Origin of the sequence: Ignavibacterium sp. (assembly GCA_032027145.1) — a bacterium.
Classification (GTDB): Bacteria; Bacteroidota; Ignavibacteria; order Ignavibacteriales; family Ignavibacteriaceae; genus IGN3.
Map to the genome: position 1 here is coordinate 461,372 of JAVSMP010000001.1, position 57,671 is coordinate 519,042.

Annotated in this window: 51 protein-coding genes (2 of these 51 running past the window's edge); 9 read left to right on the forward strand and 42 right to left on the reverse strand. The window is 33.1% G+C overall.

Annotated elements, in window-relative coordinates; genetic code table 11:
• The 7 genes in view from ROY99_01770 to ROY99_01800 are tightly spaced (at most 8 nt apart) and all read right to left on the reverse strand, a layout consistent with a single transcriptional unit that may run on beyond the window.
• A protein-coding gene (locus ROY99_01770; GenBank protein ID MDT3695087.1) for a glycosyltransferase crosses the window boundary here: on the reverse strand, window positions 1-569 show its 5' portion. It extends 562 nt beyond the left edge of the window; 569 of the gene's 1,131 nt are visible here — the first part of the coding sequence; it begins with the start codon at window positions 567-569; its stop codon lies off the left edge, out of view.
• Between the two features lie 7 nt (window positions 570-576).
• The gene (locus ROY99_01775; protein ID MDT3695088.1) at window positions 577-1,683 is read right to left on the reverse strand and encodes a glycosyltransferase; all 1,107 of its coding nucleotides are present in this window, start codon (window positions 1,681-1,683) and stop codon (window positions 577-579) included.
• An 8-nt stretch (window positions 1,684-1,691) separates the two neighbouring features.
• The gene (locus tag ROY99_01780) at window positions 1,692-2,552 is read right to left on the reverse strand and encodes a glycosyltransferase family A protein (protein ID MDT3695089.1); all 861 of its coding nucleotides are present in this window, start codon (window positions 2,550-2,552) and stop codon (window positions 1,692-1,694) included.
• Window positions 2,553-3,326 (reverse strand): DUF268 domain-containing protein, encoded by a 774-nt coding sequence (locus ROY99_01785; GenBank protein MDT3695090.1) that lies wholly within the window; start codon window positions 3,324-3,326, stop codon window positions 2,553-2,555.
• 7 nt (window positions 3,327-3,333) lie between these two features.
• Entirely contained in the window at window positions 3,334-4,137 is an 804-nt protein-coding gene (locus ROY99_01790; protein ID MDT3695091.1) for an FkbM family methyltransferase, read from the reverse strand.
• 7 nt (window positions 4,138-4,144) lie between these two features.
• Entirely contained in the window at window positions 4,145-5,158 is a 1,014-nt protein-coding gene (locus ROY99_01795; protein MDT3695092.1) for a glycosyltransferase, read from the reverse strand.
• Window positions 5,159-5,163: 5 nt separating this feature from the next.
• Complete coding sequence (locus tag ROY99_01800; GenBank protein MDT3695093.1) at window positions 5,164-6,477, reverse strand: hypothetical protein; 1,314 nt, start codon at window positions 6,475-6,477, stop codon at window positions 5,164-5,166.
• A gap of 106 nt (window positions 6,478-6,583) precedes the next feature.
• Here ROY99_01800 and ROY99_01805 point away from each other — a divergent pair, with 106 nt between their 5' ends.
• From ROY99_01805 to ROY99_01815, 3 genes are all read left to right on the forward strand, one after another.
• On the forward strand, window positions 6,584-7,957 hold the full coding sequence (locus ROY99_01805) for a hypothetical protein (protein MDT3695094.1): 1,374 nt from the start codon (window positions 6,584-6,586) through the stop codon (window positions 7,955-7,957).
• Window positions 7,958-8,131: 174 nt separating this feature from the next.
• Window positions 8,132-9,016, forward strand: a complete 885-nt coding sequence (locus tag ROY99_01810; protein MDT3695095.1) for an NAD(+)/NADH kinase — start codon at window positions 8,132-8,134, stop codon at window positions 9,014-9,016.
• 79 nt (window positions 9,017-9,095) lie between these two features.
• The gene (locus ROY99_01815) at window positions 9,096-9,620 is read left to right on the forward strand and encodes a thioredoxin family protein (GenBank protein MDT3695096.1); all 525 of its coding nucleotides are present in this window, start codon (window positions 9,096-9,098) and stop codon (window positions 9,618-9,620) included.
• Window positions 9,621-10,025: 405 nt separating this feature from the next.
• On the opposite strand, the gene ROY99_01820 is transcribed toward ROY99_01815, so the two are convergent.
• From ROY99_01820 to ROY99_01880, 13 genes are all read right to left on the reverse strand, one after another.
• Complete coding sequence (locus ROY99_01820; GenBank protein MDT3695097.1) at window positions 10,026-11,213, reverse strand: KamA family radical SAM protein; 1,188 nt, start codon at window positions 11,211-11,213, stop codon at window positions 10,026-10,028.
• 9 nt (window positions 11,214-11,222) lie between these two features.
• The gene (locus ROY99_01825; GenBank protein ID MDT3695098.1) at window positions 11,223-11,705 is read right to left on the reverse strand and encodes a GNAT family N-acetyltransferase; all 483 of its coding nucleotides are present in this window, start codon (window positions 11,703-11,705) and stop codon (window positions 11,223-11,225) included.
• Window positions 11,680-12,741: an ATP-grasp domain-containing protein gene (locus ROY99_01830; protein ID MDT3695099.1), complete on the reverse strand. Its 1,062-nt coding sequence runs from the start codon at window positions 12,739-12,741 to the stop codon at window positions 11,680-11,682. Before ROY99_01830 ends, ROY99_01825 begins: the two co-directional genes overlap by 26 nt.
• 5 nt (window positions 12,742-12,746) lie before the next feature.
• Entirely contained in the window at window positions 12,747-13,790 is a 1,044-nt protein-coding gene (locus ROY99_01835; protein MDT3695100.1) for an ATP-grasp domain-containing protein, read from the reverse strand.
• 262 nt (window positions 13,791-14,052) lie between these two features.
• On the reverse strand, window positions 14,053-16,260 hold the full coding sequence (recG, locus tag ROY99_01840) for an ATP-dependent DNA helicase RecG (GenBank protein ID MDT3695101.1): 2,208 nt from the start codon (window positions 16,258-16,260) through the stop codon (window positions 14,053-14,055).
• Between the two features lie 466 nt (window positions 16,261-16,726).
• Entirely contained in the window at window positions 16,727-18,205 is a 1,479-nt protein-coding gene (locus ROY99_01845; GenBank protein MDT3695102.1) for a response regulator, read from the reverse strand.
• A gap of 103 nt (window positions 18,206-18,308) precedes the next feature.
• Window positions 18,309-18,713, reverse strand: coding sequence for a response regulator (locus ROY99_01850; GenBank protein ID MDT3695103.1), 405 nt, complete (start codon window positions 18,711-18,713; stop codon window positions 18,309-18,311).
• On the reverse strand, window positions 18,710-20,722 hold the full coding sequence (locus ROY99_01855) for a [Fe-Fe] hydrogenase large subunit C-terminal domain-containing protein (GenBank protein ID MDT3695104.1): 2,013 nt from the start codon (window positions 20,720-20,722) through the stop codon (window positions 18,710-18,712). Before ROY99_01855 ends, ROY99_01850 begins: the two co-directional genes overlap by 4 nt.
• A 139-nt stretch (window positions 20,723-20,861) precedes the next feature.
• On the reverse strand, window positions 20,862-22,589 hold the full coding sequence (locus ROY99_01860) for an NADH-dependent [FeFe] hydrogenase, group A6 (GenBank protein ID MDT3695105.1): 1,728 nt from the start codon (window positions 22,587-22,589) through the stop codon (window positions 20,862-20,864).
• A 108-nt stretch (window positions 22,590-22,697) separates the two neighbouring features.
• Window positions 22,698-24,680, reverse strand: coding sequence for an NADH-quinone oxidoreductase subunit NuoF (locus tag ROY99_01865; protein ID MDT3695106.1), 1,983 nt, complete (start codon window positions 24,678-24,680; stop codon window positions 22,698-22,700).
• Window positions 24,677-25,156 carry an NADH-quinone oxidoreductase subunit NuoE gene (gene nuoE, locus ROY99_01870; GenBank protein ID MDT3695107.1) on the reverse strand — a complete coding sequence of 160 codons (480 nt, stop codon included), beginning with the start codon at window positions 25,154-25,156 and terminating at the stop codon, window positions 24,677-24,679. The genes ROY99_01865 and nuoE overlap by 4 nt, the downstream gene beginning before the upstream one ends.
• A 270-nt stretch (window positions 25,157-25,426) precedes the next feature.
• Complete coding sequence (gene hydF / locus ROY99_01875; GenBank protein ID MDT3695108.1) at window positions 25,427-26,638, reverse strand: [FeFe] hydrogenase H-cluster maturation GTPase HydF; 1,212 nt, start codon at window positions 26,636-26,638, stop codon at window positions 25,427-25,429.
• Between the two features lie 299 nt (window positions 26,639-26,937).
• The gene (locus ROY99_01880; GenBank protein MDT3695109.1) at window positions 26,938-27,606 is read right to left on the reverse strand and encodes an HAD family hydrolase; all 669 of its coding nucleotides are present in this window, start codon (window positions 27,604-27,606) and stop codon (window positions 26,938-26,940) included.
• Window positions 27,607-27,849: 243 nt separating this feature from the next.
• Here ROY99_01880 and ROY99_01885 point away from each other — a divergent pair, with 243 nt between their 5' ends.
• The 4 genes from ROY99_01885 (at window position 27,850) to uvrB (ending at window position 31,446) form a co-directional block, all read left to right on the forward strand.
• Window positions 27,850-28,269, forward strand: a complete 420-nt coding sequence (locus ROY99_01885) for a hypothetical protein (GenBank protein MDT3695110.1) — start codon at window positions 27,850-27,852, stop codon at window positions 28,267-28,269.
• 98 nt (window positions 28,270-28,367) lie between these two features.
• Window positions 28,368-28,928 (forward strand): methyltransferase domain-containing protein, encoded by a 561-nt coding sequence (locus ROY99_01890; GenBank protein MDT3695111.1) that lies wholly within the window; start codon window positions 28,368-28,370, stop codon window positions 28,926-28,928.
• Window positions 28,929-29,092: 164 nt separating this feature from the next.
• Window positions 29,093-29,431, forward strand: a complete 339-nt coding sequence (locus tag ROY99_01895; GenBank protein MDT3695112.1) for a hypothetical protein — start codon at window positions 29,093-29,095, stop codon at window positions 29,429-29,431.
• Between the two features lie 2 nt (window positions 29,432-29,433).
• Window positions 29,434-31,446, forward strand: coding sequence for an excinuclease ABC subunit UvrB (uvrB, locus tag ROY99_01900; GenBank protein MDT3695113.1), 2,013 nt, complete (start codon window positions 29,434-29,436; stop codon window positions 31,444-31,446).
• 62 nt (window positions 31,447-31,508) lie between these two features.
• Here uvrB and truA read toward each other — a convergent pair whose 3' ends face one another.
• Genes truA through queE form a run of 3 tightly spaced genes read right to left on the reverse strand, consistent with a single transcriptional unit; the run spans window position 31,509 to window position 33,450 of the window.
• The gene (gene truA / locus ROY99_01905; protein MDT3695114.1) at window positions 31,509-32,396 is read right to left on the reverse strand and encodes a tRNA pseudouridine(38-40) synthase TruA; all 888 of its coding nucleotides are present in this window, start codon (window positions 32,394-32,396) and stop codon (window positions 31,509-31,511) included.
• Window positions 32,393-32,809, reverse strand: a complete 417-nt coding sequence (locus ROY99_01910; protein MDT3695115.1) for a 6-carboxytetrahydropterin synthase — start codon at window positions 32,807-32,809, stop codon at window positions 32,393-32,395. Before ROY99_01910 ends, truA begins: the two co-directional genes overlap by 4 nt.
• A complete protein-coding gene (gene queE / locus ROY99_01915; protein MDT3695116.1) occupies window positions 32,809-33,450 on the reverse strand; it encodes a 7-carboxy-7-deazaguanine synthase QueE in 642 nt (213 codons plus the stop codon). The genes ROY99_01910 and queE overlap by 1 nt, the downstream gene beginning before the upstream one ends.
• A gap of 127 nt (window positions 33,451-33,577) precedes the next feature.
• Between queE and rpsT the strand changes: the two genes are divergently transcribed.
• A complete protein-coding gene (gene rpsT, locus ROY99_01920; GenBank protein ID MDT3695117.1) occupies window positions 33,578-33,841 on the forward strand; it encodes a 30S ribosomal protein S20 in 264 nt (87 codons plus the stop codon).
• Window positions 33,842-33,914: 73 nt separating this feature from the next.
• On the opposite strand, the gene ROY99_01925 is transcribed toward rpsT, so the two are convergent.
• The 5 genes from ROY99_01925 to ROY99_01945 form a co-directional block, all read right to left on the reverse strand.
• A complete protein-coding gene (locus tag ROY99_01925) occupies window positions 33,915-34,199 on the reverse strand; it encodes a T9SS type A sorting domain-containing protein (GenBank protein MDT3695118.1) in 285 nt (94 codons plus the stop codon).
• Window positions 34,200-34,382: 183 nt separating this feature from the next.
• Complete coding sequence (locus tag ROY99_01930) at window positions 34,383-35,021, reverse strand: hypothetical protein (protein ID MDT3695119.1); 639 nt, start codon at window positions 35,019-35,021, stop codon at window positions 34,383-34,385.
• Window positions 35,002-35,328: a hypothetical protein gene (locus ROY99_01935; GenBank protein ID MDT3695120.1), complete on the reverse strand. Its 327-nt coding sequence runs from the start codon at window positions 35,326-35,328 to the stop codon at window positions 35,002-35,004. Before ROY99_01935 ends, ROY99_01930 begins: the two co-directional genes overlap by 20 nt.
• 19 nt (window positions 35,329-35,347) lie before the next feature.
• Window positions 35,348-37,102: a T9SS type A sorting domain-containing protein gene (locus tag ROY99_01940; GenBank protein MDT3695121.1), complete on the reverse strand. Its 1,755-nt coding sequence runs from the start codon at window positions 37,100-37,102 to the stop codon at window positions 35,348-35,350.
• A gap of 414 nt (window positions 37,103-37,516) precedes the next feature.
• Window positions 37,517-38,995 carry a sugar phosphate nucleotidyltransferase gene (locus tag ROY99_01945; protein MDT3695122.1) on the reverse strand — a complete coding sequence of 493 codons (1,479 nt, stop codon included), beginning with the start codon at window positions 38,993-38,995 and terminating at the stop codon, window positions 37,517-37,519.
• Between the two features lie 140 nt (window positions 38,996-39,135).
• Between ROY99_01945 and ROY99_01950 the strand changes: the two genes are divergently transcribed.
• Window positions 39,136-39,594: a hypothetical protein gene (locus ROY99_01950; GenBank protein MDT3695123.1), complete on the forward strand. Its 459-nt coding sequence runs from the start codon at window positions 39,136-39,138 to the stop codon at window positions 39,592-39,594.
• On the opposite strand, the gene ROY99_01955 is transcribed toward ROY99_01950, so the two are convergent.
• The 14 genes from ROY99_01955 to ROY99_02020 all read right to left on the reverse strand — a co-directional run.
• A complete protein-coding gene (locus tag ROY99_01955; protein ID MDT3695124.1) occupies window positions 39,587-41,653 on the reverse strand; it encodes an O-antigen ligase family protein in 2,067 nt (688 codons plus the stop codon). The genes ROY99_01950 and ROY99_01955 overlap by 8 nt on opposite strands.
• A complete protein-coding gene (locus ROY99_01960) occupies window positions 41,646-43,511 on the reverse strand; it encodes an ABC transporter ATP-binding protein (GenBank protein ID MDT3695125.1) in 1,866 nt (621 codons plus the stop codon). The genes ROY99_01955 and ROY99_01960 overlap by 8 nt, the downstream gene beginning before the upstream one ends.
• A gap of 12 nt (window positions 43,512-43,523) precedes the next feature.
• On the reverse strand, window positions 43,524-44,537 hold the full coding sequence (locus ROY99_01965) for a hypothetical protein (GenBank protein MDT3695126.1): 1,014 nt from the start codon (window positions 44,535-44,537) through the stop codon (window positions 43,524-43,526).
• On the reverse strand, window positions 44,537-45,427 hold the full coding sequence (xerD, locus tag ROY99_01970) for a site-specific tyrosine recombinase XerD (GenBank protein ID MDT3695127.1): 891 nt from the start codon (window positions 45,425-45,427) through the stop codon (window positions 44,537-44,539). Before xerD ends, ROY99_01965 begins: the two co-directional genes overlap by 1 nt.
• Window positions 45,427-47,625 carry an HDIG domain-containing protein gene (locus ROY99_01975; GenBank protein ID MDT3695128.1) on the reverse strand — a complete coding sequence of 733 codons (2,199 nt, stop codon included), beginning with the start codon at window positions 47,623-47,625 and terminating at the stop codon, window positions 45,427-45,429. The genes xerD and ROY99_01975 overlap by 1 nt, the downstream gene beginning before the upstream one ends.
• Before the next feature lie 3 nt (window positions 47,626-47,628).
• The gene (locus tag ROY99_01980) at window positions 47,629-48,477 is read right to left on the reverse strand and encodes a Cof-type HAD-IIB family hydrolase (protein ID MDT3695129.1); all 849 of its coding nucleotides are present in this window, start codon (window positions 48,475-48,477) and stop codon (window positions 47,629-47,631) included.
• A gap of 1 nt (window position 48,478) precedes the next feature.
• Window positions 48,479-50,227, reverse strand: coding sequence for a sodium:solute symporter family protein (locus tag ROY99_01985; protein MDT3695130.1), 1,749 nt, complete (start codon window positions 50,225-50,227; stop codon window positions 48,479-48,481).
• A 152-nt stretch (window positions 50,228-50,379) separates the two neighbouring features.
• Window positions 50,380-51,843 (reverse strand): sodium:solute symporter, encoded by a 1,464-nt coding sequence (locus ROY99_01990; GenBank protein ID MDT3695131.1) that lies wholly within the window; start codon window positions 51,841-51,843, stop codon window positions 50,380-50,382.
• Window positions 51,844-52,188: an STAS domain-containing protein gene (locus ROY99_01995; GenBank protein ID MDT3695132.1), complete on the reverse strand. Its 345-nt coding sequence runs from the start codon at window positions 52,186-52,188 to the stop codon at window positions 51,844-51,846. It lies immediately after the preceding gene.
• Between the two features lie 8 nt (window positions 52,189-52,196).
• The gene (locus ROY99_02000) at window positions 52,197-52,727 is read right to left on the reverse strand and encodes a hypothetical protein (protein MDT3695133.1); all 531 of its coding nucleotides are present in this window, start codon (window positions 52,725-52,727) and stop codon (window positions 52,197-52,199) included.
• 2 nt (window positions 52,728-52,729) lie between these two features.
• Window positions 52,730-54,754: an NAD-dependent DNA ligase LigA gene (ligA, locus tag ROY99_02005; GenBank protein ID MDT3695134.1), complete on the reverse strand. Its 2,025-nt coding sequence runs from the start codon at window positions 54,752-54,754 to the stop codon at window positions 52,730-52,732.
• Window positions 54,754-55,683: a helix-turn-helix domain-containing protein gene (locus tag ROY99_02010; GenBank protein MDT3695135.1), complete on the reverse strand. Its 930-nt coding sequence runs from the start codon at window positions 55,681-55,683 to the stop codon at window positions 54,754-54,756. Before ROY99_02010 ends, ligA begins: the two co-directional genes overlap by 1 nt.
• 17 nt (window positions 55,684-55,700) lie before the next feature.
• Window positions 55,701-57,113: a 16S rRNA (cytosine(967)-C(5))-methyltransferase RsmB gene (gene rsmB, locus ROY99_02015; GenBank protein MDT3695136.1), complete on the reverse strand. Its 1,413-nt coding sequence runs from the start codon at window positions 57,111-57,113 to the stop codon at window positions 55,701-55,703.
• 39 nt (window positions 57,114-57,152) lie between these two features.
• A protein-coding gene (locus ROY99_02020; protein MDT3695137.1) for a putative sugar nucleotidyl transferase crosses the window boundary here: on the reverse strand, window positions 57,153-57,671 show its 3' portion. 735 nt of this gene lie beyond the right edge of the window; only the last 519 of its 1,254 coding nucleotides appear in the window; its start codon lies off the right edge, out of view; the stop codon is at window positions 57,153-57,155.

The following is a 57,671-nucleotide window of genomic DNA, read 5'->3' on the forward strand; positions in this document are numbered from 1 at the left end:
TCAACAGGCGGATAAATTACATCTGCATTTCTGTTATAAATTCTCTTTATTTTTTTTGCTATATGATTTGAATTTGCAATAAAGTAATCAACATTATCAGCAGATTTTAAATCCCACTTGCGAAGGTATTTTAATATCGATTGAACAATTAATCCTTTAACCCCTGAATTTAGATTAGCTTCTTTCAAGTAATAATCTGCTTCGTCCCATGCATATCTCATTGGTGAATGACAATAGCAGATGTGCAGTTGATTTTTATTTGTTCTTACACCTTTTGCAACTGAATGAGAGCTTGAAATAATTAAATCGTATTGGGAAAGATCGAATGACTCAATTGCTTTAGGAAATAAGGGCAGATATTTACGATGTTGCTTTTTTGCATAAGGCAAATGCTGAATAAAAGATGTTTTTGCTTTTTTCCCTTTGAGTATAATTTTCCTTTCCTCATCATTTAGAAAATCAACAAGAGTAAAAACATCCGCATCCCGCCAGATGTTGGTAAAAGATTCAACAACTTTTTCCGAGCCTGCATAATTAACAAGCCATTCGTGTACAATTGCGGTTTTCAAGATTATCTCAGGATATAATTTTTAAATATAATTTTTTTGTTTCAGCAACTACTCTATTAATACTATAATTTCTTTCAGCTTTCAATCTTGAATTATCGGAAAGACTCTTCCATAATGTTTTATTATTTGATAAATCAATTATTAACTTGGATGCATCATAAGGTTTGTTTATATCAAATAAAAATCCATCAACATTATTCTCAACAATGTTAAAATTTCCTGTTACATTAGTTGCAATCACTGGTAATCCATGTGCGTATGCTTCCAAAACTCCAAGCGGCATTCCTTCCCATCTTGATGTTGAAATGTAACAAAAGGAACTAAGAAGTATTTTATCCGGCTCAGTAGTAGTACCTTTTAAGATGATATATTCTGCTAAACTATTAGTTTTTATCAGTTCCTTTACCTTATTCTGATCTGGACCTTCACCATACACCAGAATTCTGAAATCATTAATCTGATTGAGTTCTTTTAATCCTAAAGCAATGGGTATCAAAAGCTCAGAATTTTTTGAATGATCAAAACGTGAAAATGAAACAATTATTTTGGGATTTTGCTCAAAGTTATTGTTATCAACTTTGATTTCAGGTATTTCTACTCCATTTTCTATAACAATTAACTTATCTGAAGAAGCGATATGATACTTTTTTGTTATTACATTTTCTCCCTGAGATACATTTATAAACTTATCGGTCTTCAGTGCAAGTAATCTTTCGAGTAATATGTAGAGAAATTTTTGAAAAGAATTGTAATTATCTACATGAATCCCATGAAAAGTATGAATTACTTTAACATTTCTAAAAAATCTTACCAATCTGCTGTAAATGCCCGCACCTTTACCATGAGAGTGAACGATATCTATCTTTCTCTTTTTAACAATCCAAACAAGTTTGAATAGAGGAGAGATTTTAAACTTTCGATGAGGGATAACCAATATATTTTCTTTTCCGATCAATTTGCTGTATTTGTCATAATATGGATAGTCAGTTGGAGCCGCAATACAAAAACTAACCTGCTCTTTCAAGTTGTTTACTAATTTAAATATATGTTCGGGACCACCGCCAAAATCAGAGCGTGAAGTAATGATTAAAATATTTGGTTTAATTTCAGACAACTCTTTCCTTATTTTTCTGATAAGCGTTCTCTATTATCAAAGTAACCGATAAATTTATATGTGATATAAATTAAGTAGTGAAGTGAATTCCTTACTAATAAAAAGAGCAAGCCTTTTTTCCGATAATACTTATAAGAATTCAACTCTATATTTTTTTTCCTTGCAAGATATTTCAGACTCTTTTCCTTGCTAATCCAATCCGAAGAGAATTGATTTTCATGTATGCGATAATAAACATGAACTCTTGGAATAAAATGAATACTATGATCTTTACTTACTTCCAGCCATAGACCATAATCTTCCAGTTTATCGTCAGGATCTTCATCAAATCCGCCAGCTTCTTCAAACGCTTTTTTCCGAATTAATACCGACGAAAGAGGAATTGTATTTCCTATCTTAATCAGATCTTCTCTATTTCGTGCAGCACGAAATGGAAGCGGCAAAAGCTCAAACATTTCAGAAAAAAAATTTACTTTACCAAATGTAAAGCACATTGAATAGACTAATGAAATCTGAGTATTATTAATTAAATAATTTAATTGATAGTCTAATTTATCCTTAGTCCATAAATCATCAGCATCAAGAAAGGCAATGAAATCTCCTGAGGATTTTTTAACACCATAATTCCGTGGAACTGAAGGTCTGCCGGCATGCTCTAAAATAAAAATTTTAATTCGTGTATCACCCTGTGCTAACTTTTCAACAAGTTTTATCGTCTTGTCAGTTGATCCATCATCAACAAAGATTATTTCATAATTTTGATAAGTCTGATTCAATACAGACTTGATTGTCTGCTCAATGAATTCCTCGCAATTATAACCGGGAATAATAACCGAAACCAATGGTTGATTTTTCAAGGCATCAGACATTTATTTTTTTATTAATTCAAAAATTCCACAGCCGTAACTGCAGTAAAAATTATTTTGAATATTCTTTTCCGACAATTCAACAGAGATATGCAGTTTATTATTATCATCTATATATGAAAATTTTTCTATGATAAAATTTTCTTCAATCAGCTCAATAAGATATTTAACTGAAAATACTCTGTGTGCATCAAATTCAATTCTTTGAGGACCTATTAAAGTGGAGAGATAAAGTCTGCCGTTTTTCTTAAGCATATTAGTTATGTTTTGTAGTCCCTTTAAATGACCGTTTACATCAACAGGATCGCCGTATCTGCCAAGTCCAAAATGCTCAATAGTATGTAAACAACTAACTGAATCACAATAATCGAGTAAGTTAAAATCTGCAGCCATAAGATCAGCTCTTATAAAAGAAACATTAGGAATATTTCCTTTAATTTCTCTTATATCAATAACTTCAATTTCTCTAAATGATGCCACATGAGTTACAAATCCGTCTATTCTTGAACCAATATCTACATGTTTTACAGAAAGATTATTGAATACTCTTTGGGCTACATAAAGATCCTGATAAAAATAATGCAATGGAAAAGAGCCGCTTGTATCAAATCTATCCGTTAACTGCGGATAGAGTTTTGCAATTTTAAATGGTGCGTTAGTTGTTTTTAATTGTTTTTTTAACAAGGCTTTGTTTTTAATATAAACCGGAAATCCTTTTAATAAATAAAACAGGTTTTTAGGATATAGACCGGATTCTTTTAATAAGATAGTAAACATGTAAAAATTAATTAGTTTCGAGTGTTGCAATAAAATTTGTTGTTCTAAATTGTTCGTATATCTCTTTATAACCATTCATAGGAACCAGAAAAGAAGATGGTGTAATACGATAGATTTTCATTTTATATTCTTTAAAGAAATAATAAAAATCTCTGTAATAGGTTTTAGTATCAATATTAGACCCACCAAACTCAAAACTAACAAGCTTAATTTTTTTATTACTAAACATATCCGCCCCTCCTATTAAAACATCCAACTCGTGTCCTTCTACATCAATTTTAAGTAAGTCTATACTTTCAATGTTCTTATTTTGACAATAATTATCTAAAGTATCCACCAGAATATCTTCAGAATAATCAAAATTAATATTAAAATGTTCGAGCTTCCTTTTAGTAAGTGATGCGAGTCCGGATCCTGCAAAATCATAAAACAAACTGGATTTTTTCTTTTCTTTCCCGAATGCAAAATTATTTAAGTAAATATTTTCGCCAGGTTTAATATTCTTTTCTAACTCTTTGAAAGTAGTTCTTGATGGTTCAAAACTATGCAGTTCATAATCCAATTTACCGGTTAGTTCAGATATCATCAGATTACTGAACAGCCCGACATTTGCACCAACATCAAAAATAACTGTTTTATTTTTTTTAGAATGTAATATCTGCTTTACTAAAACTAATTCTCCGCTTTCTTTAACATTTGTTCCCGCACCGATACCCATCAGATAACTTGAGACTTCAAGATTCTTCCTCAATAATTTCTGAGCTAAGAAATTACCAGTCAATCGTATTGCAATATTTTTTAATACTCTCATTGTCTTGTTATTCCAGCACCTTTTTAATGAGGTTATCTAAATATTGAATTGACGAATGATCGGTTAAAGATCTCTTATATCCGGCTTCTGCAATTGAATTTCTCAATGAATCATTATTAAGAAAAAAATTAATTTCATCAGCAAGATGATTAACGCTTTCAAACACAGCAATTTCTTTATCAATTTCATAAATCAAATTTAATCCGGGAACAAAATAACTTAACTGGAAAGCACCGCAGGCATTAATTTCAAAATGTCTGCCTTTAACCTGTTCTTTATTTTTTTTCAGAAGTAATAATTCCTTCCAATCTTTAATTGAAAAGGCTGAATGCAAAAGATATTTTACATCATAATATACTGCATTTGAAAGATTAAGGTTGATTTTACTTTGATTAAAAATTCTTACAACATCATCCTGTGAAACCCATTTGCCATACTTGCCCCAATTTCTTCCATATACATTTACATTGATGCCTTTTTTCCTAAGTGAATCGATAATCCATCTTCTGAAAGGACTATAATTACCAACGAATGATACATCATAGCATTTTTCAAGATCAAGTTTTTTATAAATATCAGGATTAAATCCAAAAGGCGAATAAATTACGTTTGTTATATTATCAAGCAAATATTTCTGATAAGTATAATAATCCGGCGTAGAGAAGTAGTTGAAATACTTCCTCCAGTGTTTTGCAAACTCTACCCTCCACGGATCATCAATAAAATAAGAAATTGTTTTTGTATAATCTCTTAGTGAAGATATTGTGTCTTCATCGAATTCATTTTCAAACAAAGCAAACAAAGCAAAATCTGGTTTCTCATCTATAACAATTTCTTTTAGCTTCTTGTTCATACCACTCCTACCAAGTGATTTGAGTTCAGAAAAGAAATCAAATAAAATCACATTACTTTGTTTTAGAAGAGAACAAACCGGCAAATAAATGTTATTATACTCAAAAGAATAACCTCTAGATTCAACTCCATAATCATATTTAAGAATTGCAATAAGTGCTTTAGACATAATAATTAATTTATTTTTAATATTCTTTTATTAACTAATGAAATATAAAAAACATAGATTACACCTATAACCAAAATCGAGTATGCAATTCCCTGAAAACCAAAATTTGAAATAAATAACACATTTAATCCAACAGACCCAATACCAATGATTAATTTAGGTGCAATATATTTTTGAGGTTTACTAAGTCCTAGACCAAGCAGAGTTTGTGTTTGTCCTGTATAAAACAAACCCGTGCCTAAAGCTAATAATGGGAGAACTTTCCAATACATTGAATAATTATTACTGCTTACTAACACTATTATTTTGTCTCCCCATAAAATTGTTAAAAGAGTGGCGATTAAAGTAATTGAGAAAACAAGCAGTGTACTTATCTTAATATAGGTGTAGCCAGTATCTACATTCTCTTTATTATTAATATCAGCAAATTGTTTGAAAATGATTGGAGCGGCAAACTCATTAATGATATTATTTGGAATAACTATTAAAGCATTGACTATCGCTATCATAATTGCATAAATGCCGACTTCTTTAACAGATAAAACAGCGTTAATTATCCACTTTTCTCCATTCATTTGAAACCAGCCGGCAATAGCCCAGATTAAAAAAGGTGATACATATATCAGAACTGTTCTGATCATCTTTTTTTGTATATCATTCTGATTTACTTCGGTAATTTTTATCGGGTCATACTTGCTGAATGTATATATTTTAATAAATACTATAGAAAGCGAAATACAACCAAAGGTGAGTAATATGTTAAATAATTCCAGATTGTTTTTTTTTAACAGTATTACCACAATAATAATCATCAATATTTTTTCTAAAGCCTGTAAAAGGGAATTTTCTCTTCTTTTTCTGATTAAATTCAAAATAGAATTGAAAAACTCACTGACTTTAGAAACTATTATAAATAGTCCTGAAATCAATAAGAATAGACTGTTATAAAATTCATTTTTAAAGGGAGACAGCAGTGAAGTAATAATAGTTATAATAATAAAAATCAGGATTGAAATTTTTAAGAATCTATACATTAATAATACAAAGTGACTTCTTTGATTCAGGTTTTCGTAGTGATAATAATATCTAAGAAACCCCTGTAAAAATGAACTATAAAACAATCCTAACAGAGCAGAAATCGTTAATATCAGAGTATAAACTCCATATTGTTCCGGACCAATTTTGGAAATAAATTTTATTATTATAAAGCCAAGAAATAAATTTATTGTTTGTCCCAATGCTACCCAGGCAATTTCAGCTGCAGATTTTCGGGAGACTTTTAATAACAATAAGGAAATGATTTTCCGTATTTCTTTCATTTTTTCTAAAGATGTATCTATTATGTCTTTAAATTTAGTAAAAAATCTTTGTTTATTTTTACACATTAAAGATAAAGTAGATGTGTAATTATTTCGGTTACTATATTTGAAAACTCTAAGACTTAAATATTTTTTTTCTGATCTCTTTAATTTCAAAAATGCTTCCCGTTCAGAGAAAGCAAAAAAGAACATCATACTTCTTTTTATCTTACAAGTATTCAATTTCTTTTCAATAATGGCATTGGTACCTGTTTCAATAGCTTATTTGGGAAATGTAGAATATGGAATCTGGTTAACCTTAGCTTCAATTCTTAGCTGGTTAATTAATTTGGACTTTGGTATTGGAAATGGATTAAGGAATAAACTTGCAGAATCGTTAGCATTAAATGATTTAAAATTAGCACGTATCTATGTAAGTACAGCTTATATTGTGTTTTCCATCGGAATTACTTTTGCATTTTTAATTTATTTGGCTGTGCATGGAATGCTAAATTGGGCTTCTATACTTCAAGCACCTTTAGATTATGCTAATCTATTAAATACTTTGGTTCTTTGGATTATAGTTTTATTTCTGGTGCAGTTTTTACTTAAACTGCTCACTTCAATTATTAATGCTGACCAGCGTCCAGCATTAAATGGAGTATTAAGTCTATCAATCAACGCTTTGATATTATTAGCTGTATTTATCCTTTCACAAACAACCCAAAAGTCTTTTGTTGCTTTTGCAATAGTGTCAAGCGGTGTTCCTGTACTCGTTCTCTTTGCTGCATCATTTTTTTTGTTTTCAGGTCATTATAAAAACATATCTCCTTCAATCAGATTTATTGATTTTAAGTATTCATCAAATCTTGTAAAACTCGGAATGCAGTTTTTTATAATTCAAATTTCAGGTTTAATTGTTTTTACGACTGACAATATAATTATCGCTCAATTGTTTGGTCCGGAGCAGGTTGTTATTTATAACATTGCATATAAATATTTTTATATGATTCCGCTTGTATTCAATGTAGTGTTAGCCCCTTTCTGGTCTGCTTTTACCGAAGCTTACGTAAAAAAAGAATACAGCTGGATACGAAATGCAGTACAAAAATTATTATTAATCTGGGCATTACTTTCTTTTATTGCTGTTCTGATGATTATAATATCCAACATAGTTTATAGTATCTGGGTAGGTTCAGAAATGCAGGTACCATTTATTCTTTCAGTCTTTACCGGAGCTTTTGTAATAATTGCAAACTGGAATAATATATTTGCTTATTTTATAAATGGAGTCGGTAAAATTCGAATCGCTTTATATTATTCAATATTCACAGCACTATTAAACATACCTCTGTCAATTTTACTAGCTAAACAATTCGGACTTGGTATTTCGGGAGTAATACTTGCAACAAATATTTGTTTGATTATTGCATCTGTCTGGTCACCAGTTCAATATTATAAGATTATTAACAATAATGCATCAGGAATTTGGAATAAATAAGTAAAATTCATTTAAAGAAATAATTAAAAATCTGAATTTATTAAATCATAAATTTTAGTAATGTCTGTATAAAACTGAACTTAATGATTAAGCTGTTATTGCAAATATTATAAACAATTTTATCATTAAATAATTGTAAGTTTACTCAATCAATTTTTTGACAAGAGCAGAAAAATGTTAATTGGAATTATTGCCAATACCACAAAAGAAAAAGTCTTTGATGTAGTTTCATCCTTTCTTGCAAAGCTAAAAAAGAATAATATTAATTATCTCTTAACCAAATCACTGTTTGAAGAACAAGGTAAGCTTAAAATTGGACAAAATAAAAATTTTGCTGATGATGATATAGAAATCTATAAAGAAAGCGATATTATAATTTCAATTGGCGGAGATGGAACAATGCTCGCTACAGCCTTTAATGCGCAGTTTTATGATAAACCTGTCCTTGGTGTAAATCTTGGTAAGCTTGGCTTTTTAGCTGAGGTAAATATTGAACAAATGGATAAAGTAATTTCTGATCTGAAAAATGGTAATTATAAAATTGAAGAGCGAATGTTAATTTCAGGTGATGTCGTTGGATATAAATCAGAAAAATTTTATGCAATAAATGATATTGTTATTGATAAAGGCGGCTGGGCAAAAATGATTGAATTAACTATCCGGATAGATGATGAATATGTTACAACTCTTTCGGCTGATGGTTTAATTATAGCAACACCAACCGGTTCAACTGGATATTCGATTTCTGTTGGCGGACCTATAGTATCTCCAAAGACAGATGTAATCACAATTGCCCCAATATCACCACATAGCCTTACTGTTAGACCGTTAGTTCTTCCGGGAAATCAGGAAATATTAATTAAAGCTGATTCACTTCACACAGCAATTAAAGTAAATTGTGACGGGCAAAGATCATATTCTTTTCCACCTCCATTGGAAATTAAAATTAAGAAAACCGACAAAACATTAAAACTGATTCATACTTCAGTAACAACTTATTTTGAAACACTCCGTAATAAACTTATGTGGGGGATTGATCTAAGAAATAAAAAAGATTAAATCTTTTGTCACACGGAGCGAAGTAGAAGTGTGACGCAATGTTATATTTATTAATTGTCATCCTTCATCTTCGCTCAGGATGATAGATGAAGAAAAAAATATGTTCAGATATCTTATTCCAATTGCAATCATAATTACCACTATCCAAATATTTTCTCAGGATTACAAAATTATTCCCGATGAAAAAACCGGAGAGCCTTTAATCCTCGGCTACTGCCCTGTAAGTGAAATGAATGATTCTGTTTTTAACAATACCTGGTCTGAAGAATTCAAAAACTATCAGCCGGATTATGAAACTCTTGATAGACTTGAAGGCAAACTTGATCAGATAATTATCACAATAGTTTTCCGTTCAACCTGCAGCGATAGCAGGGAACAGTTGCCAAGATTATTTAAAATCCTTAGTGAACTTAATTACGATTTAAACTCTATTACTTTAATTGGAGTTGACCGTGAAAAGAAAGGTTTATCAAACGAAGCAGAAGGGCTTGAAATAGAATTCGTTCCAACAATTATTTTTTACAAAGACGGTAGTGAGATCGGCAGAATAGTTGAAACACCCGCAGAGAGTTTAGAGAAAGATTTGTTGAAGATGATATTTTAATAATTATTAGTTAAAAAGAGTACAATTCTAAAACTCATCACAAAAGAAGCATAAGATTAAAAGAATACGACTATACAAATCCCAATTAGTACTAGGTTACCTTCTGCGCATATAACCGGGAATATTTATTTGGTGAAGTTAGGAACAACAATATGGTTCCAAATAATTATGGTAAAATTGTAAGTGATTGTTGGCTTAGTATTCCGGATCATTTTTATTCCGCAGAATTAGATGACTTTAATATTATGCCTAACCATGGACATTGAATAATTATATTAAACAGTAGAGACAGGGCATGCCATGTTCCTACTACAACCCAAAAGAAAAAATTTGGTAATCCATTAAAGTGGAAATCAGATGAATATTAATAATCAAAAAACCCCGATTCGCATCGGGGTTTTGTTTTTAATTTGTTACTTCCTCAAGCACAGGAAGTTTAATCCTCTTCGGTTTCAGATCTTCTTTCTTTCCTTTGCCGTTTCCGTTACTTCCGTTTCTGCCATTCTTTCCATTGACTTTGTTCTTGCTGCCATATCCGTTAGGATTATTTGCATCAGCATAATTCTTATAAGTATAAATCTTATGCTGGAAGTTTCTTAGAATTATTCTTTCTTCATCTTTATGTAAAACATAATTGGGAAGTAAAGGAATTTTACCGCCGCCGCCAGGTGCATCAATAACAAAGTGCGGAACAGCAAGACCGCTTGTATGACCGCGTAAAGCTTCAACTATACTTATTCCTGTTTCGATTGAAGTTCTGAAATGATTGGCTCCTTTAGTTTCATCTGCCATATACATATAATACGGACGCACTCGTATTTTAAGAAGTTTTTGAACTAATTCTTTCATAACTGCAGGATCATCATTTACACCCTTCATAATAACTGTCTGATTTCCCATAGGTATCCCGGCATCAGCCATCATTTGACATGCTTTAGAACTTTCGGGAGTAATTTCCCAAGGATGATTGAAATGTGTATTGCAGTAAATAGGATGGTACTTCTTCAGCATATTAACAAGCTTAGTTGTTATACGGTGCGGAAGTACACAAGGCATTCTTGAACCAAGTCTTATTATCTCTATGTGAGGAATTTTTCTTATCCTTTGCAGTATTTTCTCTAACATTGCATCCGTCAACATTAAAGGGTCGCCGCCCGAAAGTATTACATCGCGTATTTCTGTATGCTGCTCAAGATAATTGAATGCACTTTCAAGTCCTCTCATCGAAATCTTTTCGTAATCCCCAACTTTTCTTTTCCTGGTACAGAATCGGCAATACAATCCGCATTGACTTGTAACAAGAAACAGCGCACGATCCGGGTAGCGATGAGTGATATTAGGTACCGGACTCATAGCATCTTCCATCAGAGGATCTTCAGCTGCATCAAAGTCTTCCAGCTCGGTTTTATCAGGCACACATTGACGCCAGATAGGATCTCCCGGATAACGGATTAAATTAAAATAATATGGATTGATACGAGCCTGGAAAAATTCATCAAGGTCTGCCGCTACTTTGCGGTCGATCCCGAATTTTTCTACAAGCTGCTCTACAGTATGAACACTGTCCCGTACCATTTGCTGCCAAAGTTCCATAACGATTCCTCAGTGATTCTTATTAGAAAAAAACTTTCCAAATACCAGCAGGTTATCACCCACTGCGTAAAAATCTCTTATCTCTGAAATAATCGAGTAATTATTTCTAAGATAAAAGTTTTGTGTAGAAGAATAACTTTCTTTGGAAGAAGTTTCGGCAAGCAGCCATCTGCCGTTATTGTTTCTCACAAACTCTTCAGCATGAGTTAAAAGACTTTTTCCGATTCCTTTGCCCGAGGAAGTTGGATCGGAAACAATCCAATAAAGATCATAAACCCCGTCAGTTAAAGGACGCTTTCCTGTACAATGATAACCAATAATCTTGCCATCTTTTTCATATACATAAATATGATAGTCGTCTTGATGAGGATTCATAACAGAAATACTCACCAGTTCCATTGCAACTTTAATTTCTTCTTCATTAAAGTTTGGTATCCTTGAGAGCATCTTTTCAATTTCAACTTCATCAGACTGCTTTATTTTTCGGATCATTGTACTTTCTCTGTAATGCAAAATCAGTTATGGTAAATAAAAGTTCACTATAATTTTTTCCTGAAGCTGCAGCAGCTCTTGCAAAACCAGAATCACTTGACACATCAGGATTAGGATTTACTTCGATCACATAAGGTATTTCATCACCGGATAATCTAATATCAACCCGTGCGTAATCTCTGCATCCTAAAACATTGTATGCATTAACTGCAATTTCTTCTAATTGAATTTTTAAATCATTCTCAAGATTAGCCGGACACACCGGTTTTGTATAATTATAATAAGTGCTTCCTTCTATCCACTTGCCATCATAGGTTACTATCTTTGGTAAATTTTTCGGCAAACCGGTAAAATCTATCTCTGATATTGGTAAAGTTTTACCACCAAGAACAGCACAGTTTAATTCTCTACCAACTATATATTCTTCAACTATCAGATTTTTATTATATGTCTCTGTTAAAAAAGTATAATGCTTTCTTAATTCTTTGTAATTATTTACAACAGAATTTTCCGAAATACCTATACTTGCATCTTCATCAATGAGTTTTAGAATTAGAGGATAGTTAAGATCAATATCTTTTTTACTGAACTTTTGATTTGGTGCTAAAGTTATTGCTCTTGGAGTTTTTATTCCGTTCGAGTATAATATTTCTTTTGTCCTTCTTTTATTCAGACAATTGCCGAGTGTTTGAGGTACATTTCCTGTGTATTCATATTCCAATAACTCATATAAACCAGCCATACAGTATTCATAGTGTGCGATTCCTTCAACTGACTCAACAAAATTTAAAATTGCATCAGGGTTATATTTGGTTATTTCATGAATAGTCCGGTTAACATCTCTATCAACAGCTAAGGAACTAACATCTGTAAAAAAGGTTCTTAAGTGATTTTCAATTTCCAGCATATTAGATGCAAAAGAATGTTCTGATAAATCCTTACTGTCTGATTTTTCATCAGCAGGTTTACCGTTATAAATCGGAAATATGCTTACAGGTGAATTGAAACAAATTAATATTTTAGCTTTTGTTTTCATGTAATCTATAAAAGATTATATCTCCTGATGCCAGCAGCTAAAACGTAATTAATCATATCGTTATACTCAATCCCTGCTGCACGAGCAGCTTTAGGAAAGCTTGAATTCTCGTTTGGATCGGGAATGATTCCAGGTAAAGGATTAATTTCAATAATATTCGGTTCGCCGTTTTTAGCAAGACGCAAATCTATTCTGCTCCAATCGCGGCATCTTAAGACTCTATAAGTATCAAGACAAACTTTATTTATCCTTTCTTCAAGCTCTTTTGAAATATCAGCCGGACAGTCAAACACATCAAATTCATTTTCTTTCGTATCAAGAATCCATTTTGCCTCGTAAGAATAAAGAGGTGCAGTACCTTCCGGATATTTATCATATCTCATTTCAATTGCAGGAAGTACTTTTGCATCACCGTCATTTCCAAGAATAGCAACTGTAAACTCACGCCCCGGTAAAAATTCTTCTACCAATGCTGCCTGATTGTATTCAGAAGTTATTCTTTCAATCTCTCTTTTAAGTTCAGATTTGCTGTGAACAAAAGACGAAGTGTAAATTCCTTTGCCGGAACCTTCGCTGATTGGTTTTACAATCATCGGAAATTGTAAGCTGTTAGATTCTGCATCTTCAATTTTTTCAGCTACGAAAAATTTTGCATTCGGAATTTTATGATAACTTAAAATTTCTTTCGTGCGTGCTTTATCCAAACATATTGCTAAAGTAAGAGCATCGGAACCAGTGTAAGGTATTTTAAGTAAATCAAGTATTGCGGGGATTTGTGCTTCGCGGCTAACACCATTTGAACCTTCAGCAATGTTAAAAACTATATCAGGTTTTGCCTCTCTGAATTTGTTGTAGGCTTCTTCGTCAGCTTCGATAAGAAAAACATTATTGTAAATTGAGATTGCATCCTTAACAGCATTAATTGTTTCCAACGTATCCCACTCAGCATATTCATCAATTTTTGAATTTAATTTTTTTGAAGATGGATTAGGATTTGGAGACACTATTGCGGAGAAAGAATCACTTTCTGGTTTAACATTATATGCCAAAGCAACATTCAACTTCTTATTAAAGAAGGACGATAAAATATTTTTTTCTCCTACAATAATTTTTTCGATAGCAAATATAATGTTTATAAAATTTTTGTCAATAACTCGGCAACTTTGTTTAAAATTAATTTTTAAAGCATCATCAACCGTAATTTTACTCTGCAGAAAATATTTTTAAATATTTTTTTCAGATATTTTTTTTATCAATATCATTAACAGGCTTTGTTTATCGATATAGAATTGATGTAGTGATTAATTTCTGTTATGCTATTTTAGCATAAGAAAGATTTTCGGAGTAGTGTTTGATAAGATTTTCGCGGATGATCACAGAAATTTTTTTTTCTAACTTTGGGTCAACTTCTATTAATTTGAAAGCACTTTGCTTCGCTTCGAGTATTAATTCCTGATCATCAACGATGTTTGTGTACTTCAATTCAGGGAAACCGCTTTGCTTTGTTCCAAAGATATCTCCAGGTCCGCGAAGTTTTAAATCTATCTCTGAAATTTTAAATCCATCAAGATATTTAACCATTGACTGAAGTCTTACAGATGATTTATATCTTTCAAGCTGTGAAGATGACAAATATTCCAGTTCAAGTTCATTCGCATTTTGCTTAGCAGCAATGTTATCACTGGTTATTAAAATACAATACGCCTGTTTGCTGCCTCTTCCAATTCTTCCTCTTAGCTGATGAAGCTGTGATAAACCAAATCGATGTGCATCATTAATTAAAATTATATTTGCATCCGGTATATCAATCCCAACCTCTATGACAGTTGTAGAAACTAACACATCAAAGGCTTTAGCTTTAAACATCAGCATCACTTCTTCTTTTTCCTGCCAGCTCATTCTACCGTGAATCAATCCAAGCTTAAGATTTTGCAGATGATTCTCTTTCAAATCCTCATAAAAAGTTGTTGCAGCTTTTAAGTCTAATTTTTCTGATTCCTCAACAAGCGGATAAACTAAAAATGTTTGATATCCCTCTTTAGCTTTATCAATTATAAATTTATAAATATCCGGAAGTTTTTTCTCTCCGCGTAAAACAGTTTTAATTGGAATACGGTTCTTAGGCATTTCATTGATGATTGATAAATCCAAATCGCCGTAAACTGTCATTGAAAGAGTTCTGGGAATAGGAGTTGCACTCATAACAAGAACATCAGGAGTTTTTCCTTTACTTTGTAAAGCTGCTCTTTGCTTAACACCAAACCGATGCTGCTCATCAATTACTACTAAACCAAGATTGTTAAACTTAACCTGTTCTTCAAAAATTGCGTGAGTACCAATTATTATATCAGCTTCCTGCAATTCAATGTCTGTAAGTTTTCTGCTCCGCTCGGATTTTTTTTGTCCGCCAAGAAGCAAACTAACTTTTATTTCTTTTCCTTTGTGGATCGATGAAAGTTTGCTCATCATCACTGAAATATTTTTTGCGTGCTGATCAGCCAGAATTTCTGTTGGTGCCATCAGCGCTGCCTGGAATCCATTATCAACAGCAATAAGCATTGAAATTAAAGCAACGATTGTTTTTCCGCTGCCAACATCACCTTGTAAAAGCCTGTTCATTGGCTTTTCAGACAACATATCGTTTTTTATTTCTGTTAAAACATTTAATTGTGCTTTTGTTAATTCAAAAGAAAGTGTTTTGATAAAATCAGAAACAAGTTTGGATTTTATTTCCATCTTGTTCCCGATAAGCTTTGTTTGATAATTATTCTTCTTGATTGCAACAAGTAATTCGAGATAAAACATTTCTTCAAACTTAAATCTGCGCTTTGCTTTCTCAAATAATTCTTTGCTCTGCGGATAGTGATAATTTTTAACTGCAGTTATTAAATCAATCAGTTTATGCTGTTCAATTATTTCCTTTGGAAGAGTTTCTTCAAGATTATCAACATAACTCTCAACCGCCGTATTAATAATTCGGCGTAAACTTAAATCACCGATGTTTTTCTGCTTTAGCTCTTTTGGAATTCTATAAAACGGAATGATTTTACCAGTGTTAAGAAAACTTTGTGTTTCTTCCTCTGTAATCTTATCATAATCAGGATGAACAATTTGAAGCTTGTTATAATTTATTTCAGGTTTACCCGAGATTGCAAAATAATCTCCTTCATTAAACACAGAATGAAAATATTTTACACCCTGAAACCAGACACATTCAATAAACCCGCTTCCATCTCTAAACTGAACTTTAAGAATTTCCTTTCTGCCAAGGTTTCTTTTTTCTTTATCAACAACTTTTGCGATTATTGTAGCTTCACCATCAAAACCATTTATTGCATATCCATAGGCTTTTGCTGCAGTTAAAACAGTTGTGCGGTCAAGATGGCGTGAAGGGAAGTAGAATATTAAATCACGTATTGTATTTATACCAATTTTGGAAAATGATTCAGCTCGTTTTGGTCCAACAGATTTGATGTATTGAACTGAAGACTCAAGAATATTTTCTTTCTCAGATTTCATTGTCCGAAAAATAGATGCTTAGCAAAGCAAACTCAAATGGAAATTATTTTGATTATTCACTCAAAGAATATGTTATTAGATTTTTAATGTAAGTAAAATTTGTTACTTACTTTAATAAATATATAAACTAATTCGGTGATGGCTTTATATTCGCTCTTTGAGAGGGGAACTATTGCCTACGAAATAAAATTTGAATAAATATCAATTCAGAAGAGTAATTTTGCAACACTTAAATGTTAAAATATTTTTCCAGATGATAAAAGTTTTATACTTAAATAATTTGTAGTGATAGTTGTTTTAATAATAGCTTTTACCATCTTTCAATCAGCTGTCATGGTCGTACCGTGACAACCTAAAAAACAATTTTCAAACTAAAGCAAAGTATGCCGATAAAAAAGTTTTTATAAATGGGTAAGTGTTGAAAGAGTAGTATATATTTTTACAAAAACTTTATAGCCAATGTAAGCTAAATTATCAATGGTAAAAAGATTTTAAAAGTTGATCCCTCACCAAACTCTGAATCAACTTCTATTCTGCCTGAGTATGAATCAACAATTCGTTTGACGATAGAAAGCCCTAATCCTGTTCCGCTAATATTTTTTGTTTTTTCGTTTTTAGCTCTAAAGAATTCACTGAAAAGTTTTTGCCTGTCTTCAGGTTTCAATCCGATGCCACTGTCTTTAATTTCAGTTACAATGTAATTATCGGATTGGTAAAGATTGATAGTTATTATACCCTGCTCGCGGTTATATTTAATTGCATTGCTGATAAGGTTTGTAAACAAACGTGATATCTCATCGCTGTCGGCATTGATGCAATGTGCAGTGTTATCTTTTTCGAAAACAACCTGCAGACCTTTTTTGCTTATATCAATTTGAAATAGTTCGAGTATTGAAGAAATGATTTCGTGCAAGCAGACTTTTTTAATTTCGCGGTGGACAGTCTTTAATTCCATTCTTGAAATATCCAAAAGATCGTTTACCATTTTAAGCAAACCATCTAATCTTATCATAGATCGGATTTCATAGTCTTTTCTTTGTTCCGGACTAAGTTGTATGGAATCATCATTAAACAATTTTAAGAATCCATACACAGCAGCAATTGGTGCTTTAAGTTCGTGCGAAACCATCGAAACAAACTGTGATTTTACAAATTCAATTTTCTTAAGTTCGGTTATATCTTTAAATACAATTACAACTCCGGCTACATTATCAGTAGAGTGTCTGACAACCGAAGCAGTAACTTCAACAAAAAACTCCCTGTTAGGTTTTAGCTCAATCTGAATGGTATAAGATTTATGCTCGATCGAGACTTCACTGACCAGTTTATTAAAAAGCTCAAGTAATTCCGGACGAAGTTTATCAAGAATATATTCTTCAACTGCAATTGAAGATAGTTCTAAAAATCTTAACGCTGCGGGATTGTAGAGAACAGCAAGCCCTTCTTTATTAATTACAAGAACACCGTCTGTAATTGAATTAATAATTGTATTCAGTCTGGTTTTTTCAAAAGCAACTTCAAGCAAACGCTCTTCGCGTTCCCTTTGCCATTTCTCTGCTTCAAGATTTACTAATCTTTTCTGATATCCTTCCTTAAGATTTGATATAAGCTCTTCAGGCGAAAAAGGCTTTGGAATATAGCTGTGTGCTCCAAGTCTGGTTGCTTCTACTGCAGTTTCATAGCTTGCATAAGCAGTTGCTATAAAACAAACTGTATTTGGATATTTCTTTCTGATTGTCTGAAGGACTTCAAGTCCATCTATATCCGGCATTTTCAGATCAATAACTGCAAGATCAAATTCGGTTTCCGTTCCAAACTTAATTCCTTCCGTTCCATTTTCAGCAGTAGTAACTTCATAACCCTCCATTTCAAGCAATCTTTGTGCACCTATACGAAGACCTTTTTCGTCATCAACAATCAGAACTTTTGGTTTACTTGTACTCATGTTTTTTTTGTGTCATTGCGAAGAAGACTGAAAGAATGACGAAGCAGTCTGCAAGATTATAGATTGCTTCATTCGAAGACTTGTTCGCAATGACCAGCTAGTATTATTTCTTCATTTCATAGAATGCTTCTAACTTCTGAACGAACTCTTCAATTATTACCGGTTTATGAATCAGTGCGTCAGCCTTTATCCATTCTCTCTCTTCAGATGTTGATGCTCCAAATTTAAATCCGGTATCATAGGTTGCCGAAGTTAATATGAAGACAGGAATATTCTTTCCGTGCTCATCATTTTTTATTCTATAACATAGAATAAAACCCGAGTCGTGTTCTTCCATAATTAAATCAATTACGCAGGCATCGGGTTTGGTTTTTTTAAAGGTCTCAAAGCCCTCCCTGCCGCTGTTTGCAGTAATTACTTCATAACCTTTTGATTCAATTAGTAGTTTGTTTTGTTCAAGAAGATCCAGATCGTCATCTACTAATAATATTTTTTTCTTATTGTTCATAAAGCTTCAATTCCTTTATTTGCATTTGTTATCTGATATACTTGATTAGTCGGCAGTACAACTGTAAAAGCAGTGCCTTTTCCTATTTCACTTTTAAATGTAATATTTCCTTTGTGCATTTTAATAATACCGTATGATATTGCCAGCCCAAGCCCGGTGCCTTTGCCCATACTTTTTGTAGTAAAAAATGGAATAAATACTTTACCATGATTTTCTTTTGGTATGCCAGGCCCAGTATCAGAAAATTCGATTTTAACACTATCCCGGTTTAAAGCAAGTGTTATAATCAATTCCTTTTTGCTGTCAATATCTGTCATTGCATCACAGGCGTTTTTAATAAGATTAATAAAAACCTGCTTAAGCTGATCTTCATCGCCTGTAATTCTGTAATTATTTTCTTCAACATCAAGTCTAAAGTTAATTCCGCGATAAGCGGTGTTCATTGCAAATGGTTTTAACAATTCTTTTAATGTTTCAGCCAGATCAAATTCTTTTAGATTAAGTTTTCCTTGTCTTGCAAAGTTAAGAAGATTGGCAACTATATTTTTACATCTGTTAGCTTCTTCAACAATTAATTCAAGGTCTTCAGTTTTCTGATCATCATTAAAAATCTTTTCCAGATCTCTTTTCAACATTGATGCATAAAGTAATATTGTTCCGAGCGGATTATTGATTTCGTGAGCAACCCCTGCAGCAAGCTGTCCAATTGATGCAAGTTTTTCAGCAACACGAAGCTGTTCTTCTGTATTGCTCAGATTATCGTAGGCAGTTTTTAACTCATTAAGAAGATAAGGCAAACACATTTCTTTTTCAGCAAGGTCTTTAGCAATTGCAACTGCATATTCACGACAGGTGGTATAACCGCAGGCACCACAGTTTAATTCGTCTTTAACAGAATATTTTTTTGTCTGTGCTAATATTTCTTTAATCTTTTCTTCAGAAGGATAGGGTCTTCTCTGATTATCCAGACCAAAACTTCTTTTTAGATTTAGTTTTCTTGCATTGTAAAGATTACTTTTCCAAACGTGTTTATCAACATTGTTAATTTTCTCATCAATGTAATTAATAACTTTTTCGCGCCTTGCATAATAATTTAAGTCAGTATCAATTGCCGGTCCGCTTATACATCCCTCGCAAAATAAAATATCTGTAAACTTGGCATTGATATGATTGTTAGCAATCTCATCAATTATTTCAAGAACTTTTTTCTTTCCTTCAACCACAATAATATCTTTTTCAAGAATGTCATCATTTACATCGGTAGTTTTTAATAAACCTCCTGCAAGAGGATAAGCCTTACCCATCATTGCATACGGCGGATCAAATTCGCTTTCCTCATATTCGTCTAAGTTAATGTTACTGTTTACAAACATTTCCTTCAATTCTGAAAATGTAAGTACAGCATCAATTACCCCTGCAACAGCTTCATCTCTTGCCTCGTGCTTTTTGGCTATACAAGGTCCGATAAAAACAATTTTACAATTTGCATCCTCGGTTACTTTAAGGTATCTGCCGATTGCAATCATAGGCGAAACTACTTTTGCAAGATAAGGAACAAGATCAACAAAATATTTTTGAATATAACTAACAACTGCAGGACAGGCAGAGCTAATCACTGTTTTATCTGAATCGCTGTTTATTACCTCCATATAATCATTTGCGATCAGATCAGCACCAAAAGCAGTTTCAATTACTTTTTTAAACCCAAGTTTTTTTAATGCTGCGGGAACCTTTCCATAGTTATCCGGGAATGATGCCGCAAAAGACGGCGCAACAATAGCAATGGTATTGTTAGCTGCAATCAGATCGTAAGCAACATCAATTTCGGATAGAATTTGTTTTGCATCCTGAGAACAGACTTTTACACAATGCCCGCAGACAATACATCTTTCTTCAATAACTTTTGCTTGTCCATCAATAACACGTATAGCTGCAGCGGGACATTCTCTAATACAAGAGTAACATCTTTTACATCTATCGCTTATTGTGCTAACTATTGCGTGATTCATTTTTCTATTGCCACGACCTTCGGGTCGTGGGATAAATTAATAAACAAGTGGGCTTTAGCCCAATTGTAATTTGTCTGGCTAAAGTCAGTATCCTTTTCCAAACACTACCCCGACCTAAAGGTCGGGAATATAATAATTCTCAGTTCTTTAAAATCTTTTTCTTATCAAAATACTCTGTGTGAAGTATCTCGTGAGCTTTGTGAGAATTTGGCTCACCGAAAAATTCTTTATATAAAGTCAATACAGATTCATTTTCATGAGATCTTCTGGTCTTTGCATTTTCATCAATCTTATAAAGTGCCTTAACACGCTTAATGACTTTTTCCGGTTTCTGATGGATAGGCTGCCCGCCTCCGTTTATACATCCGCCGGGACAAGCCATAACTTCTATAAAGTGATGTTTAGAAGTTCCGTTTTGCACCTCATCCAGAATAGGTCCAACATTTCCGATTCCATTTACAACTGCGATACTAACATTGAGATCACCAATTTTTACAGTTGCCTCTTTAACTCCAGCCATACCGCGTATTTCTTCAAACTCCAGATGTTCGAGTTCGGTTCCTGTAATTTTAAAATATGCTGTACGCAAAGCAGCTTCCATAACACCGCCGCTTGTACCAAATATTGCCGCAGCTCCGGTAGATTCACCAAGCGGATTATCAAACTCACTTTCTGGAAGATCGTTAAAATCTATTCCCGCAGTTTTAAAGAATCTTACAAGCTCTCTTGTTGTTAATACTGAATCAACATCTGGCATTGCTTCGGCAGAAAGCTCTGCACGATTAGATTCATATTTCTTTACAGTACAAGGCATAATAGACACTACATAAATATCTGCGGGATCAATTCCCATTTTTCTTGCATAATAAGATTTGAGAACAGCGCCTTCCATTTCGTGTGGAGATTTACAAGTTGAAATATGCTCTAGCACTTCGGGTCTGTTCATCTCAACATATTTAATCCATCCGGGGCAGCAGCTTGTAAACATCGGTAAGCTTCCGCCATTTTGTATTCGGCTGATTAACTCTGTTGCTTCTTCCATAATTGTAAGATCAGCAGCAAAGTTTGTGTCAAATACTTTTTTGAATCCAAGTCTTCTCAATCCGGTTACTAATAAACCTGTAACATCAGTTCCGAGAGGCATATTATATTCTTCACCAAGTGAAGCACGAACTGCCGGTGCAACCTGCGCAATACAATATTTTTTTCTGTCATAAAGTGCGTTTGCAACTTCCTTAATAGAACTCTTTTCTCTAAGTGCAGCAGTTGGACAAACAATTATACACTGTCCGCAAAGGATACAATCGCTTACATTTAATCCTTTATTATATGGAGTAGTAACGATTGAAGTAAATCCTCGTTTTGTAAAATCTATCGCTCCGATTTTCTGCACTTCGTGACAAACACGTACGCATCTTCCACAAAGAATACACTTTGCAGGGTCACGTTCCATTGATGCACTTGAAATATCTATTGCATGGCATTTTGTTTCGCCAACATAACGATGCTCACGTATTCCATACTGCTCAGATAAGTCCTGAAGCTCACAATTTTTATTACGCACGCAAATCAAACAATCCTGCGGATGATTTTCTATTAAAAGCTCAACAATTGTTTTTCTTGCTTTACGAACTCTTGGCGAGTCTGTAGTAACCACCATCCCCTCTGTAACAGGATAAGCGCATGATGGTGTTAGTCCTCTGAATCCCTCGATTTCTACAACGCAAATTCTGCAGGCGCCTGTTGGATCCAGATTTTTTAGATGACATAGTGTTGGTATTGAGATACCAACTGATTTAGCAGCATCAAGAATTGTCATTCCTTCTTCTGCGTTTACTTTTATTCCATTTATTGTTAATTGAACCATTTATAACTCCGAAATTTCAATTTAATGTTTGTGTCACCCTTAGCGTAGCCGAGAGGTGACTATAGTAGTCAGACTTCGATAAATTCAGTCTGCTCAAAGATTTTACCTTTAGTTAATATTTATCGCTTTGAAGCGACAGGTTTCATAACACATTCCGCACTTAATACATTTTTCATCTAAGATGTAATGTGCCTGACCTTTTTCACCAACTATTGCCTCTACCGAGCATTTTCTAATACATATTCCACAACCGGTGCAAAGCTCATTATCAATTGTAAAAGTTAACAGTTCCTTACAAACACCGGATGAACATTTTCTATCATATAAATGTTCTTCGTATTCATGACGGAAATATCTCAATCCACTTAAAACAGGATTTGGCGCTGATTGTCCTAATCCGCAAAGTGATGTATCTTTAATAACATCAGCTAATCTTTGCAAGTGAATCATTCCTTTAAATCTCTGGAGTTGATCAAGTTTGTTTCCATCAGTTCCATATCTTTTTGGTATTCGTTCAATAATTTCAAGCATCCGTTTAGTGCCCTCACGACAAGGAACACATTTACCGCAGCTTTCTTCCTGTATAAATGTTAAAAAGTATTTTGCAACATCAACCATACAGGTTTCTTCATCCATTACAACAAATCCGCCTGATCCCATCATTGCACCAACTTCTTTAAGCGATTCATATTCTACAGGTGTATCAATTACATTATAGGGCAGGCATCCGCCTGATGGACCGCCGATTTGAACTGCCTTAAATTCTTTTTTATCAGGGATACCGCCGCCGATTTTGAAAACTATATCTCTTAATGTTGTACCCATCGGAACTTCGACCAAACCGGTGTTTTTGACATTACCACTTAAAGCAAAAACTTTTGTTCCTTTAGATTTTGCCGTGCCGATTGATGCAAACTTCTGTGCGCCCATCATAATTATTGGCGGAACATTTGCATAAGTTTCAACATTATTAATTACTGTCGGTTTGCCAAACAACCCTGCATTACTTGGATATGGCGGACGAGGTTTTGGCATTCCGCGTTTACCTTCAATTGAACCAATGAGTGCAGTTTCTTCACCGCAGACAAAAGCCCCTGCACCTTTTTTAATTTTTATGTGGAGTGAATAGCCGGTGTTAAGAATATTATCACCCAATATTCCGTACTCTTCACATTTGGCAATTGAGTTTTTAAGTCTCTCAATTGCAAGGGGATATTCTGCCCTGCAATAAATATATGCTACACTTGCACCAATTGTATAAGCAGCAATTGCCATTCCTTCAAGGACTCTGTAAGGATCGCTCTCAAGAAGTGATCTATCCATAAATGCACCCGGATCACCTTCATCAGCATTACAAACCAAATATTTTTGATCCGATTTTTGTTTAAGCGCAAGTTCCCATTTCTTTCCTGTAGGAAATCCGCCGCCGCCTCTTCCTCTTAATCCTGAATCAAGCACTTCTTTAATAACTTCTTCCTGTTTCATCAATCTTAAGGCTTTATCAAAAGCTTTAAATCCACCATTTGCCAGATAAGCATCAATTGAATCAGGATTGATAACACCGCAGTTTGCAAGAACAACTTTATGCTGATATTCAAAGAATGGAACTTGTTTTAAACTGATTATACCATTTGATTTTCCGTGACTGCCAAGAAGTTTTTCTTTGTAAACCTGATTATCTACAAGAGTGGTTTTAATAAATCTGGGAACATCTTTAACAGTAATTTCCTGATAAGAAACTCTGTCTTTACCTGGTAGTTTAATATCAACGATTGGTTCAACAGCACAGTAGCCAATACAGCCCGTACCTTCAATTGTAGCTTCAATATTAAGTTTTTTTAATTCAGCTTCAATTGCTTCTTTTACCTTTGCAGCACCTGAAGCAAGTCCGCAGGTTCCCATTCCAATCATTATAATTGGATGATCGTGCTCTTCGTATTTTAGTCTTTTACGAAGTGAGCTGATTTCTTGTTTACATTTTTCATCGTGATGGCAAAGCGGACCTTCAGTACAGCACTGAATAAAATGTTCGCATGGTTTATCGGTTGTATGCCAGCACTTTTCGCAGCAGAGTTGATTAAAATCTTTCATTTTGATGCCTCAGCAGTCTCAGTTTTATTTACTGTCTGGTATTTTTTTAAAATTTTCGGAATATCTTTAACGGTAATCCTGCCGTGATAATCATCGTTAATTAGTATAACCGGTGCTATCGAACAAGCTCCGATACAGTTAACAACTTCAAGAGTAAAATTTTTGTCGCGGGTTGTTTGTCCTGCAGTTATACCAAGCTCGGTTTCCAAAGCAAAAAGTATATTGGCAGAATTTTTAACGTGACACGCCGTTCCGCGGCAAACACGAATAATGTTTTTGCCAAGCGGAGTTAATCTGAACTGATTATAAAAAGTTGCTACACCGTAAACACGGCTTAGCGGAACTTTTACAAAATCAGAAATATCTCTTAAAGCATTTTCTGGTAAATAACCATAAATGTTTTGAACGTCCTGAAGAAGAGGTATTAAGGAACTTCTGTCATTCGGTTGATAAGATTCAAATATTTTATTATGCATTTTTTTTCCTTAAGTGTTTCGTTTAGTCATTGTAATTGTGCATAGTAAATGCCAGATTTTTTAGGTTAAAAGATGTTTTTAAGTAAAAATTTCAAATCAACTAATAACAATTAGCAATTATCTTTTCTTGCTTTTGAGAAGATATTTATTGAAAAATGGAACAGGATTAGACTTTGATTACAACACTGTATTATGGGGATAATAGAAAGTTGGTTTTGATTAAAATAAATTTAGGATAAAGGTATAATTCTGCAATAATAAACACTCACTTTAAAACTTTTCCCACTCAGCAGCAGCTTCAGGAAAAGGTAAAAGTCCACGAGGAATGGCGCCATCTATAAAAGAATTAATCACTCCATAATTAACAACATAAACATCCATCAATCTTGCCTGATTAATTCTTGTCTGCATTGAACGATGAGTTAACAGGCAACCGCCGCAATGAACTATAAGTTTATACTCTGATAAGTTATCTGGTAAATTATAACTTTGCACAATATCGATCTTTAATTCCTTTTTAGTATAAGCTTTTAACCATTTAGGAATTTTTATCGAATCCTGAGCATCATCTGTAATATGATGGGTACAAGCTTCGGCAATTAGTATCCTATCGCCGTTTTCAAGGTCATTTATTTTTTTCAATCCTCTTATAAACAGAGGAAGATCGCCTTTGTGTCTGGACAGAATAATCGAAAATGTTGTAAATCTGATCTTATCCGGTATATCCTGAATGATCTTTTTAAAAAAGGCACTATCTGCAATTACAAGATCAGGATAAGATTTAAGGTTGTTAATTGTCTTAAGCAGTTCTTTTTCTCTGCAGATAACAACCACTGCATGATCGTCTAGAGCTTCTCTGATAATATGAACTTGTGAAAAAGCAAGTTTATTCTTCGGTAAAGAATTATCATCCGGAACCGTAAGCACTACAACATCACGCGCAGAAATAATATCGTTTATAAGCGGCTTCTCGCTATCCAGCGGCAGCATTCTTATCATTCTTCTTTTCAGTTCATCAAGTCCGGCTTTTTCTTTACAGGATACTTCAAAATGAGTCAGCCTAAGTTCCTTTAATTCATTAAGTAAAACCGGATTTACACCAAATTCAATTTTGTTTACTACTACAATGTAATTTATCTGAATCCTGTCAAGATAACTGAACAATTCAAGTTCCTTACTGTGTAATGTTTCGCGGGCATCAAGAACAACTAATGCAAAATCTGAAGCAGAAAGTATTTTTATTGTTTCTGTTATTCTCTGTCTGCCAAGTTCACCCTCATCATCAATACCGGCAGTATCAACAATCATAACAGGTCCGTAAGGTAAAAGTTCAAACTTTGTTTTAAGCGGGTCAATTGTGGTTCCGGCGACATCAGATACTTTAGATACGTTTTGTTTAAGCAGTGAATTTATCAATAATGATTTTCCAACATTTCTTCTGCCTACGATTGCTATATGAGGGCGCCCGGAATCAAAAATCATAACTAATAAATTTTAAATTTTTAAACATAAAAGGACTGTTGATTATAGTGCAGAGTCCTGATTCAAATACTAATATCCTACCTTGGTTTCAAAAAATGTTCCATACAATAAATTATATTATCCAATTAGAATTGTGCATTTGTGTCTTAATATTATTTCACATTTGTTTAGTAATACCAAGTTCAACAATAGGTTTCTCTTTTTCAAGAAACGAAACAGGAGCTTAATGTCCGTTTATACAATAAAAGATAAGATTGATTTAAGGTTAATAATGAAAGTAAAATTGACTAGCAGAACAATTATAAATCGAGTACATCTTTAATCGAACTGATAATAAAATCTGGCTGTTCATATTCCAATAACTCTTTGGACCTATAACCGTATTCAACTCCGCAGGTAAAACTACCGGCGCTTTTTCCACATCTGATATCGAGTTCAGTATCTCCAATTATTATAGTTTTACTAATCTCCGTATTTAGATGCTTGCAAATAATTACCAAAGGCTCGGGTGATGGTTTGTAAGGAATGCCGTCTCTTCTACCCATTACAAAATCAAAATATCCGGTAATATTAAAATGATCAAGGATTATCTCAGTCTGATCCTGTGCTTTAGTAGTTAAAAGTGAAACCAACTTGTTTTTGTGTTTTAGCTGTTTTAAAACTTCTTTTACTTCCGGATAAAGAGCTGAGTGTTGCAGCTGCTGAAAATAAATTATTTTATACGAGTCTATGAATTCTTCAAGATCAGATACTATAATATTAAATGAGTCAAAGATATCCTTAAAATGCTGTCCTATCTTCAATGAAAACTCTTTTTCATCCAGTTCATTCTTTATCCCGAGTTTTGCTAAGGTTAGTATAGTTGAGTTAAAAATTGTTTTGCTTGAATCAATCAGAGTTCCATCCATATCAAAACAAAAATGTGTTATACTTCGTTCTGAATTGTCTTTAAGATCATTCTTTCTCACTAAAATACCTGTACCTTTTCTAATAGCATTAAATTTTTTATTTACAATTGCTAAAATACTGCATTTGCCTGATTGATAAACATATATTGATTTTTCATTTTTAGACAGAATGTAAATTTCTTCTCAAAATATTTTTGTTTAAGAATATTTTACAAATTGATTGTTAAAACAATGAAAATTTTAACACAATTAACTGGCATAAATTTTTGTATAATAATACTTCACAATAAAAAGGAGTCATATATGAAAAAATCTTTTTTTCTTTTCTTTGTTCTGTTTGGTCTAACATTAGGCTTAAATCAAAATCTTTTTGCACAGAATGAACCTGTACTTTATTTCTGTGAAAAATATGGTAAAAATGGTGAGGTTGGTGTAAGTGATAGATTTACTACCGGCTATTTAACCGTAATGGTTAAGTGTGATTATGCACTTGACTTAGAAGATGTTTCAATACAATTTGATAAGTATAATCCAAGAACCGGAAAATTTGAATACTATAAAAGTTTTAGTTACTCTGTTGAACCAGATATGAAGTACATATACTTTTCTAAAAATTCTGAGAGCGACATGAAGTTTGAAGAACCGGGATTCTACAGGGTTTTCTTACTTGACGATAGTGATAAAACAGTAGCAAGTGCTTTAATCGAAATCATAAGCCGATAATTTTCTTTTTATAATTAGGCGGCACTCGTGCCGCTTTTTTTATTTTAAATAAAATAATTTCATGTCATTTCATTAAATTGCCTAAAGGAAATCTAATTATGATGAAACTGAACTTAGGCTGTGGTAAGGACTTAAAACAAGGATATGTTAATCTTGATATTGTTGATTACGGCGGCAACCAGATTCACGATATAAATAAGTTTCCTTACCCTTTTCCGGATAATCATTTTGATGAAATTTATGCTTCGCATGTTCTTGAACATATTGAAAATTTTAACAGAACTATAACTGAGCTTTACAGGATACTGAAACCAAACGGGATTATGATTGTTTATGCCCCGTTTTTTTTGAACACAAAATATTTTGGCGACCCAGATCATAAGATTCCATTTTCAATTCGTACTTTTGATAATTACGAATATATTGGAAATCGAAAATTGAAATTTTATGAAAAGTGGAAACTGCAGCATCGTACTAACTATGAAACAGGCGCACAGTTTGAGGTTTTGGATAAAAAATTCATCACATCTCATTTTTCTATCCTTAAGTGGATGGATTTTTTTGTTAACATCGAGCCGGTTATGTATGAAAGATTTTTTGCTGGGATCTTTTCACCTGAAGAGGTTTACTTTAAGTTAAGAGCAAAAAAAAATAATTAATACTGATTCGTGTACTGAAAACTTAACGCAGTCTTTTCTTAACTCTAAAATCTCCTACTACTAAATGCACAAAATTATGAGGGTAGCATTTTATTTTGAATTGAATACTAAAATTTAATTTCATTAACTTTGCTCAACATTTTATAACAACAAAAAGAAGTGAGATGAAGAAACTACAAAAATTAATTTTACCATTATTAATTATACTTGTCTTTTTTATTATCTATAGATTTTACTTTGCCAAAAGCGGACTTGGCTCATTTGACGATTTTGATCCAAATAATACCGCCGTTAAAGAAATACGGGTTCAATTAGTTGTTGATCGCGGAATCAGCAAAAAAGGTGATGGTTTTGTTTTTTATGCTTCGGATAAAAACGGAAAAATAATGATGGTAAATGGAGAGGTTGATTTACCTGAGGGTTTTGAAAGTGCTGATATAATAATCCTCAAAGGGCATTTAAGCTCTAACTCATTTCATGCTCATGAGGTCAGTTTAAATTAACAATGAAAAGTTTTGAGCTAGTATCCAATTACCAGCCATCCGGTGATCAGCCTGAAGCTATCAAACAGCTTGTAGAAGGTATGGAACGAGGAGACAAGTTCCAGACTTTACTCGGTGTTACCGGAAGCGGAAAAACTTTTACAATTTCAAATGTAATTGCTCAAACAAAAAAGCCAACATTAATAATCTCGCATAATAAAACCCTGGCTGCTCAGTTATACTCAGAGTTTAAAGCTTTCTTTCCAAATAACGCTGTTGAATTTTTTATAAGTTATTATGATTACTATCAACCAGAAGCTTATGTTGTTTCGCGTGATATTTATATAGAAAAGGATTTTTCTGTTAATGAGGAAATTGACCGGCTGAGATTGAAAGCTACAACATCACTGATTGAAGGCAGAAGAGATGTGATTGTTGTTGCAAGCGTCAGTTGTATATACGGAATAGGTGCACCTGATGAATATGCAAAACAGATTATATTTATCAAAAGGGGAGAAAAGATTGATAAGAAGAAATTACTCCGAGAACTGATAGATATTTATTATGTTAGAAATGATACTGAATTTAACCGCGGAACTTTCCGTGCACGCGGCGATGTGGTTGAAATAATACCGGCTTATCAGGATGAAGAGGCAGTTCGTATTGAGTTTTGGGATAGTGATGTTGAGAAAATTTCAATAATAGATATTGTAACCGGAAAAATAATTCGTGATGTTGATTCTGTTCCGGTTTATCCTGCAAAGTATTTTGTTACCGATAGAAACAAAATGCAAAAAGCAATTTATAACATTGAAAGAGAGCTTGCTGAAAGATTGAATGTTCTTCGCAAAGAAGAAAAATATCTTGAAGCACAACGTCTTGAACAGCGCACTAAGTTCGATATCGAAATGATGAAAGAAATCGGCTATTGTTCGGGTATCGAAAATTATTCGCGCCATATGGATTTACGCGCCCCGGGTTCGCGCCCATCTAATTTGTTCGACTATTTTCCGGATGATTATCTATTAATTATAGATGAATCACACGTAACCATTCCCCAAATCCGTGCAATGTATAACGGCGATAGAAATCGCAAACAAACTTTAGTTGATTATGGTTTCAGATTACCTTCTGCACTTGATAACCGCCCGATGACATTTGTTGAGTTTTCTGAAATGCTTAATCAGGTAATTTTTGTCAGTGCCACTCCGGCTGATTATGAACTTGAAAAAAGCGGTGGGGTGGTTGTCGAACAAATTATCCGTCCGACCGGTTTGCTTGATCCCGAAATCGAGGTAAGACCAATAAAAGGACAGATCGATGATCTTATCGCCGAGATAAGAAAGCGGGTTGAAGTTAAGGCTAGAACACTCGTTACTACTCTTACAAAAAAAATGGCTGAAGATCTTTCGGATTATCTTGATAAAATCGGAATTCAGGTTCGCTACATACACAGCGATATTGATTCATTGGAACGTGTTGAGATTTTGCGTGATTTAAGATTAGGTGAATTTGACGTACTGGTCGGAGTTAATTTATTAAGAGAAGGTTTAGATCTGCCTGAAGTTTCTCTTGTTGCAATTATTGATGCTGATAAAGAAGGATTTTTACGAAGTGAAAGATCACTGATGCAAACAGCCGGAAGAACCGCTCGTAATGCAAACGGCAAAGTGATTATGTATGCAGATAAAATTACTGACTCAATGGCAAAGACAATAAATGAAACAAAGCGAAGAAGAAAATTGCAGCAGGAATACAACGAGAAAAACGGCATTGTTCCGGCAACGATTTATAAATCTCTTGATGATATTCTCAGTTCAACTTCAATTGCAGATATTAGAAAGAAAGAAGTAAAGGAAAGTTACGGATTTTCTAAAGTTGCAGAACCTGTCTTAAAGTATATGAACAAAGAACAAAAAGAAGATTTAATAGAACAGCTTACCGATGAAATGCACAAGGCAGCAAAAGACCTTGAATTTGAAAAAGCAGCCAACCTTCGTGATGAAATTCAGAAGCTTAAAAAACTTGTCGGATAACTTTGTGTCTTTGCGGCTTAGTGTGAAAAATAATTCTTGTCTTCCGCTAAAAAGCAGATCGGCTAAGATAGTTTTATAAATGCAGCTAATTCTTTCTCGATTGGCTCGTTTGAATAAGTAACCATTTCTAAAAATAATCCGGAAGGCGGAGCAGTAAATTTAACAGGTTCGTTTGTTCTATTATTTAGATAGAACAAAATATCTTTTTCGGATTTTCTTCCTCTTCCAACTTCAGCTAATACTCCGGCAATTCTTCTTACCATTTTCCAGATAAAGTGCGAGCCAGTAATTCTTATTAAAATTAAATCACCATCTTCTTTTAGCTGAATATCATCTATTAAAACTTTTGTGGATTTTTCCTCAGGCTCATCATCAGAAAAAGATGCAAAATTATTCATACCAAGAAACAACTTTGCTGCAGATTCCATTTTCTTAAAATCAAGTTCATCTTTAATCCACCAGACAAAGTTTTTACCAAAAGCTGTTCTTCTTCTCGAAATCTGATAAAGATAACTGCGGGATTTAGCATCGTGTCTTGCATGGAATTCTTTACTTGCCTTTTCAACTTCTAAAATATTTATATCGTGAGGTAAAAGATCATTTAATTTAATTCGTATTATTTCAGGAGCTAAAATTGTTTTTGCATCCAGATGCGCAACCTGACAAATTGCATGAACTCCGCTGTCAGTCCTTCCGGAACCTTGTAAATCGATAAAGTCATCACCAAAGACTTCCTTAGCTGCCTTAATAATCGTACCCTGAATAGTTTTTGCGTTTTCCTGTTTTTGCCAGCCGGAATATCGTGTGCCTTCATATTCGATATAAAGTTTATATCTGGAAAAATTCTGACTAAATGCTTTAGACTTATCCTGAGAAAACCTTGATCGCTTTGATTTATTAGCTGGCTTATTGCTAAACCTGTTTTTTGAATGGAATTTTTTCTCTATCAATTAAGTCTCAGTGTTTCTTCTGCATAATCAAACTGGGTTTCGTAAACCCGGATTTTAACAGACGAAATATTAGGAGGTAATGATGTTTTTTTAATTTCAGATAAAAGATAAGTGCAGATGTTCTCAACAGTTGCTAAAAAGTTTACAACAACTTTTTTAGAATTAATTTTATCCAAAAATTCTATTACCGGAGTATCATTAATATTAACCATAAATGAATGGTCAAGTTTTTCAATTACCGGATTAATAGTTTTTTCAACATCATAAAAATCAATCACCATTTGGTTTTTATCTAATTCACCTTCAAACTCAACAATCATTTTATACGAATGTCCGTGAATATTTTTACATAATCCAAAATGCTCAGGAAGTCTGTGTCCCATTTCCCATCTGAATTCTTTTGCTATTTTCATTATACTCCTTTTGTTTGCGGATGCCATATAAATTTATGCATCTGAAGTTGAAATCTTACGTTTAATTTATCCTCTAAAATCCAGTTTACTAATTGAACAGGTTCAAGTTTGCCGAAAACAACTGAAAATAAAATCTTACATTTATTTTCAAGATTATATTTATTTAATATCTCAATTGACCAGTTGTAATCCTCCCTGTTCCCTATTACAAACTTTAATTCATCAACAGGTTTTAAGAAATTAATATTTTCATAAAGGTTTTTCTTTTCCATTCCGCTTGATGGACATTTTAAATCCATAATTACTTTTACTCGTGGATCGATATCTTTTATGGATAAACTTCCGCTTGTTTCTATTAAAACTTCAAATCCATTATCACAAAGCTGTTTCATCAAATTCAAACATTCATTCATCTGAAATAAAGGTTCGCCGCCGGTAATTTCAACAAGCTTACAATCGTATTTTTTTACCTCAGAAATAATTTCCTGAACAGAAAGATCTTTACCATCATAAAAAGCATATTCTGTATCGCAATAAGTGCATCTTAAATTACAATATGTTAGCCTAACAAAAACACAGGGTAAACCTGCATAAGTGCTTTCTCCCTGAACCGAATAAAAAATTTCATTAACCTTAAGCATAAAAAGTGCGTTTTTAAACTATTTTCCAATTATTTGTGGGCAAAGTTACTAAAGCTAAGTTTGACATCAAACGAGCCATTAACTATATTTGACCCGCATTTTTAAACTAATTATAAGGTTCTTGTAAATGGCTCATCATAAATCGGCAAAGAAGAGAATACGTTCATCTGAAAGAAAAAAAGCAGTGAACAAAATGACAGACTCTAAGATTAAAACTGTTGTAAAGAAAACATTAGCAACCGATAAAAAAGAAGAATTAGAAAAATTATACAAAGAAGCTATTTCTGTTTTGGATAAAGGAACTTCAAAAGGCAGATTACACAAAAACACTGCGGCAAGAAAAAAATCCAGATTAACAAAACACTTAAATAAAGTTACTTCTGAAAAATAAGTTTTTGATTTTATGATTTACAAAAAAAGCTCTTCATTTGAAGAGCTTTTTAGTTTTAAAAGAAATTTTAATTTTACTTTGTTAGCAACATTTTCTTCACGTCAGTAAAACTACCAGCTTGCAATTTATAAATATACATTCCACTTGGTAATTCTGAAGCATTAAAATCCACTTCGTAATTTCCTTCTGCTTTATTTTCATTTACAAGTGTTGTTACTACTTTTCCTAAAACATCATAAACTTTTAGTGTTACCAATCCTTCTTCTTTAATAGAGTAAGAAATTTTTGTGCTTGGGTTAAATGGGTTAGGATAATTCTGATCTAGTGTGTAATTACTTACCACTCCGCTTATCTTCATTTTATCAAGTATGTTCTGTCCATACTCAATTGTTACAGATTGAACCGGTTAAGCATTATTTTCTTCATCAATAGCAGTAATTCTGTATTCTGCTTCTCTATCTCCGCCTGATGCATTGTTTATTGAGTAATCAATATATGAAGATGTTGTGCCTGATAAGTTTGCAAGTTCTGACCAGCTTGATCAGGTTCCATTTAAAGGTCCTGTTCTTCTTTCTATTTTATAGGCATCCGTTGAATTACCTCTTACATCCGGCTCATTGTTTAATGACCAGGTTAATCTGGGATAATAATTTGTACCTGATTGATAAGCTGCTACTGAATAGTTCAATAATTGTGGAGAAGACCACGTGCTGCTATTTATACCTCTTTCTTTTACGTAAAGGTTAACAAAAATACCTGGCACTAAAACATCGTAAAAATCGAAAAGTTTATCACAGCCGCTTTGTACCCCTTCATTACCGTCAGCAATTGTTACACCTTGTGTACTTTCCCAACTATTATTAGTTAAATTTTTATCTCTTGTTCTTACGTAACCATTCGAATGAAATCCGACATGAGCTTTATTTGATGAAAGTGATATTGTTGGCCAACCTAAACCATCCTCAGATTCATTTACTACATAATGATTTGATGGATAAAAGGATGCATATAAATAGTAATGAGTTTTATAACTACTCGATCCATCATATTCCGAGTAAACAATATGAAGTCCTCGAGAATCATAAGCATTATCAACACTGTTACAATTTTGGTTATTCAAACTTATAGGATATTGAGCTGCCCAGGTACCATTTGAATAATTATAAATTTTTTGTAACAATACTATTTCCAAGCCGATAACTTATAAACATATTGTCGTTATCACCTGCTATGTGTGGGAATTCGGCGCCACCGGAGGCTTCAATTGTTGTAGTAGTTTGAACACTTCCTGAGCTGTTCAATCTGTAATATTTAATTGAGCTTGAAGAATTTGAATTCTGAGCTACGACGTGGATGCCATCTCTATTCGTAAAATTATCAAGCTGAACAAGATTCGGCTCATAAATAGTCGTAGTTATAATATTATTCCAGGACTGTGCAGTTATGCATCCTGAAATTAAAACGATTATTAAGAATAACTTTTTCATATTATTATTTTCTATAAAACTATTTAAGTAATATTGTTTTTATTGTTTTGGTGTAATTATTGGCTCTAAACCGAATTAAATACACCCCTGCAGGTAGCAATTTGCCATTACTATCCTTTGCTTCCCAGTTAATTGAATAACTACCGGGAGACATTTCTTTATCTAATAGTGTGGTTATTTCTTTCCCTAAAACATTAAATACTTTCATTGTAGTATGTGATGCCTCAAATACATCAAACTTTATATTTGTATTCGGATTAAATGGGTTGGGGTATGCCGGAAAAATATTGTAACTGCCTGGAAGTATATCTTCTTCACTTTCAACTTGGACAGTGAAGTCTGGTTTATAAATCCAGTTAAACCATTTAATGGAGCCTAATCCGGGAGGATCATCCCACATATTTATTAATAACTCTTCTCTTTCATCATCAATTAAATTGTAAAGATTAGCTCCGTAGTAACCCATATAATTGGTTTCCCAACTATGCTGCTTGTAATAAAATACTTCATAAGTATGATGATTTAGACTGCCGTTAAACTTCAGAATCAATACAGTCATATCAAGCCCGAAAAGAACTTCTTCCTGTCCATCTTTATCAACATCAATTACCTGAATATTTCCTGCATCAAAAGAAAATATTCCTAGCAGGTCAATCCTGCCAACTACTTCGTAGCTATTATCTCCGTTGGCTTCAAAAATTGTTATTCTTGTTATCCCTTGTCCGCTGTAAAATGCGTCCCCGCCAATCCATATTTCTTTTTTGCTGTTTCCATCTATGTCATTTGTTTCAGCACATAAATATGCATTATAGGTTTCAACCATTCCCTGCCAGTTGGGCGCATAACAGTTATCTCCACAGTTTTCTATTGAAAGAACTTTACCGTGAACACTACCAGCCAAAAATTCTGTTTTTCCATCCTGATCGAAATCTCCAATGGAAAAGCCTCCATAGTACAGATCAATCATACTATGATCGAATTGAAAGACAGAATCGAAATTGGGAATATATGGATCATATTCATAAATATTTATATGCTGATTCAAGGTATAGAATATCTGATCAGTTAATGCATCACCATCCCAATCTCCAAAGTAGTTATCGTTTTGCTGAGTCGATGAATCAATAGGATCAAATATAAATGCCAGATTTGTTGCTAAAGAAGAATCAATATTTTTAGAATAAAATAAAAAAGTGTTTACATATGCTTGCAAAGTTGTATCTACTGCATTTTTTATCAAATGTAATTCTTCTTTACTATCTTTATCAATATCAATGATGGATCTTGCCATAACTGTATTGCTATCGTACTTATGAGCAAAACTAAAACCACCTTGCGCATTCATTTCATATGCAACAATATCGGAATATGGTCCAGTATAAGCTTTCATCTGACCATAAAGTTCGGGTCTACCATTATTATTGACATCTCCAACAAGTAAGGTTCTAAAATTACCAAGTGGTACTTCCTGCCAGAATTTATACTTCTGGTAATAAAGAGTTGTATCAATTGTTGCAAGGTCTATTATTGTGCTATCGTAGTTTGGGGAGTAAACTTGTTGCTGGATATCGGATTCTGGATACTGGTAATCACGAATGTTTTTATAAAGCACCTTTCCATTTGGGTATTCAAGTTTAAGTATATCTTTTTCAACTTCTGTTACCTTAACATCTTTACGGTTTTTAAGCTGCTGTAGTTTTTCTTCTTTGCTTTGTTGAGCAAAAAAGGTACTACTTAAAACGAATATTAGACAACAGACAAATATTTTACTCATCTCAATAACCTTATTCTAAAATTTTTAGGGAAAGAAACATTCATTTGTTTTAAGCTATGTAAAACCAGCGGAATAACGTAGCAATGCAGGGGGTGTAATCTGCGGTTGTATGAACACTTTATAAGTTTCATACTGAAATAAAATAAAAGTAATAATAAAAAGCACCATTATTTTCTCCGCCTGAGAAAATAAAGATGAAATTATTATGCCGTATTTAGGTAAGTAGAGATCTTGGGGATTTAATGTAAAAACAAGTTTATTTTTTTCATTAAGCACTGCTTAAAATTTATTGTGTTACTCAGTGTTTCAATACTTGGTCGTAAACGACAAAAAAGACACAAAGTCAAATTAAATTTTTATTTAAAAGCTTACTACTCACCAAATAAAAAGAGGTTTAACAACTTAATTCTTTACCTAAACATCACTCAACAATTCCTTGCCCTCTGTTTCAGGGATGTAAAATCTAACCGGTTTTATATTTCCGTTTTTATCTTTTTCTGCTTTAACTTTTTTCTTTATAAGAACACTGTGTTCGATAGAAACACCATCTTCTACAATCGAACCGAACAAATAACTTGATCCTTTTATTAAAACATTTTTTCCTATACGTAACGGAAATTCATCACTGCCTGTCATATTAACACTTGATTCAATTGTTGAGTTTTCTCCAATTACAATGTTTCCTTTAATAATATCGCCCCAGAGTATTTTTACATTGTCTTCAATTGTTAAAGTCTGATTTGGGAAAGTTGATAAGTGAACAATACGCCATATCTTTATATTCTTACCGAAAACAACATTGCCTTTAATATAAGCTGCTCTGCCAATTTCAACATTATAATTAAGCTTTACTCCATCACCAACATAAGCACCTTTATCAATTTTAATATCAAGCGGAATTCCTTTTTTGTCCATTTCTAACAAATCATTTACAACAGAATCGTGAATAAAAAAATCATCCGGATCATCAATCTGAATTATGTTTTTCAATTTTTCATAAACATTTCTTCGTGCAATTTCATCCATTTCCTTTAGCACAGATTTATCATTAAATCCCATTACAACATATTGTTCTTTAGGACTTACAGCACCAACTGTATAGCCTTTTTGATTGAATAGTTCAATCAAATCTGTAATGTAAATTTCATTTTGTGCATTGTTGCTGGAAATTTTATTTATCAATTCAACAAGTTTTTTATAATCAAAGGCATAAACACCCGAGTTGAATTCGTTCGTTTCAATCAATTCTTTTTTAGTATAAGAATATTTTTTGCTGCGATAAGTTACCTCGTAAGGTTTATCATCAGGCAAAGCAAGTATATCTTTAAACTCCATAATACGAACAACATTTCCATCGCCGTTTATATCTTTTGTTCTGATAATCCTTCCGTAAGAATTCTGCATTGGATCACCAGCATAAATTCCTGTAAGCACCATCATATCTTTTTTAGATGAGATAAAATCATTTCTAAATTTTTTCATCGATTCATCATCAAGTAAACCCATATCGCCAGGCAGTACATAAACAATACCGTCTTTAAACTCGTTTTCAATTTCTTTAAGCGCAACCTGTACTGCGTGTCCGGTTCCATTTTGCTGTTCCTGAAATGCAAATTTATTTGATTCGCGTTTTCCAATAACTTCCATAACATCAAGTGCTTTTATGCCAACAACAATAACTGAATTAATGTTATCGATGCCAAGTTTGCAGGCATTGTAAACACGTTCAACAGTAGGAATTTCCCAAATTTTGTGCTGCATTTTTGATGTTTGAGATTTAATTCTTTTTCCGTGACCAGCGGCAAGAATTATTGCTGCTTCTTTAGTATCGTTAAATTTGCATGAATCCTGCCGGGCTCTTAAATAAACTTCTTTGGAATAATTTTCACTCATTAAATTCTTCTTATTTAATTACTCAAATTGTTTATTAAAAATTAATTAAAGGGTATTCGTATTCCAAACCTTTGCATTTTATTCTGAAGCTTAAATGATTAACTTTGCCCGTAAATTTTACATCAAACAATGGATAATAAATGAAAAAAGTTCTCTTAACATCAATATTAACAATTATTTTAATTAACGGAATTTCTATTGCACAATCAAGCGGTTTTGGTATAGGAATAATTGCAGGAAAACCCACAGGACTAAGCGCTAAGTACTGGACTACCTCCTCAACAGCTTTCGATTTTGGATTAGGTTACTCGTTTGAAAAGAACAGCCGGCTGTACCTGCATGCCGATTATTTATTTCATTCAAGCAATATATTTAATTCAACAGAAAATTTTTCTTTGTATTATGGACCTGGTGCAAGACTACGTCTTGTTGAATATGGCAGCTCAAGATTAGGGATAAGATTCGATGTTGGTATTGTCTGGATACCTCGTAATGCCCCTGTAGATGTCTTCTTTGAAATAGCACCTTTGATGGATATAATTCCTGAAACAACTTTCTCGTTAAATGGCGGTATTGGTGTTAGATTTTATTTCAGATAATATCATTTTCAGGTTTAACGGATTTAAGCAGAGCAAGGTTTAAACCAAAAGTAAACCAGATTAAGGTGGTTATCTCGTGATCCCAAAAGTTTAGCTCGGTTAATCCTGAAACTAAAAATCCAATAAATGCAGCAAAAGCGCCTAATGAATATGAGGCAATAAAAGGTTCTGTTTTAACTGCAAAATATATTTTTAAGTCGATTAAAATTATTTTATAGAATAAAAAGCAAACCGCCGATAATCCAAATAATCCAAGTGTAGCCAGTATGTGTATAAAATTATTATGCAGATGCCCCTGGATTTCTTTTTGATAAGGCTTTTTATAAATCTTAAAATATTTTGCAAGATCAATATCACCAAGACCAAAAATCGGGCGGTCTAAGAACATTTTGAAACCTGCAGACCACAAAGCAAGTCTTCCCAAATTTGAGGGATGATATGGATCAATTATGCTCAGCAGACGGCTGCGCTTGCTATCTAAGTGTGTTAAATAAAGTTTATTGTTATCTGCGCTTATCCCTTGCGGAATGTATCCTAAATTTATCTTATTAATAAGCTCAAAGTTATCCGGCTGTTTATGTTCAACAATATACACATTTGCATCAAGCGATAAGACAAAAAACTTATCGTCTGCTTTAACTATTTTTTGAACATTTGTTATTGCATCAAAGTTATTGAGAAGCTTATAGTTTGTTGAATCTATCCTATAAACTTTAAAGTCAGTTAGTGTTGATGTAAAAATATATGGGTATGAATAGTAGAAGTACTTTAGCTTACTTGAATCTGAAAATAATATTTTGCCGGGGTAATGATTTTCTAACAGTTCATAAATTTCAAATCCACCCTGATCTTTTTTAAGTGCGATATGATTTGAATCCACATAAATATTTGTAAATCCTGAGAACTGGTGATATTGGAATTTCTCTGCCGGGTTTTGAGGATTAGTAAAAACAGTTAAGCCGCTATCTTTATCAACAACAAACAGATTGTTATTTAACACAGCATAATCGTAAGTCATTCCGGGTGAAATAAATTCACTAACAATGCTCAGCCCGTCGTTTTTATTTTCAAGCAATAAAAACCTGGTATCAATCAGATAAGCCAGATAATAATTATCCTGCCATTTGGAAAATTTAATTACAGCACCGGGCAAATCAACTTTTTTATGAAGTGTGGAGTCTTTATAAATTTCCAGTCCTTCATTATAGTCGCTGATTATAATCTTATCATTAAGAGGATAAACATCATAAGCTTTCCCTTCTGTAGAAATAGTTCTTTCCAGTACCGGATTATTATTTGATAACTCATAAACATTAACCTCACTAACATTCTTTAGTGTCAGAAAGAATATAAAGATTAAAACCAATCCGGGAATAATTATCTTCCATTGTTTTTTAAGAATCAGGATTATCAATATACCTGCTGCAGCTCCCATCCAGCCGGTACGCTTATATGTTGAAAACAATGCAAGCAATGAAAGTGCAAATCCTGCAAATAATAGTATCTTGTTTTTAACTGAAGTTTTTTCGTTGATAAAAAAGGCAAATAAGAAGATAACCGTAAAGGTTAGTATCTCACTTGCTGTTATAGGATATTGAAATACAGAAGGACCAGATTCTGTTATACTGTAAAGATTTGAAATATAATGATGAAAAGAGTAATACAGATAAATCATTATTGTTACCAGTGTACCGCCAATATATATTTTAAAAACTCTTTTCGCTTCGCTAAAATTACTAATAGAAGCAACTGTAGTATAAATCATCGGGATAAGAAAATATCTTTTCATCAAACCTTGTAAGGCTTCTTCTTTGTAGGGAGATAAAAGAAGAGAAATGAGTTCCGAAAGCATATACCAGATCAGCGGTAATTCGAGTCCTGATTTACTAAATGGATTTTCTCTTGTTAACCAATACTTTGCAAGCAGTAAAAGTAAAACACCGTAATATCCTATCTGATTAATAAAAATTGAATTGCTTATACTTAAAAGGAAAATAATTAAAAATACAATGATCAGTCTGTTTATAATTTTTACAAATGGTTTGTTATCTTTAATCATTATTATCCCTGAACTGCATTTCAAAAAGTTTTTTGTACAACCCTTTTTCTTCGGAAATTAATTCTTCGTGAGTACCTCTTTGAATAATTCTTCCTCTATCAAGCACTAAAATAGTAGTTGCATTTCTGATTGTACTTAATCTATGTGCAATAACAAATGTGGTTCTGTTTAGCATCAATCTTTCAATGGCTTCTTGCACAAGTATCTCCGATTCATTATCAAGTGCAGAGGTTGCTTCATCAAAAATCATAATAGATGGATCTTTTAATAAAGCGCGTGCAATTGTCAGTCTTTGTCTCTGTCCGCCTGAAAGTTTAACTCCTCTTTCACCAATTATTGTTTCATAACCTTTAGGCATTTCGGATATAAAGTTGTGTGCATTAGCAGTCTTCGCTGCATCAATAATTTTTTCCATTGGATAATCAATTAATCCATAAGCAATATTTTCAGCAACGGTAGTATTAAATAAAAATGTTTCTTGTGTAACAATTCCCATTTTTGCACGAAGTGATTCAACTGTCAGCTGCTTGATATTAACTCCATCAATTGATATGATGCCGGCAGTAGGGTCATAAAATCTTGGAATAAGATCTGCTAAAGTAGATTTACCGCCTCCGCTTGGACCAACAAGAGCAATTATTTCTCCACGTTTAACTTTAAAACTGACATCATCCAAAACATTAACCTCGCCATCAGAATACCTGAATGAAACATTGTCAAATACTATTCTATCCTTAAACTGTATAAGATCAACAGCATCAGGAGAGTTTTTAATATGCGGCTCAGTATCAATGATTTCAAAAATTCTATCTGCAGCTGCACTCGCTTCTTGAATTCTGTTATTAACACTGCCAAGTTCTTTAATTGGCGGCATCATCTGAAATATTGCAAACAGAAAACCGAGGAATTGACTTGCGTTTAAACTTTTATCAACAAGCACAAGTAATCCGCCGTAGTAAATGATAATTACTCCAATGATTATACTTAGTATCTCGGTTATAGGTGAAGATAAATTTCTGGTTCTTACAGTTCTTAGAACCATTTTAAAATAATTTTTAGTTTCTTTTTTAAATCTCTCGTTTTCAAATTCTTCCATGCCAAATGCTTTAACTATTTTTACTCCGGAAATTGTTTCCTGCAAAATGCTTGTGATTTCTGCAAGCTTGGTTTGAAGAACTATGGTAAGTTTTTTTAATCTGTTGCCAATCCAGGCGATTATCAGGCTAGCAGCCGGTACGATAATAAATGCAAATAAAGAAAGCTGCCAGCTTATACTAATTGTGATAGCAAGAAAAACAATTATTGTAAGAGGTTCTTTTATTAGATTTGAAAATGTTGCAGAAATACTCGATTGCACTATATTTACATCATTTGTAAATCTTGATATAAGATTACCGACTCTTTCAGACTTAAAATATCCAATTGGCAGTTTGTGCAAATGCTTATAGGCGTCATCTCTCAGATCTTTCATTGATGCAAATTCAACAAAAGCCATAAAGTAACTTTGCATGTAAGAAAAGAAATTTTTTAACAGAAAAGCAACAAGAATTATAGAGCATATCTTAATCAAAATTTCAATTTTATCTCCGGTTAGTATAAAGGTATTGAATGTATTGACAATGTTATCTTTAATTGACAATATCCAATCGGGTAAGAAACTGCTTGAAGATGTTATTGGACTTGTCTGACTAATATTTTGAGCTGATGCTGAGTCCTGAAATAATGTATCTAATAAAGGAATAGTCAGATAAACTGAAATGCCGTTTAGTATCGCAAATAATATTGTAAACACAAAGGTTAGTCCGATATGTTTCCAGTAGGGTTTTGTATAAGATAATATTCTGTAGTATGAATTCAATTTTTTAATCTCTTAAATATTCTTAATGCTGCAGCCGCCATTAAGTTTAATAATTTTAAAATCAGCCATTTTGTTTAAGTTAAAAATTCTGATATGTAAAGCCTTATCTATTCCGGAATCAAATATTAGAAAATCCCCAATTAGTATAAAATATTTTAAGGGCAGGTTGTTAAATAATGTTTTCGTTTTCTTTTCCTTTAAATCCAAAACTGCAATAAACGAACTCATTTGTTCTGTTGTATCTTTATTCTCCTTTTTTTCAGTCAGCAGCAATATCAGGTTTCTTTTATTCTCAGCCCAACCAGCCTGAACTACTTTTTTCTTGTAAAAAGGAGTTTTTATTTCTTTATTGGATGAGTTCTGAAGAATCCCTAATGAATCTTTTTCCTCTATAATTGTAAACATTTCATCTGGTGATACATATTGAGGCTCGGGCATCCTGGTAACAGGATAACCGTCTTTTGTAAGATCAAAGATATCAGTTTTATCTGATAGGAGTTTGCCGAACTTATTATATACTTGTGTATTCTTGTTTACATAAGATGCAATTATCTTATCTATAGAATTAATTATTAAAGTAAAGCGGTCTTTATCTAACCAATACGCGATTATCTGTATTCCATCCTCAAGTTGAGTTATAAACTCTGCTTTCTTCAATTCAAAATTTATTCTGTATAATCTTCCTCTTTCAATTGCAGGCTGAGATGATTTTAATCTTTGCTTTTGTTTGGTTATAAAGAAAGCTGAATTATAGTCCGGAGAAGTAATTAAATTAATAACGCGTTCTTGTTCTGAATTCCAGAACATTTTTATTTTATCATTCTTTCTATCATATCTGTATAATGAAGGTCTTCCATTATAATTACCAACAAAATAAAACCCACTAAATTCGGTAAGCTTTGCTTCTTTGATCAGCTTATTTAATGTTTCTTCATCAAGCGAACCTTTGTCTGTATCGCTGCAGCTGAAAAGTAACAAAGCAATAATAAGGACAAAAATATTATTAATTAATCTTTGCTTAAACACTATCCCCTCGGGTGATATTGTTTATGAATTTGTTTGATGTAATCCCTGTCAATATGTGTGTAAATCTGAGTAGTAGAAATATCTGCGTGTCCAAGCATTTCCTGTACAGCGCGCAAATCTGCTCCGCCTTCCAACAAATGTGTTGCAAATGAATGTCTGAATGTATGCGGATGAACATCCTTTTTTATATCAGCTTCTTTAACATATCGCTCAATAATTTTCCAAACTCCCATTCTGGAAAGTTTTGTGCTTCTTGAATTTAAGAAGAGATAGTTTTCGCTTTTTATTTTTTTCATCAGCAAAGGTCTAGCTTTAGATAAGTATTCCTTCACCCATCTGACGGCACTTGATCCGATTGGGATAAGTCTTTCTTTTGAGCCTTTGCCTAAAACTCTTATTACGTCGTCATTAAGAAAAAGATCGTTTACTTTTAAGTTTATCAATTCAGATACTCTAGTTCCGCAGGCATAAAACAATTCCAAAATAGCTTTATCACGCAAACCTAATTTACTGCTAATATCGGGCATCGAAAGTATTTTCTCAACTTCCGAAACATCCAGAACTCCGGGAAGTTTTTTTGAAACTTTTGGTGCAGATACTTTTTCAACAGGATTTTTTAAAATGTATTTATTTAAAATCAGATACAGAAAAAAGCCTTTCAAAGATGAGAAATATCTCGCAGCCGATGAGCCAACTAATCCAAGTTCATTTAACAGTTTGAAGAAGTCATTTAGATGCGCTGATGTTATATCGTCAGGATCATCAACGCCCTTATTGTTAAGAAAATCTTTAAATGCTTCAAGATCATTTTTATAAGAGTTGATAGTATTATCGGATAGATTTTTTTCTAATTTAAGATAAGCTAAATATTCTTTAATAAAGGTCTCCATTACTTATCTTTATCACTATCTATTCCTTTTTCAACTTCTTCCTGCTTTGGATATTTTATTCTTTTGTGATGCTGACTTAGCAGAATAGAAAGGAAAGCTTCTTTCATTTTTGTAATATCCCTGAAGGTTATTGGCGCCTCATCCAGCTGACCTTCTTTTAATCTTGAGTTAAAAATACTATTAATTATATTTTCAACTTTCTGTGTATCAGGATCAACAATAGATCTTACTGCAGATTCACAGCTATCAGCAAGCATAACTATTGCTGTTTCTTTGGAATTTGGCTTTGGTCCGGGATATCTGTAGTCATTAATATCAACTTTATCTTCACCATAAAGCTTCTTGGCTTTTTCATAGAAATAATTACTTACAGTTGTACCATGATGCATAGGTATAAAATCAATCAACACATCAGGAAGTTTGTTTAGTTTAGCAAGTTCAATTCCTTCGTTAACATGTCTTATTATCATTGCAGCACTTTCTTCGGGCGGAAGGTTTTCATGCACATTCTGATTATTCATTTGGTTTTCCACAAAACCCAGGGGAGATATAGTTTTCCCTATATCGTGATAATATGCTCCAACTCTTGCCAACAATGCATTTGCATCAATTTGTTCTGCAGCTGCTTCAGCAATAGTTCCCATCGTCATTGAATGATTAAAAGTTCCGGGTGCTTTTCTTGCTAACTCCCGCAATAAAGGTCTGTCAAAGTTAGAGTATTCCAACAATGTTAAATCTGTTGTGATGTTAAATAATCTTTCAAAAAAGATAAGCAGACCAAAAGTTAAGACCGGACTTATCAAAGCGTTTGATGCTGCAAACGCTAATTCAACAAGCATTGTATCAATTGGTGCAAACCTTTCTAATCCAAAAGCTATAATTGATGCGCTGTAACCGATAAGGATAAAAAGAAAAGATCTGAATATTTGTGTTCTGTTTTTTATATCCCTTACGGTATAAACTGATAATCCACCTGCAATAAAATTCATTGCCATAAATGTATAATCATTGCCGCGTAATGCACCAATAATTAAAGATAGAATTACGGTAAGATAAAAACCAACACGGGAATCAAAGACAATTGTAAAAATCATTGAAGCAGCTGGAACAAAAATCAAATACTGAATAGGAGCTTTTACTGTTATATGATTAATTAAATACGTAACAAATGAAACAAACACTATTATTATTGATATCAACACGATTTTGGTGTTATCATAAAATATCTTCTTTCTGAACAGAAACAGATATATTGTAAGAATAGTAATAAAAAATGATATGTGTAAGAACTTGCCGATAAGTTGCAAAAATATCTTCTCCTGTCCAATGGTTTCTCCTTTAGCTTCTTTATATGATTCAATTTTAAGTTTTGCCTGCGGAGTTATCCTATCGTGCTTGGCTATAATTCTCTCATTCTCATTTACTATTCCAGAATACTTTGAAACATTGTCTCTTGCCTGTTCAGTTTCAAGTTTTGTTGCATCTTCGTTATAAACTAAATTCGGTTTTATAAAATGCAGGATAAACTCAACAAGCGCTACCGTAACTTCATCAGAATATCTTAACTCGATTATTTTATTTCTGGCTTCTGTCTTTGCCTGATCATAAAAGTAAAATTTACTGACTGGTTCAATTCTATCAACATTACCAACTCTAACAGCTATGCTATCTTTAAATTTTTGCTTACTATCAATGCTTAGTATTCCTTTTTTACTGATAGCTTCTGTAATTAAATCTGTCTGTTTAAACATTCTCTCTAAACTATTAACTGCCGAATGCTGCGATTTTTTTTGAACTCTTCTGAGGTTTAGTAATTGTATAAATGCGTTTGTACTTAAAAAAGTAGGATTAACATAGGATTGCTGATCTTTAGTTAGATTATCATCAATTACATCTATAATATATGCAGCAAATATCTTTAATGAATCATTTCTTTTTTCGGGATAGCTATTAAACACAGGATAAACAGATTTTTCAGAAAGTGCTACTTCATTTAAATACTCCTGTCTCTCTTTAATTATTGGGAAACTAAACGGTGCAATAAGGTCTTCATTTGTCCAGATTGCTCCTTCACTTACCTCAAACTCTATTGATTCACCTTTAGGAAACATCATCACAATCAGGATAACTGTAATAATCCCGATTATTAATTTTCTTTTCAAACCTGTTGGTTTAGTTAATTCTTTTGTGCTGCTCATAGATTAAGACATTTTTACTTTTAATAATTCTTCCAGAAATTCTGCTGCTGCCTCTTCGTTATTTGAATTCTTTAAAACCAAGTCTGCTTTTCTCTTGAGCTCAGAAATAGCATTAGAGGGTGCAATTTTTAATGCTTTACTTTCAAACATACTGATATCATTATACCAGTCACCAAACACTGCTGTTTTTTCTTCCTGAATATTTAAATGTTTTAAGAGACGCTTCATTGCTTTACCTTTTGACGATCCTGATCTTCTAATTTCCAGATAATAAATACTTTCATGGGTTTGAGATCTGAAAAAAGAAATGGAAGTACCCAACGAAAATGGAAAAATAAATTTATCCCTTATATACGCAACAGCGGGTCTATTATCACCAGCAAAAACAAGCTCAAGAGTTTTGCTTGTAAGATTATCATAAGATTCCACTTCTTTATAAGGAGCTCCGGATTTTTCCATCAATTTTGGTATCACAGAGTTCTGCTCAGTGTAATAAATAGCATCGTTATGACAGAGAGCAATATTAACCATATACTTTTCAGAAAGCTCAATTGCTTTTTTTACATGCTTTTCTTTCAGATAAGATCTGTAAACAAAATTTTTACCGGTAATACTTTTGATTACTGTTCCGTCAAGTGAAATAATAGGAGAATGCAGCTTTAACTCTTCGGCAAGCGGAATAAGTGCAGAATGCAGCCTGCCGGAAGCAAATGAAAAATTTACACCTGACTTTTTAAGATTCATTATTAACTGTTTTGTCCGTTCTCCAAGTTCGCCTGCATCATTAACTAATGTTCCATCAACATCAAAAAGTATAAACTCTATTTTTTTTAATTTATTAAAATCAAGCATCTTATTCAGCTATTTTTTTCCAGCCAATTTTCGAAATATTAAAGTAAAGGATAACTACTGAAACCGCGGCTATAAGAATATAAATAAAAAATCCCGAATAATCGCTTAATAGTAATTTTCCTGTTCCAAATAAAATTGAATAAACTAAAATAACCCCAATAATCCAGTTAATAAACAGTTTAAAAAATCCTGAATCTCCTTCAACTTCAGGGATTTGAGAGGAAACTTTTTTCCACATTATCCCGCCGGGATGAATTTTTCTATAAAATGATTTAAGTACCACATCCTCTGTAGGTTTTGTAAGCAAGGTGATTGTTACCCAGCAAATAGTTGTTACAGGAACTATTATAAATAAAGTAAACGGAAACTCAATTCCAATTCCATTTATAACCGGAAGAATAATGAAGGGTGCTATCATAGCTGATATTTCGGACCAGGCATTTATTCGCCACCAGAACCATCTTAGTATCAAAACCAAACCAACTCCCGCACCGCACTCAATAATGAAAGCCCATGCACCTGAAATTTTATTAATGAAAAGTGTAACTATTAAAGAAATAAACATCAATATTATTGTAAAAACCCTTGAGCTTAAAACATAATAAGATTCCTGTTTGCCTTTAACAATAAATCTTTTATAAAAATCATTAACTATATAAGAAGTTCCCCAATTTAATTGAGTAGCAATTGTACTCATATAAGCAGCAAAGAATGCAGCAACAAGTAATCCTTTCAAACCAACAGGCAGAAAATCCCTCATTGCATAAATATATCCCATTCCTTTTTGAGAATCTGATAACTCAGGATAAAGCACTAACGATGCAAGCCCAACAACAATCCAAGGCCAGGGTCTGATTGTATAATGAGCAATCTGAAAAAACAAAGTAGCAAATAAGGAATGTTTTTCATTCTTAGCAGACATCATTCTTTGAGCTACATATCCGCCGCCGCCCGGCTCTGCTCCCGGATACCAGGATGCCCACCATATTATTCCTATATAGGCAAGAAAAGAAAATGTTGTCATTGCCAGAGTACCTGCAGCAGTTGAAACATCAGATATTGTCGGAAAAAAATTGAAAACGTAATCAGGAAGTTTTTCCTGCAATCCAGTCATTCCACCTACTTGTGGTGAATTAACAACAATAACAGCAAGAATAATACACCCGGTTATTGCAATAAAAAATTGAAATGCATCCGTAACAACCACACCCCAAAGACCTGATATAGCAGAATATACTGCAACCAGTATCATCGCCCCAAATACATACAGTAAAACAATTGATTCATCTATTCCGAATAATCCTACAAGAATTGAAATCATCGCTTTATTCACCCATCCGATGATAATTACATTCATAAACAGACCGAGATATAAAGCTCTGAATCCCCGTAGAAATCTTGCGGGTTTTCCCGAGTATCGTATTTCTGCAAACTCAGCTTCAGTCATTATTCCGGCACGTCTCCACAATCGGGCAAAGAAAAAAACTGTCAGCATTCCGCCAAATGCAAAATTCCACCATAACCAATTGCCCGAGATACCGTTTTTAGCAACAAGTTCTGTAACAGCTAATGGCGTATCAGCAGCAAAAGTTGTAGCAACCATAGAAAGCCCGGCTAAATACCAGGGTAAATTACGGCCTGATAGAAAAAAATCATCGGTGCTTTTGCCAGCCTTTTTGTAATAGATTAAAGCGATTATTATAGAAAATAAGAAGTAGGCAATAACGATTAAGTAATCCAAGAATTCCATCTTTACCTTCCGATATGTTTTCAGTTAAATGCTGATTGGAATTATTTTTTAATTTTAATATAAGATTTCCACAGCAAAATGGACACTTAGCATTATCAAAACTAATCAGGTTTTCTTAAAACAAATTTAAAGCGAATATTATCAAACAAAAGTTATTCAAAAGTATGCTTAGCTGTTTTTACTTTCCCAAATATCAGGTACAGGGTGTTTCCAACGATTAAAGTTATTAAAACTCCGCTTAATACAAACCAGGTCCAGGCTACAACATTAAAAAGTATTATGAAACTCATACAGATTATAGCGGTAAAGAAAGCAGGAATTGCATGCTTCTGTTGGACATTTTTATTTGACAATCCTAATAAAAAAACACCAAGCAATCCTCCATACGTAAACGAAGCAATACTTAACGCGAGCTCAACAACAGTTCCCGGACTGTTCATAAATATAAAAGCAGAAAAAATCAGCATTGCCGCCCAAAAAATTGTAAGCATTTTTGAAAGCAACAAATTTCTTTTTTCATCTATTGATTTTGTAAATGGAAGATAAAGATCAATCATAACCGATGATGAGAGAGAGGTGATTGACCCAGCAAGTGTTGACAATGCAGCAGCAAATAAACCGGCAATTATTAGTCCTTTAATTCCAACCGGTAAAACTTCAATTATAAATTTTGGAAATATTTCATCGGATTTTAAATCAATACTTCCATAATAGACATACAATAAAATTCCGATAAAAAGAAAAAGTGCAAACTGAAATATTATTATTACTCCTGTTGTAATAATTGCTTTTTTACTTTCAGCAAGATTTTTTGCAGCAAGCAGCCTTTGCACAATAAGCTGATCAGTTCCGTGAGAAGACATTGATAAAAAAGCCCCTCCGACAATACCGCTTATTAATGTATATGGCTGTGAAAAGAATCCTTTAATACCGTTTTCAAATCCTAAATTGATGATGCTGAGCTTTGAATTTACATCAGTTGAATCAAATATTCCGCTAAAAGAAAGAGGAATAAAATGAAATAGATAAAATATAGATACAATTGCGCCGCCGATATAAATTATCATCTGAACTGCATCAACCCAGATAACCCCTTTCAATCCGCCTGTAAATGTATAAAGCAAAGCAACAATCGCCATAATAACTATAGCAACAATTGGCTGAATATCCAGCATAAGATAAAGTGGAATTGCAGTGGCGAATAACCTTACTCCATCTGATGCAATTCTTGTAAACAAAAATGTTACAGATGCAATTGATCTGGTTTTATTGCCAAATCTGTTTTGTAAATAAGAGTATGCTGTTGAAAGTTCGCCTTTATAATAAGCAGGGAGAAAATAAGCTGCGACAATAATTCTGCCAATAAGATATCCAAACGTCAGCTGTAAAAAATTTAAGTTTGTCAGATAAGCAAGACCAGGAATAGAAATAAATGTTAGCGTGCTGGTTTCTGCAGCAACAATTGAAAAGCTGATTGTCCACCATGGAACTTCCTGAGAACCGACAAAATAATCTTTTACTGTTTTTTGTTTACCGCCTCGAATCTTACCCAGACTGGCAATTGCAACTAAATAAACAATAATTATAGTATAATCGATATATGATAAATGCTGCACTTAACTTCCGAGGTCTTTTAACGCTTCATCAACAGTAGTTGTAACTGGTAGAACGCGGTCAAGTTGAGTAATTTTAATCAGGTTATGAACTTTTGCTGAAGGTGCGGCAAGCCTCATTTGTCCTTCGTTTGCAGAGACAATTCTGTTTGCAACAAGTATGGCACTTAAACCGGAGCTGTCACAGCTTTCAACTTCACTTAAATCAATTATAAACTTATTAACACCTTCAACCTTCAGAATCATTGTAAACTCACCTTTAAGCAAACCCGAAATACTTGTATCCAGTCTTTTTTCATTTAATTTAAAAACTGTTACATCTCCAAAATGTTTGGTTTCAAAATTCATAATACATCCTAAAACATTTTTAAACAATTTAAGAAATTACTATACGATACTTCTGATTCGACATCATTATTCGCTATCTGAAAATTATAATATTTATCTGAATTCTTTTTTGAATAACCTATCCTGATTCTCGCATTAACAACATTTGCAGCATAGCTGTAAAACAACTCATCTTTTCTGTTAAGATCAATAACTCCGTCAAATTTCATTTCAGATAGCTTACCAATCAGTTTGTGATTTGGCAGATTGAGTTTGTTAAGTTCGTTTACCCCAAACTCTATTGATCTGTTTCTGAATTTCGCAGGCATTAAGCTAATTCGATAATCACGGATTAATATTTTTACAGCTTTATTAAGATGATCAAGATGCTCAAGCACAACAAAACTTGCTCTAAAATCTTTTTCATCTTCCGGCATTAAAACAAAAAAAGAGCCTGAGCGCTTCATTGCCTGAGAGAAATCCTGCTCGTTTAACTCATTGTGTTTTAATTTATTAGATATAAAAAATCTTGAAATACTATTTTTAATTGATTCAATCATCTTTATTCATTTTCTTTTAACATATCAAGAAAAGCTGATTCATTGATAATTTTTATTCCTAAAGATTCAGCTTTAGATAATTTAGATCCCGCTTTTTCGCCTGCAACAACAAAATCGGTATTCTTACTTACACTTGAAGCAACTTTACCGCCAAGCGCAGTGATGCGTGACGCTGCTTCATCTCTTGAGAAACCAGATAATGTTCCGGTTAAAACAAATGTTTTATCTGTAAAATAAGATTTTTTAATTTCCCTTTTTTCAGATACAAAATTAAGTCCTGCTTTTTTTAATTCCTCTATCAGTTTGATATTTTTTTTATCAGCAAAAAACTGTTTTATACTTTTACTAATGCTTGAACCTATTTCATAAATTGAGGATATCTCTTCTTCTGAAGCTTCAATAATATTATCAATAGAATTAAAGTGATCTGCGATTTTTTGTGCAGCTCCGGCACCAACATATCTTACTCCGATTGCAAATAGCACTTTATAGAAAGGCTGGCTTTTACTTTTTTCGATAGCACTTAAAAGATTGTCAATACTTTTTTCTCCAAGTCTTTCAATTTTAACTAATTCTGACCTCTTATCTTCAAGCTTATAGATATCAGAAAAATTTTTAATAAAACCTTTTTCTACAAAAAGATCTATTAATGCTTCGCCTAATCCCTCAATATCCATCGCTCCTCGCGAAGCAAAATGTATCAGCTTCCCCTTTATTTGTGCAAGACATTCAGCATTTTCACAATAAAGTGCTACTTCATTTTCAGGTTTAAATAATTTTGATTTACAAACCGGACACTTATCAGGCGGGATTGCAGGCAGGCTTCTTTTCGGTCTTTTGTCAATTACAACAGAAACAATTTTGGGGATAACGTCTCCGCCTTTTTCAATTACAACAGTATCACCAATCCTGATATCTTTTCTTTGAATCTCATCAAAGTTATGAAGTGTTGCCCTGCTTATTGTTGAGCCAGCAAGCTGAACCGGCTCTAATTCAGCAACCGGTGTTATTGCTCCTGTTCTGCCGACCTGCCAGGTAATATCCAGCAATTTAGTGAATGCCTGCTTTGCTTTAAATTTATATGCTACAGCCCATCGTGGTGATTTAGCAATATTACCGAGATTGTTCTGCTGTCTTACAGAATTTACTTTTACTACCGCTCCGTCAATTTCGTAATCAAGTGTATCTCTTATTTGTTCAAACTTTTCACAGACTTTTAACACATCCTGAATGTTTTTGCATACTTCAAACTTATCATTAACATTAAACCCAAGTTGCTTCAGTAGTTTTAGGTTTTGTTCCTGTGAGACAAGTGTTTCATCTTCGTTAATTAGTGAGTAAAGAAATACATTTAATTTCCTTGATGCAACTATCTTTGGGTCCTGAAGTTTTAACGTACCTGCTGTTGAGTTTCGCGGATTTGCGAAAAGTTTTTCTCCCTTACTTTCTCTTTCTTTATTAAGAAGTTTGAAGTCATCTATTTTCATGAAAACTTCGCCGCGTACTTCAAAATCTTCAAGATGATACTTCTTCATCAATCCGGCATCTATCTTTAGGGGAACTGAGCGAATTGTTTTTACATTGTTAGTAATTTCTTCACCAACTGAACCATCGCCTCTGGTTGCCGCAGTCTTAAATTTTCCATTAACATAATTAATACTTACCGATGCACCATCTATTTTCAGTTCAACAACATACTCAAGTTTATCATTCTCTGCTAAAGTCTCCCTTACCCTTCTGTCAAAATCAAACAAGTCTTGTTCATCATAAGTATTAGCAAGGCTAAGCATCGGAACTTTATGTTTTACAGGTTTAAATTCTTTGGTTAAATCTCTCCCTACTCTTTGTGTTGGTGAGTCTTCGGTAATCAACTGCGGATTTTCACTTTCAAGTTTCTCTAACTCTTTTACAAGCAGATCATATTTCTCATCACTTATAACAGGCTGGGCAAGTACATAATAGTTATAATCATGCTTCAAAATTTCATTACGCAGTTCTTCAATTCTCTTTTCAGCAGATATTGTCATTATTCCTGATCAATCTTAGGCGGTGAGTTTAAATAAACCAATCCTGCTTTATCTAATTTGAAATATCTTACAGAGCCGCTTTTACCGGTAAAGTCAACATTTTTATTATTCAGCTTAAGAGTTACTGCCCCTGAATTACCAACTGTTGCTTTAAAATTATTCGCAGCTGCAACACTCATCTTTGAATTAGGAATTAAGGTAAATTCTTGTGTGCGATTATTATCTAACACAACAAAAATCCAGGATGTATCTTTTGCATAAAATGTCAGATATAAACTATCAGAAGATGCAGACACCGAAGTGCTGTCATCTGTTACCTGTATATCAGACCGTTCTTCAATATATCTTTGATTACTTTCTTCAATAGCTTCATCAATTGGAATTTCTTCCACAATAATTTTATTGTTTTGATTAAAGAATAAAAAATAAACCAATGCGGCAACTATTATCAACCCAACACCGCCAAGTCCGAATATCATCAGCTGCTTGTTTGCTTTACTTTCATCTTCTATAGTTTTTGGTTTTGTTTCATCAACATAGGATTTAATTTGCTGTGCAGGTTTAACAACAGGTTTTTGCTTTTCAACTTCGGATGTAACTGGCTTTTCGATTTCTTGTTCAGTTGTTTTTACAACAATATCTTCTGTCGTCTCTTTTTCCTCTTTCGTATCAGGAGGATTTAAATCATATTCTTTACCTTCTTTTGCAGCTTCATACTTTTTTAGAATAATGTTTTCGTCAAGACCAATAGTTTTAGCAAACTGTTTAATAAAAGCTTTAACATAAAGTTCGGGTAAAAAGGCAAAATTTCCTTGTTCAATAGCTTCCAGAAATTTCAAATCAATTCTGGTTTTTGTTGCAAGTTGCTGTAGAGTTAAGCCGCTTTCTTCTCTTTTCTGTTTTAGTTCATCAGCAAATTTGTTTAACATAATCTTATAATATTTTATTAATTAATTCTAACAATTTTTGCAGCAAATGCACCATCCATCAAGTGCTTATGAGGGAAAGTCTGAATACAGCCGTTTTCATCTATAAGGCTGTCGTCAAGTTTCCCTTTTGCAGATTCAAATCTAAAATCCGGATGAGTATCTAAAAACTTTTTTACAATCTCATAATTTTCTTCAGGTTCAATAGAACAAGTACTGTAAACTAAAACTCCGCCTGGCTTAACAAGTTCAGATGCTTTTACAAGTAATTTCAGCTGCATCTCTGTCATTTTTCTTAAATCAAAAATATCTTTTTTCCATTTGATATCTGGTTTTTTTGAAAGTGTACCTGTACCGCTGCAGGGAACATCAGCAAGCACTCTGTCATAAGGCTCCGACTTGTATTCAAGTGCATCAATTTCAATAGTTTCAACAATCTTTAACCCGAGCCGCTCATTATTTTTTCTAACAAGATTCAGCCTTCCATCATATCGGTCTAGTGCGGTTATCTTTCCCTGATTTTTCATAAGTGAACCGAGATATGCAGTTTTTCCACCTGGTGCAGAGCACATATCAAGTACATTCATTCCGGGGTGCACATCGAGTAATCTAACGGCTAAACCTGCGCTTTCATCCTGAATGTTAAAGTATCCTTTCTGATAATATTCCCATGCTGTTATGTTAGTAAGGTTTTGCAGCTGAACAAACTCTTCAAGAAATTTTACTGGTCGATATTTCAGGTTAACCTGCTCCAATAAAGTTTTAAAACCGGTGATATCAGTTTTAATAGCATTAACACGCAGGGTAAGATAAGGCTTTTCGTTATTTGCCATTAATAGTTTTTCTGTTTCTTCTCTGCCAAATCTTTCAAGATATCTTTTTACCATCCAGGATGGATGAGAATAATAGGCACTCAGATAACCGATAAGGTCTTCATTTGGATCCGGATAGCGGATAGCACTTTTGTTTCTAATAATGTTTCTTAAAATAGCATTTGTAAGATCAGCGGGTTTTTGTCCCTGTAGTTTTTTTACAAATTCAACAGCTTCATTAACAGCAGCATGATCGGGAATCCTGTCAAGAAACATAATCTGGTACAGTGCAACACGTAAACCATTTTTTAGATTAGGAATTGCTTTTGAAAACTGCCCTTTATAAAATCCGTTAAGTATCCAATCAAGTCTGCCCTGCCATCTTGTAACACCATGTACAATTTCATAAAGTAAAGCTTTATCAGGTCCACTCAACTCTGAATTCTTCAACTCATTATCAAGTAGTTTTTCCAGATAAGCATCAGTTCTTTCTACACGATTAAGTATCTTAACCGCAAGCCCTCTTACCCCCTGATAAAGATCAATCACTTTGTGTTCTTCTAAATGAGCAGAGTCTTTAATTTCAACAATTTGATCGTTAGTGTTTTCTGATTCAGTCAATTTATTCTGTTCTGAATTTTGAGTATTAGGGTCTTCCAACTAATAACCTCTTTTTATTCTGTCTGATTGAGTCAATTCAAAAATAAATTTAAATAATTTCTCATCAATATTATCAAAATCAATATTTCTTCTATTTATTACTATTCTTGCTGTCTCGATTGCTTTATTAACATCGTAAACTTTTGATGAGCTGTCTCCGCCCCAGATAAATGATGGTATATATTTATCCGGAAAACCTGATGAAAAGACATTGCAAGCAAATCCCACAACAGTACCAGTGTTAAACTTAGTATTAATAGCGCTTTTGGAATGGTCTCCTATCATCATCCCCAAAAAACGATGGTTACTATCAACTTCCTTATCACTGAATTTAATTTTAATTAAGGAGTAATTGTTTTTAAGATCACTGTTATTCGTACCTGCACCAAGATTAACCCAGCTGCCGATATATGAATGTCCGATAAATCCAGCATGCTGTTTATTTGAGTAATCCATAAAAATAGATCCTTCAACTTCTCCGCCTATTTTGCAAACTTTGCCAATGGATGTATTTCCATA

Excerpts from the sequence above, each read along its gene's own strand:
- ROY99_01780 (MDT3695089.1), bottom strand. The coding sequence starts at position 2,552 with ATGTCTGATGCCTTGAAAAATCAACCATTGGTTTCGGTTATTATTCCC.
- ROY99_01785 (MDT3695090.1), bottom strand. The coding sequence starts at position 3,326 with ATGTTTACTATCTTATTAAAAGAATCCGGTCTATATCCTAAAAACCTG.
- ROY99_01790 (MDT3695091.1), bottom strand. The coding sequence starts at position 4,137 with ATGAGAGTATTAAAAAATATTGCAATACGATTGACTGGTAATTTCTTA.
- ROY99_01795 (MDT3695092.1), bottom strand. The coding sequence starts at position 5,158 with ATGTCTAAAGCACTTATTGCAATTCTTAAATATGATTATGGAGTTGAA.
- ROY99_01800 (MDT3695093.1), bottom strand. The coding sequence starts at position 6,477 with ATGAAAGAAATACGGAAAATCATTTCCTTATTGTTATTAAAAGTCTCC.
- ROY99_01810 (MDT3695095.1), top strand. The coding sequence starts at position 8,132 with ATGTTAATTGGAATTATTGCCAATACCACAAAAGAAAAAGTCTTTGAT.
- ROY99_01815 (MDT3695096.1), top strand. The coding sequence starts at position 9,096 with ATGATAGATGAAGAAAAAAATATGTTCAGATATCTTATTCCAATTGCA.
- ROY99_01820 (MDT3695097.1), bottom strand. The coding sequence starts at position 11,213 with ATGGAACTTTGGCAGCAAATGGTACGGGACAGTGTTCATACTGTAGAG.
- ROY99_01825 (MDT3695098.1), bottom strand. The coding sequence starts at position 11,705 with ATGATCCGAAAAATAAAGCAGTCTGATGAAGTTGAAATTGAAAAGATG.
- ROY99_01830 (MDT3695099.1), bottom strand. The coding sequence starts at position 12,741 with ATGAAAACAAAAGCTAAAATATTAATTTGTTTCAATTCACCTGTAAGC.
- recG (MDT3695101.1), bottom strand. The coding sequence starts at position 16,260 with ATGAAATCTGAGAAAGAAAATATTCTTGAGTCTTCAGTTCAATACATC.
- ROY99_01845 (MDT3695102.1), bottom strand. The coding sequence starts at position 18,205 with ATGAGTACAAGTAAACCAAAAGTTCTGATTGTTGATGACGAAAAAGGT.
- ROY99_01850 (MDT3695103.1), bottom strand. The coding sequence starts at position 18,713 with ATGAACAATAAGAAAAAAATATTATTAGTAGATGACGATCTGGATCTT.
- ROY99_01855 (MDT3695104.1), bottom strand. The coding sequence starts at position 20,722 with ATGAATCACGCAATAGTTAGCACAATAAGCGATAGATGTAAAAGATGT.
- ROY99_01860 (MDT3695105.1), bottom strand. The coding sequence starts at position 22,589 with ATGGTTCAATTAACAATAAATGGAATAAAAGTAAACGCAGAAGAAGGA.
- ROY99_01865 (MDT3695106.1), bottom strand. The coding sequence starts at position 24,680 with ATGAAAGATTTTAATCAACTCTGCTGCGAAAAGTGCTGGCATACAACC.
- nuoE (MDT3695107.1), bottom strand. The coding sequence starts at position 25,156 with ATGCATAATAAAATATTTGAATCTTATCAACCGAATGACAGAAGTTCC.
- hydF (MDT3695108.1), bottom strand. The coding sequence starts at position 26,638 with ATGATTTTTGATTCCGGGCGCCCTCATATAGCAATCGTAGGCAGAAGA.
- ROY99_01885 (MDT3695110.1), top strand. The coding sequence starts at position 27,850 with ATGAAAAAATCTTTTTTTCTTTTCTTTGTTCTGTTTGGTCTAACATTA.
- ROY99_01890 (MDT3695111.1), top strand. The coding sequence starts at position 28,368 with ATGATGAAACTGAACTTAGGCTGTGGTAAGGACTTAAAACAAGGATAT.
- ROY99_01895 (MDT3695112.1), top strand. The coding sequence starts at position 29,093 with ATGAAGAAACTACAAAAATTAATTTTACCATTATTAATTATACTTGTC.
- uvrB (MDT3695113.1), top strand. The coding sequence starts at position 29,434 with ATGAAAAGTTTTGAGCTAGTATCCAATTACCAGCCATCCGGTGATCAG.
- ROY99_01910 (MDT3695115.1), bottom strand. The coding sequence starts at position 32,809 with ATGAAAATAGCAAAAGAATTCAGATGGGAAATGGGACACAGACTTCCT.
- queE (MDT3695116.1), bottom strand. The coding sequence starts at position 33,450 with ATGCTTAAGGTTAATGAAATTTTTTATTCGGTTCAGGGAGAAAGCACT.
- rpsT (MDT3695117.1), top strand. The coding sequence starts at position 33,578 with ATGGCTCATCATAAATCGGCAAAGAAGAGAATACGTTCATCTGAAAGA.
- ROY99_01925 (MDT3695118.1), bottom strand. The coding sequence starts at position 34,199 with ATGAAGATAAGCGGAGTGGTAAGTAATTACACACTAGATCAGAATTAT.
- ROY99_01935 (MDT3695120.1), bottom strand. The coding sequence starts at position 35,328 with ATGAAAAAGTTATTCTTAATAATCGTTTTAATTTCAGGATGCATAACT.
- ROY99_01940 (MDT3695121.1), bottom strand. The coding sequence starts at position 37,102 with ATGAGTAAAATATTTGTCTGTTGTCTAATATTCGTTTTAAGTAGTACC.
- ROY99_01945 (MDT3695122.1), bottom strand. The coding sequence starts at position 38,995 with ATGAGTGAAAATTATTCCAAAGAAGTTTATTTAAGAGCCCGGCAGGAT.
- ROY99_01950 (MDT3695123.1), top strand. The coding sequence starts at position 39,136 with ATGAAAAAAGTTCTCTTAACATCAATATTAACAATTATTTTAATTAAC.
- ROY99_01955 (MDT3695124.1), bottom strand. The coding sequence starts at position 41,653 with ATGATTAAAGATAACAAACCATTTGTAAAAATTATAAACAGACTGATC.
- xerD (MDT3695127.1), bottom strand. The coding sequence starts at position 45,427 with ATGGAGACCTTTATTAAAGAATATTTAGCTTATCTTAAATTAGAAAAA.
- ROY99_01975 (MDT3695128.1), bottom strand. The coding sequence starts at position 47,625 with ATGAGCAGCACAAAAGAATTAACTAAACCAACAGGTTTGAAAAGAAAA.
- ROY99_01980 (MDT3695129.1), bottom strand. The coding sequence starts at position 48,477 with ATGCTTGATTTTAATAAATTAAAAAAAATAGAGTTTATACTTTTTGAT.
- ROY99_01985 (MDT3695130.1), bottom strand. The coding sequence starts at position 50,227 with ATGGAATTCTTGGATTACTTAATCGTTATTGCCTACTTCTTATTTTCT.
- ROY99_01995 (MDT3695132.1), bottom strand. The coding sequence starts at position 52,188 with ATGAATTTTGAAACCAAACATTTTGGAGATGTAACAGTTTTTAAATTA.
- ROY99_02000 (MDT3695133.1), bottom strand. The coding sequence starts at position 52,727 with ATGATTGAATCAATTAAAAATAGTATTTCAAGATTTTTTATATCTAAT.
- ligA (MDT3695134.1), bottom strand. The coding sequence starts at position 54,754 with ATGACAATATCTGCTGAAAAGAGAATTGAAGAACTGCGTAATGAAATT.
- ROY99_02010 (MDT3695135.1), bottom strand. The coding sequence starts at position 55,683 with ATGTTAAACAAATTTGCTGATGAACTAAAACAGAAAAGAGAAGAAAGC.